Origin of the sequence: Paenibacillus sp. FSL R5-192 (assembly GCF_000517845.1) — a bacterium.
Taxonomy (GTDB): domain Bacteria; phylum Bacillota; class Bacilli; order Paenibacillales; family Paenibacillaceae; genus Paenibacillus; species Paenibacillus amylolyticus.
Genome location: NZ_ASPR01000047.1, coordinates 115,343 through 173,013, shown reverse-complemented (window position 1 = coordinate 173,013; position 57,671 = coordinate 115,343). Strand labels below are relative to the sequence as shown.

58 protein-coding genes and 1 riboswitch (2 of these 59 running past the window's edge) are annotated in these 57,671 nt (G+C 47.3%); of the genes, 18 read left to right on the top strand and 40 right to left on the bottom strand.

Going from position 1 to position 57,671, the window contains the following annotated elements:
• From C161_RS23585 to serS, 15 genes are all read right to left on the bottom strand, one after another.
• Positions 1 to 383, bottom strand: the beginning of a protein-coding gene (locus C161_RS23585; RefSeq protein WP_036673194.1) for a bifunctional 2',3'-cyclic-nucleotide 2'-phosphodiesterase/3'-nucleotidase. Its footprint begins 1,867 nt before the window's first position; the window shows 383 of its 2,250 coding nt (coding positions 1-383); its start codon is at positions 381 to 383; its stop codon lies beyond the left edge, outside the window.
• Positions 384 to 860: 477 nt separating this feature from the next.
• Entirely contained in the window at positions 861 to 1,277 is a 417-nt protein-coding gene (locus C161_RS23580; protein WP_036673192.1) for a pyridoxamine 5'-phosphate oxidase family protein, read from the bottom strand.
• Between the two features lie 457 nt (positions 1,278 to 1,734).
• The gene (locus C161_RS23575; protein ID WP_036673191.1) at positions 1,735 to 2,193 is read right to left on the bottom strand and encodes an NUDIX domain-containing protein; all 459 of its coding nucleotides are present in this window, start codon (positions 2,191 to 2,193) and stop codon (positions 1,735 to 1,737) included.
• An 86-nt stretch (positions 2,194 to 2,279) separates the two neighbouring features.
• Positions 2,280 to 3,053 carry a LamB/YcsF family protein gene (locus C161_RS23570; protein ID WP_036673190.1) on the bottom strand — a complete coding sequence of 258 codons (774 nt, stop codon included), beginning with the start codon at positions 3,051 to 3,053 and terminating at the stop codon, positions 2,280 to 2,282.
• Positions 3,053 to 4,084 (bottom strand): biotin-dependent carboxyltransferase family protein, encoded by a 1,032-nt coding sequence (locus C161_RS23565; RefSeq protein WP_036673188.1) that lies wholly within the window; start codon positions 4,082 to 4,084, stop codon positions 3,053 to 3,055. Before C161_RS23565 ends, C161_RS23570 begins: the two co-directional genes overlap by 1 nt.
• The gene (gene pxpB / locus C161_RS23560; protein ID WP_051449907.1) at positions 4,081 to 4,797 is read right to left on the bottom strand and encodes a 5-oxoprolinase subunit PxpB; all 717 of its coding nucleotides are present in this window, start codon (positions 4,795 to 4,797) and stop codon (positions 4,081 to 4,083) included. Before pxpB ends, C161_RS23565 begins: the two co-directional genes overlap by 4 nt.
• 61 nt (positions 4,798 to 4,858) lie before the next feature.
• Positions 4,859 to 5,449 (bottom strand): histidine phosphatase family protein, encoded by a 591-nt coding sequence (locus C161_RS23555; RefSeq protein WP_036673187.1) that lies wholly within the window; start codon positions 5,447 to 5,449, stop codon positions 4,859 to 4,861.
• Positions 5,446 to 6,036, bottom strand: a complete 591-nt coding sequence (locus tag C161_RS23550) for a DUF1572 family protein (protein WP_036673186.1) — start codon at positions 6,034 to 6,036, stop codon at positions 5,446 to 5,448. Before C161_RS23550 ends, C161_RS23555 begins: the two co-directional genes overlap by 4 nt.
• Before the next feature lie 68 nt (positions 6,037 to 6,104).
• Entirely contained in the window at positions 6,105 to 6,434 is a 330-nt protein-coding gene (locus C161_RS23545; protein ID WP_036673184.1) for a DUF952 domain-containing protein, read from the bottom strand.
• Between the two features lie 51 nt (positions 6,435 to 6,485).
• The gene (locus C161_RS23540) at positions 6,486 to 7,043 is read right to left on the bottom strand and encodes a GNAT family N-acetyltransferase (RefSeq protein WP_036673183.1); all 558 of its coding nucleotides are present in this window, start codon (positions 7,041 to 7,043) and stop codon (positions 6,486 to 6,488) included.
• Positions 7,044 to 7,069: 26 nt separating this feature from the next.
• Positions 7,070 to 7,477, bottom strand: a complete 408-nt coding sequence (locus C161_RS23535; protein WP_036673182.1) for a ribosomal maturation YjgA family protein — start codon at positions 7,475 to 7,477, stop codon at positions 7,070 to 7,072.
• A gap of 4 nt (positions 7,478 to 7,481) precedes the next feature.
• Positions 7,482 to 8,033 (bottom strand): GrpB family protein, encoded by a 552-nt coding sequence (locus C161_RS23530; protein ID WP_036673179.1) that lies wholly within the window; start codon positions 8,031 to 8,033, stop codon positions 7,482 to 7,484.
• On the bottom strand, positions 8,030 to 8,230 hold the full coding sequence (locus C161_RS23525) for a hypothetical protein (RefSeq protein ID WP_036673178.1): 201 nt from the start codon (positions 8,228 to 8,230) through the stop codon (positions 8,030 to 8,032). Before C161_RS23525 ends, C161_RS23530 begins: the two co-directional genes overlap by 4 nt.
• A 191-nt stretch (positions 8,231 to 8,421) precedes the next feature.
• Positions 8,422 to 9,528 (bottom strand): Ig-like domain-containing protein, encoded by a 1,107-nt coding sequence (locus C161_RS23520; protein WP_036673176.1) that lies wholly within the window; start codon positions 9,526 to 9,528, stop codon positions 8,422 to 8,424.
• A gap of 273 nt (positions 9,529 to 9,801) precedes the next feature.
• Positions 9,802 to 11,100 (bottom strand): serine--tRNA ligase, encoded by a 1,299-nt coding sequence (gene serS, locus C161_RS23515; protein WP_036673175.1) that lies wholly within the window; start codon positions 11,098 to 11,100, stop codon positions 9,802 to 9,804.
• A gap of 387 nt (positions 11,101 to 11,487) precedes the next feature.
• Between serS and C161_RS23510 the strand changes: the two genes are divergently transcribed.
• Positions 11,488 to 12,723 carry an MFS transporter gene (locus C161_RS23510; RefSeq protein WP_036673173.1) on the top strand — a complete coding sequence of 412 codons (1,236 nt, stop codon included), beginning with the start codon at positions 11,488 to 11,490 and terminating at the stop codon, positions 12,721 to 12,723.
• 421 nt (positions 12,724 to 13,144) lie between these two features.
• Here the strand turns inward: C161_RS23510 and C161_RS23505 are convergent, their stop codons facing one another.
• The gene (locus C161_RS23505) at positions 13,145 to 13,654 is read right to left on the bottom strand and encodes a hypothetical protein (RefSeq protein ID WP_327196805.1); all 510 of its coding nucleotides are present in this window, start codon (positions 13,652 to 13,654) and stop codon (positions 13,145 to 13,147) included.
• A 174-nt stretch (positions 13,655 to 13,828) separates the two neighbouring features.
• Here C161_RS23505 and C161_RS23500 point away from each other — a divergent pair, with 174 nt between their 5' ends.
• The 7 genes from C161_RS23500 to C161_RS23470 all read left to right on the top strand — a co-directional run bounded on the left by C161_RS23500 (position 13,829) and on the right by C161_RS23470 (position 19,723).
• The gene (locus C161_RS23500; protein ID WP_036673171.1) at positions 13,829 to 14,215 is read left to right on the top strand and encodes a VOC family protein; all 387 of its coding nucleotides are present in this window, start codon (positions 13,829 to 13,831) and stop codon (positions 14,213 to 14,215) included.
• A gap of 17 nt (positions 14,216 to 14,232) precedes the next feature.
• Entirely contained in the window at positions 14,233 to 14,988 is a 756-nt protein-coding gene (locus C161_RS23495) for an NAD-dependent epimerase/dehydratase family protein (RefSeq protein WP_036673169.1), read from the top strand.
• A 144-nt stretch (positions 14,989 to 15,132) separates the two neighbouring features.
• A riboswitch (TPP riboswitch) is annotated at positions 15,133 to 15,245 on the top strand.
• A gap of 306 nt (positions 15,246 to 15,551) precedes the next feature.
• Positions 15,552 to 16,592, top strand: coding sequence for an ABC transporter substrate-binding protein (locus tag C161_RS23490; protein WP_036673166.1), 1,041 nt, complete (start codon positions 15,552 to 15,554; stop codon positions 16,590 to 16,592).
• 224 nt (positions 16,593 to 16,816) lie between these two features.
• Entirely contained in the window at positions 16,817 to 17,107 is a 291-nt protein-coding gene (locus C161_RS23485) for a thiamine-binding protein (RefSeq protein ID WP_017690996.1), read from the top strand.
• The gene (locus C161_RS23480; protein WP_036673164.1) at positions 17,107 to 17,865 is read left to right on the top strand and encodes an ABC transporter permease; all 759 of its coding nucleotides are present in this window, start codon (positions 17,107 to 17,109) and stop codon (positions 17,863 to 17,865) included. The genes C161_RS23485 and C161_RS23480 overlap by 1 nt, the downstream gene beginning before the upstream one ends.
• A gap of 37 nt (positions 17,866 to 17,902) precedes the next feature.
• Positions 17,903 to 18,811 (top strand): ABC transporter ATP-binding protein, encoded by a 909-nt coding sequence (locus C161_RS23475; protein WP_051449906.1) that lies wholly within the window; start codon positions 17,903 to 17,905, stop codon positions 18,809 to 18,811.
• Positions 18,812 to 18,916: 105 nt separating this feature from the next.
• Positions 18,917 to 19,723: a TatD family hydrolase gene (locus C161_RS23470; RefSeq protein WP_084650464.1), complete on the top strand. Its 807-nt coding sequence runs from the start codon at positions 18,917 to 18,919 to the stop codon at positions 19,721 to 19,723.
• Positions 19,724 to 20,045: 322 nt separating this feature from the next.
• On the opposite strand, the gene nfsA is transcribed toward C161_RS23470, so the two are convergent.
• From nfsA to C161_RS23395, 15 genes are all read right to left on the bottom strand, one after another.
• Positions 20,046 to 20,789, bottom strand: a complete 744-nt coding sequence (gene nfsA / locus C161_RS23465) for an oxygen-insensitive NADPH nitroreductase (protein WP_036673161.1) — start codon at positions 20,787 to 20,789, stop codon at positions 20,046 to 20,048.
• Positions 20,782 to 21,381, bottom strand: a complete 600-nt coding sequence (locus tag C161_RS23460) for a TetR family transcriptional regulator (RefSeq protein ID WP_036673159.1) — start codon at positions 21,379 to 21,381, stop codon at positions 20,782 to 20,784. The genes nfsA and C161_RS23460 overlap by 8 nt, the downstream gene beginning before the upstream one ends.
• A 155-nt stretch (positions 21,382 to 21,536) precedes the next feature.
• Positions 21,537 to 22,697, bottom strand: coding sequence for a YhgE/Pip domain-containing protein (locus C161_RS23455; RefSeq protein WP_036673157.1), 1,161 nt, complete (start codon positions 22,695 to 22,697; stop codon positions 21,537 to 21,539).
• 353 nt (positions 22,698 to 23,050) lie between these two features.
• Positions 23,051 to 25,537, bottom strand: a complete 2,487-nt coding sequence (locus tag C161_RS23450) for a heavy metal translocating P-type ATPase (protein WP_051449913.1) — start codon at positions 25,535 to 25,537, stop codon at positions 23,051 to 23,053.
• A gap of 216 nt (positions 25,538 to 25,753) precedes the next feature.
• Entirely contained in the window at positions 25,754 to 25,954 is a 201-nt protein-coding gene (locus C161_RS23445; protein ID WP_036673156.1) for a copper ion binding protein, read from the bottom strand.
• A 59-nt stretch (positions 25,955 to 26,013) separates the two neighbouring features.
• Positions 26,014 to 26,412 (bottom strand): metal-sensitive transcriptional regulator, encoded by a 399-nt coding sequence (locus C161_RS33440; RefSeq protein ID WP_017691005.1) that lies wholly within the window; start codon positions 26,410 to 26,412, stop codon positions 26,014 to 26,016.
• 123 nt (positions 26,413 to 26,535) lie between these two features.
• Complete coding sequence (locus C161_RS23435; RefSeq protein WP_036673153.1) at positions 26,536 to 27,024, bottom strand: GNAT family N-acetyltransferase; 489 nt, start codon at positions 27,022 to 27,024, stop codon at positions 26,536 to 26,538.
• A 122-nt stretch (positions 27,025 to 27,146) separates the two neighbouring features.
• Positions 27,147 to 27,332: a hypothetical protein gene (locus C161_RS23430; RefSeq protein ID WP_036616704.1), complete on the bottom strand. Its 186-nt coding sequence runs from the start codon at positions 27,330 to 27,332 to the stop codon at positions 27,147 to 27,149.
• 128 nt (positions 27,333 to 27,460) lie between these two features.
• Positions 27,461 to 28,072: a hypothetical protein gene (locus tag C161_RS23425; protein WP_036673151.1), complete on the bottom strand. Its 612-nt coding sequence runs from the start codon at positions 28,070 to 28,072 to the stop codon at positions 27,461 to 27,463.
• A 207-nt stretch (positions 28,073 to 28,279) separates the two neighbouring features.
• Positions 28,280 to 29,038, bottom strand: coding sequence for a nucleoside phosphorylase (locus tag C161_RS23420; protein WP_036673149.1), 759 nt, complete (start codon positions 29,036 to 29,038; stop codon positions 28,280 to 28,282).
• A gap of 1 nt (position 29,039) precedes the next feature.
• Positions 29,040 to 29,711, bottom strand: a complete 672-nt coding sequence (locus C161_RS23415) for a sulfite oxidase-like oxidoreductase (RefSeq protein WP_036673147.1) — start codon at positions 29,709 to 29,711, stop codon at positions 29,040 to 29,042.
• Positions 29,712 to 29,758: 47 nt separating this feature from the next.
• A complete protein-coding gene (locus tag C161_RS23410; RefSeq protein ID WP_017691011.1) occupies positions 29,759 to 30,682 on the bottom strand; it encodes an ABC transporter permease in 924 nt (307 codons plus the stop codon).
• Positions 30,666 to 31,733, bottom strand: a complete 1,068-nt coding sequence (locus C161_RS23405; protein ID WP_036673145.1) for an ABC transporter permease — start codon at positions 31,731 to 31,733, stop codon at positions 30,666 to 30,668. The genes C161_RS23410 and C161_RS23405 overlap by 17 nt, the downstream gene beginning before the upstream one ends.
• On the bottom strand, positions 31,730 to 33,229 hold the full coding sequence (locus C161_RS23400; RefSeq protein ID WP_036673143.1) for an ABC transporter ATP-binding protein: 1,500 nt from the start codon (positions 33,227 to 33,229) through the stop codon (positions 31,730 to 31,732). Before C161_RS23400 ends, C161_RS23405 begins: the two co-directional genes overlap by 4 nt.
• A gap of 114 nt (positions 33,230 to 33,343) precedes the next feature.
• Positions 33,344 to 34,375: a BMP family lipoprotein gene (locus C161_RS23395; RefSeq protein ID WP_017691014.1), complete on the bottom strand. Its 1,032-nt coding sequence runs from the start codon at positions 34,373 to 34,375 to the stop codon at positions 33,344 to 33,346.
• Positions 34,376 to 34,651: 276 nt separating this feature from the next.
• On the opposite strand from C161_RS23395, the gene C161_RS23390 reads away from it, so the two are divergent.
• From C161_RS23390 to C161_RS23380, 3 genes are all read left to right on the top strand, one after another.
• On the top strand, positions 34,652 to 36,073 hold the full coding sequence (locus C161_RS23390) for a hypothetical protein (protein ID WP_036673140.1): 1,422 nt from the start codon (positions 34,652 to 34,654) through the stop codon (positions 36,071 to 36,073).
• A 242-nt stretch (positions 36,074 to 36,315) separates the two neighbouring features.
• Complete coding sequence (locus C161_RS23385; protein ID WP_036616686.1) at positions 36,316 to 36,906, top strand: DUF5317 domain-containing protein; 591 nt, start codon at positions 36,316 to 36,318, stop codon at positions 36,904 to 36,906.
• A gap of 493 nt (positions 36,907 to 37,399) precedes the next feature.
• Positions 37,400 to 39,232, top strand: coding sequence for a bifunctional diguanylate cyclase/phosphohydrolase (locus tag C161_RS23380; RefSeq protein ID WP_051449905.1), 1,833 nt, complete (start codon positions 37,400 to 37,402; stop codon positions 39,230 to 39,232).
• 133 nt (positions 39,233 to 39,365) lie between these two features.
• Here the strand turns inward: C161_RS23380 and C161_RS32820 are convergent, their stop codons facing one another.
• Positions 39,366 to 39,533 carry a hypothetical protein gene (locus C161_RS32820; protein WP_017691019.1) on the bottom strand — a complete coding sequence of 56 codons (168 nt, stop codon included), beginning with the start codon at positions 39,531 to 39,533 and terminating at the stop codon, positions 39,366 to 39,368.
• 305 nt (positions 39,534 to 39,838) lie between these two features.
• On the opposite strand from C161_RS32820, the gene C161_RS23375 reads away from it, so the two are divergent.
• The 4 genes from C161_RS23375 to C161_RS23360 all read left to right on the top strand — a co-directional run bounded on the left by C161_RS23375 (position 39,839) and on the right by C161_RS23360 (position 44,450).
• Positions 39,839 to 40,669: a sensor histidine kinase gene (locus C161_RS23375; RefSeq protein ID WP_036616684.1), complete on the top strand. Its 831-nt coding sequence runs from the start codon at positions 39,839 to 39,841 to the stop codon at positions 40,667 to 40,669.
• A 1-nt stretch (position 40,670) separates the two neighbouring features.
• Positions 40,671 to 41,327: a response regulator gene (locus tag C161_RS23370; protein WP_036616682.1), complete on the top strand. Its 657-nt coding sequence runs from the start codon at positions 40,671 to 40,673 to the stop codon at positions 41,325 to 41,327.
• Positions 41,328 to 41,534: 207 nt separating this feature from the next.
• Positions 41,535 to 43,250, top strand: coding sequence for a copper resistance CopC/CopD family protein (locus C161_RS23365; RefSeq protein WP_051447442.1), 1,716 nt, complete (start codon positions 41,535 to 41,537; stop codon positions 43,248 to 43,250).
• A 423-nt stretch (positions 43,251 to 43,673) separates the two neighbouring features.
• Positions 43,674 to 44,450, top strand: coding sequence for a YcnI family copper-binding membrane protein (locus C161_RS23360; RefSeq protein ID WP_036616680.1), 777 nt, complete (start codon positions 43,674 to 43,676; stop codon positions 44,448 to 44,450).
• Between the two features lie 227 nt (positions 44,451 to 44,677).
• Here the strand turns inward: C161_RS23360 and C161_RS23355 are convergent, their stop codons facing one another.
• The 8 genes from C161_RS23355 to C161_RS23320 all read right to left on the bottom strand — a co-directional run bounded on the left by C161_RS23355 (position 44,678) and on the right by C161_RS23320 (position 55,285).
• Entirely contained in the window at positions 44,678 to 44,950 is a 273-nt protein-coding gene (locus tag C161_RS23355; RefSeq protein WP_017691024.1) for a hypothetical protein, read from the bottom strand.
• A 56-nt stretch (positions 44,951 to 45,006) separates the two neighbouring features.
• Positions 45,007 to 46,296, bottom strand: coding sequence for a lipase family protein (locus C161_RS23350; protein WP_036616678.1), 1,290 nt, complete (start codon positions 46,294 to 46,296; stop codon positions 45,007 to 45,009).
• Positions 46,297 to 46,327: 31 nt separating this feature from the next.
• Positions 46,328 to 46,609 carry a hypothetical protein gene (locus C161_RS23345; protein ID WP_036616676.1) on the bottom strand — a complete coding sequence of 94 codons (282 nt, stop codon included), beginning with the start codon at positions 46,607 to 46,609 and terminating at the stop codon, positions 46,328 to 46,330.
• 397 nt (positions 46,610 to 47,006) lie between these two features.
• Entirely contained in the window at positions 47,007 to 49,223 is a 2,217-nt protein-coding gene (locus C161_RS23340) for a peptidase domain-containing ABC transporter (protein WP_051447441.1), read from the bottom strand.
• A complete protein-coding gene (locus tag C161_RS23335) occupies positions 49,216 to 52,626 on the bottom strand; it encodes a type 2 lanthipeptide synthetase LanM family protein (RefSeq protein WP_036616674.1) in 3,411 nt (1,136 codons plus the stop codon). The genes C161_RS23340 and C161_RS23335 overlap by 8 nt, the downstream gene beginning before the upstream one ends.
• Positions 52,627 to 52,730: 104 nt before the next feature.
• Positions 52,731 to 52,913, bottom strand: coding sequence for a type A2 lanthipeptide (locus tag C161_RS23330; protein ID WP_036616672.1), 183 nt, complete (start codon positions 52,911 to 52,913; stop codon positions 52,731 to 52,733).
• A 276-nt stretch (positions 52,914 to 53,189) separates the two neighbouring features.
• Positions 53,190 to 54,572: a sensor histidine kinase gene (locus tag C161_RS23325; protein WP_036616670.1), complete on the bottom strand. Its 1,383-nt coding sequence runs from the start codon at positions 54,570 to 54,572 to the stop codon at positions 53,190 to 53,192.
• The gene (locus tag C161_RS23320) at positions 54,572 to 55,285 is read right to left on the bottom strand and encodes a response regulator transcription factor (protein ID WP_036616668.1); all 714 of its coding nucleotides are present in this window, start codon (positions 55,283 to 55,285) and stop codon (positions 54,572 to 54,574) included. The genes C161_RS23325 and C161_RS23320 overlap by 1 nt, the downstream gene beginning before the upstream one ends.
• A 153-nt stretch (positions 55,286 to 55,438) precedes the next feature.
• Between C161_RS23320 and C161_RS23315 the strand changes: the two genes are divergently transcribed.
• The 3 genes in view from C161_RS23315 to C161_RS23305 are tightly spaced (at most 12 nt apart) and all read left to right on the top strand, a layout consistent with a single transcriptional unit that may run on beyond the window.
• Positions 55,439 to 56,359, top strand: coding sequence for an ABC transporter ATP-binding protein (locus tag C161_RS23315; protein ID WP_442789437.1), 921 nt, complete (start codon positions 55,439 to 55,441; stop codon positions 56,357 to 56,359).
• Positions 56,359 to 57,108 (top strand): ABC transporter permease, encoded by a 750-nt coding sequence (locus tag C161_RS23310; RefSeq protein WP_036673138.1) that lies wholly within the window; start codon positions 56,359 to 56,361, stop codon positions 57,106 to 57,108. Before C161_RS23315 ends, C161_RS23310 begins: the two co-directional genes overlap by 1 nt.
• A 12-nt stretch (positions 57,109 to 57,120) precedes the next feature.
• Positions 57,121 to 57,671 carry the 5' portion of an ABC transporter permease gene (locus C161_RS23305; RefSeq protein ID WP_036673135.1) on the top strand. The gene runs 181 nt beyond the window's last position, so the window shows 551 of its 732 coding nt (coding positions 1-551); it begins with the start codon at positions 57,121 to 57,123; the stop codon falls past the right edge of the window.

Here is a 57,671-nt window from a genome sequence, read left to right as displayed (position 1 = left end):
TTACCTGCATCATAATCGAGCAGATTCATCGCTTTATATACAGGGTGAGTCTCACCCTTTTTCAGTGGATCAATTTTCGCAGAGTAGTCTCCCAGCGGATTCCCCTGAATCAGATCCCCGTTATCAAACAGCAGGCTGTTCTTCGCCTCGTCACGGGCTTTCTTAATCAGTGTAGCTGTTTTGGCGAGTCCATACTGGTCTGTCTCTTTGTCGGAATAGTAGTCATAGTTAACCAGGTTGGTATGAATGTCTGTGGTTTCCATGATCCGCAGTTTTACCTTGGCAGCATCCGCAGCCGATACAGGTACTGGAAACACCGCAAGCACGTTTAATGCAACCAAAGCGGCAGTCAGGCTTGATAATACTTTTTTACTCGTTTTCAAAATAACCCCTCCCGGTTATGTACATTGAATCATGCATTAATGGGCAAACGAAGAGCGCAGAAAAAAGATAGATTTCATGGGTTGTGCGTACTGACGCTCTGATGACATGCATCGGAATTTCAGGTAAGTTTATCTCACATGAACATCTATTTATGTCTGTGCTTGTCGTTTACATTCCAAATCATAACGCAATGTTCAGCCATTGAAAAGCATTATTTTTTACATTACCCGCACATACCTAGGCGAGTTTACATTATCATGCGTGATTTCGACAATTTTTTCAACATTTTAGTAGGTATATAGTGCTTATTATCTTTAAAATACGTATATTACATGCGTCTTACATGTATATCCAATTCAGCGTTATTCATCCATACCAAAAACCGTGAAACCTTAAGGGCTTTCACGGTTGGATTAAACTCTGCGCGTATTTTCGCATAAGGACGCTACTTTGCAGAGGTTATTTTCATATTCGGATTATTGTTCCCACACATGATGCTCATGATCTTTCCCTGTGTATTCAATACGAGTCGGGGTGATGTCCAGAATGACATAGTTCGGATCATTAGGTCCATCGAACCACGCTTTCAGTTCATCGTTCCACACTTGCTCACGCAAACCTTCGTTCTTTGTCACTTCACAGGTTCCTTCAATCTCAACTACTTCCTTGGAACCACCAGCCTCGTAACCAAGTAGCAGGCTAACATTCGGATTATTCTCCAGTTCCTCTACTTTGTGTGTACGGCGGTTCGTTGCCAGATGAATGTTCAGTCCATCGTTGAAAAGCGCCATATAGCGGGATTTCGGTTTACCATTCTCCACAGTTGAGAAGCTGCAAAAAGGGTTGTTTTCCAATGCTTTTACAATGTTTTGTTCCAATTCATTCTGGTTCATGGGAAGTGCTCCTTTCGGTTTTTGGGGAATATTGGGAGGACTCTTGTAGGCGGCCGTTTCGGGTACGGATCGTTCTTTGGATCGCTGTTATCCCCAGATTTTTTTGATTCCCTTTTCTCAAAGGGAAAATCCGGTGATAAAGGCGAACGCTTCGCTTCCTCAGAATCGATTCCGTCCCCTCCACTACGTCTACCGTTCTTCCAATTAAGGGTGAATAATAAAAAGTACAAGAGAAGTGTAGTTGTTACTATCTCTTTGTGTTTAATGACAGTTCATTAATCCCTTATTACTAGAGACAGCTTAATGCAAATACTTTTGTAATAAGCCTGTACTTATAGTGTACCCACCTCACCTATGGTGAATCCATGAACCGATACGCTAACGTGACAAAATTGGAAATGTTCTTTATAAAAATGTTTACATAAAGGGGTTATCGCTTAAATTCTTCATGGCTGATTTAATTCAGATCTCCAAGATAGATTGATGAAGAGCCCGATTGAAGAAGCAATTCGCCAATTGTTTTTGGATATAAACGAATCTGGGAAAGCTCTTCAAGTGCAATCCATTCCACGGCGACTTGGTGGTCGTCTGGATTGGAGCCTTCAAAAACGGTTGCCTCCGGATCTATCAGGCTGCACGCAAAATAAAATTCAACCTGATGGATATCTGCATCCCACTCGGCGAATTCATGATTTTTTCCGATATACTCCCGGATATGTAACAGCTCTCCCACGTTCACGGCCTGACCAATCTCCTCCAGACATTCACGTGCGACCGCATCCTTGAGTTCTTCACCTTTCTCCTGTCCTCCACCCGGGAACACATAAGCCGTACCATATTGGTCTTCCAGCCGGATGACCAGCAATCGTCCATCCTGCACAATGATAGCCTTCGCGGAGTTGCGTATGGGTTTCATTCTGTTGATCCACTCCTTGTCATTCTAAAATTTCAAAGTTCAATCCGAACAACCTGATACTACTATTGTTCTGCTGAACAGGCGTATCATCCTGTTGTATGCGCGGATAACTTAATACCTTCAGATTCCAGCACACGACGAATCTCTTGAGCAAATGCGAGAGAGTTTGCTCCGTCACCGTGGATACAGACCGTCTCTGCCTTAATGGAAACCAGCGTACCGTCCGTGGATACAACCACGCCGTCTTTCACCATCTGGAGCACTTGAGCAATCGCTTGTCCTGATTCTTCAATGAGGGCTCCAGCTTGGCTTCGAGGAGTTAACTTTCCGTCCGCCCCATAGGTTCGATCCGCAAACACCTCGCTCACACTGCGCATACCGATGCGATCCGCGGCGTGAATCAGCTCACTGCCCGCCAGACCATACAAATACAGATCAGGCTGTACTTGATAAATCGCCTCCACGATGGCTTCAGCTAGCTTCGTATCTTCTGCAGCCATATTGTATAAGGCACCGTGCGGTTTTACGTGATGCATTCTCCCCCCACTTGCACGGACAAAGGCATCCAGCGCACCAATCTGATACACCACCATGTCGTATGCTTCCCGTGGCGTAATGTCCATACGTCTTCTGCCAAACCCTTGCAAGTCCTGCAACCCAGGGTGGGCTCCAATTGCCACCTGATGCTCCAATGCCCTCTCCACCGTTAGCCGCATCGTAGCCGGGTCTCCTGCATGAAATCCGCAGGCAATATTGGCTGATGTAATTAAGGGTAGAATGGCTTCGTCCGACAGCGTGCGATATATACCATAACTTTCGCCCAGATCACAATTGATATCCAAAGTTTTTGAGGTATTCATTAAGCGCCCTCCATTCCTGCCATTCTTCTGCGTATCAGTTTACCCATGAGCTGCATATTGATTTCCTGTTCCATATAGAACTGTCCGGCTTGATCATGCGTAATCTGTTCAAAAGAAATTCGGGTTCCTGGCCTAGCCTGAGCCAGGATTGGCATATCCACCTGAGCTACCTGTGCAATGACAGGATAACCTCCAATCGTCTGATGGTCCGCCATCAAGATGATGGGCTGACCATCCGGTGGCACCTGCACCGTGCCATAGGTAACCGCTTCAGACAGCCGATCCAGCGGCTGATCCAGCTGCAGTCTGGAGCCCTGCAAGCGATAGCCCATCCGATCGGATTGCGGAGAGATCACGTATTTTTCGGCATAGAATTGTCCCAGACTTGCCTCACTGAACAGCGAACTATCCTTGCTCTCCAACACACGAATAACAGATCTCCCATAATAGTCAGGTCTCTCACGTTCAGATAAAAACCACGCAGGGGCCAAAAATCGTTGATCCCGCTCACTCTCCTTTACCTGCTGCTCCATACGCTGCATCCAACCTTGCGCTTCACCTGAAGGTTCACCTATGGATAACAGATCTGCCCCACGCAGGGCTCTTCCTTCCAAACCACCAAGACCTGTCTTGAGATCTGTACTTCGACTGCCCATCACTTCAGGCACAGCAATTCCGCCCGCAATCGCCAGATATCCACGCAAACCATGACGACATGGGCCAAAATTCAGTACACTTCCAGCCCGCACCAGCACGGGACGCCACAAAGGTACAGGCAGATGATCCACCGTTGCCGTCAGATCGGCTCCACATAATGAGATGAGCTGGCTCTTCTGAAATCGAAGCTCCGGCCCCGTCATCGTCATCTCCAGCACTGCCGCATGTCGGGAGTTGCCCACAAGCATATTGGCTGCTCTGGCTGCAAAGGTGTCCATGACCCCGCCAGGATGAATACCATACCGGCGATAACCGGTTCTGCCTTCATCCTGAACGGTAGATAACAGACCAGGGCGAATCACTTCAATACTCATCGTTCGCCCTCCTTCCGCTTCAACGCCAGATAGTCCTGCATCGTAATCTGTTCAAATCGAACCCGATCACCTGCTGCCAGCAAACTCGGTACGTTCTCATCCGGCCGAAACAACCGGAGTGGCGTTCGTCCAATACATTGCCATCCCCCGGGTGTATCCACCGGATAGATTCCCGTCTGTTTGCCACCAATACCTACTGTACCCGCCTCAACCCGAAGCCTTGGCGTTGCCCGTCTGGGCGTAGCAATCTGTTCAGACAACCCGCCGAGATACGGAAAACCCGGTGCAAACCCAATCATATGTACGAGATACTCCCCGGATGTATGAATCGCAATAACGTCCTCTGCGGTCAGTCCATGCTCACTGGCAACATAGTCCAGATCAGGCCCCCACTCTCCACCGTAACATACGGGAATCGTGACTGTTCTGGGCTTGTTTTGTGCGGATTCCTTCAATTGATTCAACTGCTGAAGCAGAGTTCGGCATAACTCGGGGTAAGGGGAGATGAACGGATCATAAAATACTGTAACGGACGTATATGAAGGCACCCATTCGATCATGGCTGGCAAAGTGCTTTTTTCCAGCAAAGCACACACAGACATCACTCTGCGCTGCACAGCGTCAGACAATTGATCTCCACACTGGATGATAACCGCTGCCTCACCCAGCGGAGATAAAATCTCCTCTGTCCATGCATACGTCAATTCGGTCATGCGCCATCTCCCCCTTTGTCCACAATTTTCGCTACCGCTTTAATGTCAGAGCATCCATCTATTAAGACTCCCTGGACGAATCCAAATGTACGCTGCAATTGTACAGTTCGCATTGCCACGTATCATCTTTTTTGACAATCCGAGTAATGGATGTGTTGGACAGCTTCACGCTAATATCCAGTTCAGGCACCAGACCTCGCAGTGTATTCCGCAGGACGGCACCATGACTGACAACGATCACTTTTCCATTCGGGTGCTGCTGTACAATATCTTCAAGCACCGCACTTCCTCGAACAGTCCCTGCCTCTGCAAGCTCCCGTCCCAGATCAAGGGTACTCCATTCCACTCCCCACTTGACTAACCGTTCCTCTTCCGTCGTTCCTTCGACCTGTCCTCCGCCCATCTCGCGAAGTCTAGGGTCCAGATGAATCTCCTGAATGCCCAAGCGATCACCAATGATGCGAGCCGTCTCACTTGCGCGCTCCAAGTCACTTGCATAGATGGCATCCCACGATTCCTCGGCGAGTCTAGCAGCAAGTAAAACTGCCTGTTCCCTACCCTCCTGATCCAGCGGATTATCCGTCTGTCCCTGCGAACGTTTTTCCTTATTCCACGCTGTACTCCCATGGCGAATCAATGCGATTTGAGTCATTGTTGTTCCTCACCTTTTTCTATATGAAGTTCATCTTCTGTAAAATGTTTGCGTGCCTTCGGCTTGGCAAATTTGCCGCCATTATATTGAGAAGACCCGTTTCTCGGAATGGAGAGACTGTCCCAAGCTGTTTCTTTGAGCATTTTCGCGGCAAATACAATCTGCCCGACATGATACGGATAATGTGCTAATTGCCGAATAATGGCCTCCATAATGGTATGACCTTCATTCCGAATATATATGATATGAGACAATTGTTCCGGGGTAAACGAACGAATGGCTTCGAGTAGACAATTCCAGCCTTCCTCCCATTTAGCGAGCAACTCTTCCCTGGAAGCAATATCATTCACGAATTCGGCATCTCGTTCACGCCACGGTTTCTCACCATCTGTTGTCAGTACATCCGTCCAACGGGACAGCATATTGCCCCATAGATGTTTTACGATAACCGCAATGCTGTTCGCGTCTTCATTCCAGGATTGAAACAATTGCTCGGAATCCAGTTGTGCCATAGCTTTTTCCCCGAGCTGCTTGTAATACAGGAATTGCTTCTCCGCTGTCTCCAGAAAAACCTGATTCATATCCATCCGTTAACCACCCTTCGGAAAAGTATGTTGTCCACTGATCACGTCCAAACAGAAGCGTCACATGTTATTTATTCAGGAAATGAGAATGTACCGTCTGCATTCGGTTCAAATGGAATGACTTTGCGAACCGCATCCAGATTGAGCTCTCCATAGATATGTGGATATAGTTCATTCAATTCGTAGAGATCCTCATACACCAGTTCTGGCTTTAACGCCTTCTCATCAATACTAAGCAATAACAGATCCGTGCGGCCTGCATAATATTGTCCGGCTACCCATGGGATCTGTTCCTTAGTGGAACAATGAATGAATCCGTCTGTCTCCAGGCTATCTGGTGCATACTCAGTCCCTTTTGACACTTGCTCCCACAACGAACGGGAAATAATACTATAGATCATGGTTCCGCCTCCTTCAATTTCTGCGATGTACCCTATGTGTCATTGGAAGTATTATAGATCATCCCGGATACGGGAGTACACTTTTTGATCCGTAAATACACCTTTGATCTTCAACTGTTTGCGTAACAAACCTTCGTACGACATGCCCAGCTTCTCCATTACGCGTGCAGAGCCTATGTTGCCTGCATTACATTTCCCCTCCAACCGATTGCAGTCCAGTTCCCGAAAGCAATAATCCACGATAGGTTGCATCGCTTCTGCTGCAAGCCCCTTACCCCATTGACTGCTGGCTATCGCGTACCCCAGTTCAGCACTCTGCATGGGTTCGTTGAGATGAAAAATGCCACCCCTCCCGATCAAGGTCTCTGTTTCCTTTAAAACAAAAGCCCAGATATGTACCGTTTTTCGTTCATAATTATCCAGTACTCGCTGAATATATTGAATTGAATCCTCCACTGACTCATGGCAGTTCCACAAGCTTTGCTGACTCACTAGCGGATCAGAGGCAAATGCATAATAATCTTCAAGATCATCCATCGCAAGGCGTCTAAGCTTTAACCTCTGTGTTTCGAATTCGGGCGATTCGGCAAAAAGTTTTTCTACATTCATCAGCGCACCTCCATGATTCACTTGATTCAGGATCCAGCCATCTTATTTCTCAGGAAATAACGATCTATCATAACCATGCACAGAATACCGACCGAATATCGAATCAGATCGATTACCAGAAAACCATGTCCCAAAATAAGAGCACCCCATACGGTTGAGCGTATCTCAATCAGCCAAGGCGTCTGAATCAACTGTGAGAACTCAATCATCCAGCTGAATACGCAGCTCAAACACATCGCCCATACCAAGCTGCGATGAGGCCACACCATGCGTACTTCTAAATAAATCATGCCCGCCCATAATGCATCCCCGAAATGTTCATGCACCCAACCCGGCATTCGTTCACCAAATTGTCTGGATGCGAGTCCTGCCGCCATGGTTATCATGACTGCGAAGAAATAGATCAGCCTGTCTCTGATAAATACGCTTTTCAATCAATCACACGCCTTCATCAAGCACTTGTAAAATAAATTGCGTTTTGGCAGCGGTATACGATTCCCTATCTTCCTTGTTCTCATCAGCAAGCTTCGTCTTCAGGACGGCGTAAGCTTCCACCAGATCTGAGCGTTTTCTCAGTACATCCCGAAACCGAATTTGACGATCCCAGCGTTCTTCTCCCGGGCGCATTAGATGAAGGTGTACAGCTCTCTTGCCATCCTTAACCCTGACCCAGAATCGCCTGTATTCCCGTCCATCCAGTTCAGGCGGAACGTAATTCCAGCCCACCGGATTCAGCTGATCCGCAATCAAATCCATGTCGTCCCATGACTGTACCTCTGCCATTAGATCAATAATGGGTTTGGCGGGTAACCCTGGAATGGCCGTGCTTCCAATATGTTCGAATTGATGGATATTAAACTGCTGTAGAAGACGTTTGAGTTGCCGGATTTCATCCTGAGCCTGCGCATCCCAATTGGGGTTGGCCGGAGCAATCTCTACCGACTCTGTCGCCCAGGCAGGCCAATTTTCCGGTTGCATTGGATCTTTCATTCAGGCACCTCCTCTTCACCATGACATTTTAAATGGTAACCTTCTCTGTATTTTTCATAGGTGCGTTGCTTCATGCGCTCAATCGTAGTACTCCGTTGAAATGTAAGTGTGGAACTTAGGGATAAAAGAAGATATTTCAGGTAAGCCAGATCACTAGAGTTAGCGTCTGAGCTTATAATCGATGCTTTCATTTTCATCCCATCCAATCCCCTTATATAGTTGTTAAAGCAGAAGGCATTTCAGATACATATTTCTATATATCCAAAAAGGAGCGTATGTCTACGCCCCTAGTTGTCTGTTACATTGATGATATTGATGATTTTAACGATGTCATGTACTGAAACTAACTAATTTTTGATTCATGCAAGATGCTTCATTATATGAAGATTTATTTTACCGTAACAGGGATCGTCACTTTTTTGTTGCCCCACTTGGCCGTGATAGACGTTTTACCTTTGCCTACAGCCACGATCTTGCCATTTGTTACTGTCGCTACGCCCGGCTTTGTGCTGCTCCACACCGCACTGTTCGTCACAACAGTGGTTTTGCCAGTATCATACTGTGCCATCACACTCAGCGTTGTACTTCCCTGTGGGGATAAAACCAGTTTTTTCTGCCCTGTAATCAACTTTTTGAGCAAAGGTACAACGGTAACCTCTGCCTTTATTGTCTGATTTTGATAAGTTCCTGTCAAGGTCGCTTGTCCTTCAGTCAGCGTTTTGACTGCTCCATTTTTCACGATAGCTACATTTGTATTGGAAGAGGTCCATATCACTTGTTTCGAAAGGTTAATGGTTTTGCCATTCGCGTAGGTGCCGATCACCTTCAACGCTTTGGACTTCTTGATGTTCAGCTGCATTGTGGCAGGAGTAACCTCGACTTTGGTAATCTCGTCCGTCACAGCAACGGGGACTTTCACAATCGTTGTTCCGTATTTGCCTTGAAGCAATACTCTGCCAGGCGTAACACCTTTGATTTTACCGTTTTCCAGCACAGCCGAGCTACTTGATACCGACCACACAATCTCAGACGTCACATCCTCTTCCTTACCGTTCGCACGTGTAATGCTTACTTTAGGAAGGGTACTTTCACTGCCTTTAACAAAATTATAGGAGTTTGGTGATGCTTTGATGCTTTTGATCTTCTCCTGCACTTGGACAACCAACTGAGCTTTTGCCCCGTCTACCTCTGCAAAAATCGTTGCTTCGCCCGCGGCCACAGCCTTGACTTTACCTTTCACCATCGTCGCGACTGCTGCATTACTGGTGGACCAAGTCACGCCTTCGGTAACATCCTGCTTGTTATCAAAACCTTCTACCGTTGCCATCACCTGAAGCGCAGCTGTTTCGGAAACACTCATCTTCTGCGGGCTGCTATTGGTTATTTCAATCGATTTCACGTCACCAGTAGCCGCCAAGGCCAACGAAGGGACCAGTATTGTTAATGCCATAATTAGAGCAAGCGTGCCTCGAAGCGCCAGTTTGATTCTATTCATTTTTAATTTCCAACTCCCATAATCCAATATTTTACTTCTATTATATTATATCGGATATGAATTGCATAAAGTTGAATGTCGTAAGTGAGAGTCTTGGAACAATTCATGAGATCAGCGTGTAATCGTTATAAAAACCTTTGAATCTAGCCCAACATAGTAGGAAATTGGTTTATGTAAATACTATTTCAGTTGAAAAAGGGATGTCCATCGTCACATGCAACATGACGTGTGGAACATCCCCTTTTTGAATTACTAAAGCGTTACCTAACCTCTCTACTTCACTTCGTCCTGCTCTGGCAAAATCAAGCTCTCGGCCCCGCCCATATAGGGCCGCAGGGCTGCCGGAATGTGAATGCTTCCATCCTCCTGCTGATGATTCTCAAGCAAAGGAATCAGGATACGCGGCGATGCCACCGCCGTATTATTCAAGGTGTGACAGTAGACCAACTTGCCTTCGGCATCGAGGCAACGAATATTCGAACGGCGCGCCTGAAAATCATGCAGATTCGACGACGAATGCGTTTCTCCATATGCACCGCGGCTTGGCATCCAGGTCTCGATGTCATACTGTTTGTACGTTTTCTGCGACATATCTCCGGTACATACAGCGACAACACGATACGGCAGTTCCAGTAATTGCAGCAATTCTTCGGCGTGTCCTGTAATCTCTTGCAACATGCGCTCCGATTCTTCCGCATCAGGAGCACAGAGAATGACCTGCTCAACTTTGGCAAATTGGTGCACACGGTATAATCCGCGTACATCCCGTCCGCCGGAGCCAACTTCACTGCGGAAACACGTCGATACCGCAGCCAGCTTCACAGGCTCTTGAACATCAACAATCTCATCCGCATAATACGAGACCAGCGGCACTTCAGAAGTTCCCACCAGCCACTTGTTCTCCCCTTCGAGTTCATAGACCTGATCTCGACCGGTTGGGAAGAATCCGGTGTTCACCAGTGCATCCTCCCTGACCATCAGCGGAACCTCCATCGGTGTGAAGCCGTGCTTCAGAAGCAAATCAAGCGCAAGTTGCTGTACTGCTCGATGTAATAACAGGCCAGCGCCTTTTAATACATAGCTTCGCGTACCGCCAATCTTAACTCCACGGGGAATATCGATGAGATCATGCAACTCCCCAAGTTCCACGTGATCTTTGATGTTATACTCGAACGTTGGCACCTCTCCCACACGTCGCAGCTCTACATTGTCTGCGTCCGACGAGCCATTGGGGGTATCCGGGGATACGATATTGGGTACCAGCCATTGCAGCTTGGTTACTTCCTCCTGCACAGGGGCGAGCCTCGCTTCCACCTGTTCCAACTGTTCATTGATCTGTTTCACCTGAGCCCGCAAACCCTCGGCCTGTTCCCGATTCCCGGCTTGCATGAGTCTGCCAATATCAGCAGATAACGTATTGCGCAACCTGCGACCTTCTTCCGATTCCTGCAAAAGTGCCCTGCGTTCCTCATCCCGCTCTAACAATGTGCGAATGTTGATCTTGATTTTTTTCCCGTCTGCTGCGGCCTGAACCTCTTCTGCATGTGCACGAATCCACTTCATTTCTAACATGGTCACCGTCTCCTTTGGCTGTAAAAATACAAAGAGCGCCCTCATCCCTTGGGACGAGGAGCGCTCTGCTCGCGGTGCCACCCAACTTGCTGAATCAGGATATCCTGCTTCCAGCCTCTTGGTCCGCGATAACGGGCGGTTCCGGTTAACTTGGGGAAATATCGCTCCCCTGGCGAAAACGCCTCCGAGTTGGATGCTCTTCAACGGCATGGTCCGATCTGTAATTGTTGGTCTCAGTATATACGAACGCCGGACCAGATTGCAACCTTCTGTATCGATCAGGAATTCATGGCACAACTTAACATGTCCTGTTATGATAGACTTTGTCTTCAAGATTGCGCTTTATTGTGATCCTCAATTTATGTATATAAGTAGAAGGAGTTCTTTATGAAAAAATTACTTTGGATCGGATGTCTGTCCTATTTCCTGATTGGACTTGCCCACGTTGTGCTCGGTTCCATTCTACCGGTTGCACTTGAACATTACGGCAAAGATTATAGCCAAGGCGGAACGCTGATCTTTGCTCAATTTGCCGGATTCCTCGGTGGTGTATTGTTATCCCCTTGGCTGAACAGACGCTTTGGTAAACGGGGAGGCCTGTTAATCGCCACAGCACTACTCTGTATTGCAGAATTATCCTACATGCTGCTGCCACCATGGGGCTGGATGTTCGTCATTGCACCCGCTGCCGGCTTTGGATTCGGAATGGTTGAAGCTGTTATTGGCACCATTATCATCGCTGCAATCAAAGACAATACAGCCGTTGCCATGAGTCGACTGGAAGTGTTATTCGGGATCGGAGCGATGGTCATGCCGCTCATTGCCAGCGGTCTGATTGCTGCTGGATACTGGCGCCTGTCATTTCTCGTTGTTGCCATCTGCGCAGCGCTGACCTTTATATTCTGGGCGAAGGGATCATTCGGTGAACTCGATAAGTTTCTAGAGCGACAGAGTTCAAATAAAGGTTCAGTACATGCCCACAGTGCTGGGACATCGGATGAGATGCATCCCGCATCTGCAAGTACATCCAGTCCAACCTATCGTGGCCGTAACAGGACTCTTCTGGTATTATTCGTCCTGTTCTTCTTCCTCTATGTTGGCACAGAGATGAGTCTTGCGAACTTCATGCCGGCGATCCTGATTGAGAAAATGAACATGAAGGAAGCCGGAGCAGCCCTTAGTGTCACCTGTTTCTGGATTGCCATGTCCGTGGGACGGCTCTTCGCCGGTTATATCGCAGAGAAATTCCAATACCGCGTATATGTCCTGTACAGTTGTCTTGCATCTGTTCTCTTGTTAATGATATTTCCATTTACAAACCAAATCTGGTCTGCATTTCTCATCATCTTACTGCTTGGACTTGCGATGTCAGGGATATTCTCCATTGCCCTTGTCTTCGCCAGTAAACTGTTGCCCGGAACAGAAGAATCCACACCTAGCATTTTGATTGCCTCAGGTGGGGTTGGCGGTGCCATTCTGCCTTTGACTACGGGATGGAGTCTTGATCATCTGGCGGTTAATCAGTCTGCATGGATGCTTGCGATCTTTGCAGTTGGCCTGCTTGTCATTAGCGTAATCACGTTTCAATGGCAGAACAAACATATAGCCAATTCTGCGACTTAACAGTTCTGTGTTGATCCAGTCCTGAGGATTAGAAATACCTATTAAAGAAATTGAAATGTCCACCGCCATGGCCTGACGGTGGACATTTTTTTGTAGCGTTACTCTGTTCTAACGAACCTAGCACACGCTATCCCCCTCCATTTCCGCATGTTTGAAATCTAACGAATCCTAGAGACGTTATTATAGATAATTAGCTTCAATTAAATGTCTCGTTGGAGGTTTTTTGCATAATAACACCGCTGAGATTCGTTAGGTTTTCATTCCCTTAGGAACTTGCCTAATAAGGTGTCCTCGATTCGTTAGCGCTGTAATATGGCGGCAGTGCCCTATCTTTGCCTCTCTCATCACCTTTCATTAAAGGTGAGAATAATATCTATTCATTTGCACAAGATTGCCCAGGAAATACTTATGGTCAACCAAATCACACACTTTTATTAACGACAGGCATTACGGGCCCGTTATCCTTGATGAACTTACCGAATACATATCGGACGAGTGGTCCCAGAACGATCAACTGATATGGAAGCGCAAGGCTGAAGTTACGAGCAATGGTATGGAGATACGTACGGAGTACGGATGACCCACTTAATTGATCAGCGAGATATGCCGAGATCATTCCATACATGGACATGATCAGAACCATGCCAATCACCATGAAAAATGAAATGACGAGCACACCCAGAATCTTGTAGGACTTGTCAAAGGGCAAAGAGAATGCAATCTTTCTCGCCACAGGGCCAACAATGAAAGACTCCACCAGAAACGCGATGACAAAACATAATATGAATTGAAGCAGTATTTCAAGCGGGGACATCTTGCCGAGTAACCCACTGTGCCATAGATTGAAGAACATCATGACCAAGACCATTCCTATACACATCATTAATCCGAAAATAATTTGTTCCTTCTTGCTGGTTGGCAATTCTCTCATCCTCTCTGTTTACCTTCGTAATTATAGAGATGAGGAAACCCTTCACATAAGTGAACATTCTGTGAAAAGTTATGATTTTTCCAATTTAAAATTGGATTTGACAACCATGTAGTACAGCTCTATGATATCCCTTAAAATGGTAGAAACATTCACTACATAAGGAGGTTTTTGATTGTGAGTTTTCAAAAGCGCATTGACCACGTCGGCATTGCCGTTCGTGATCTGGAGACCACGCTGCGTTTCTACACGGAGATCGTTGGTCTTGAATTGAAAGACCGGGTGACCCATACCAACGGCGTCATTCAGCTTGCCTTCCTTGGCTTCAATGGAAGTAATGAGACTGAGATTGAGTTAATTCAAGGATACAGCGACAAGCTACCTTCTGAAGGTACGGTGCACCATTTTGCGATCCACGTGGATGATCTTGATTCTGAGTACAAACGCATTCAATCCACCGAAGCCGAATTTATCGACGGAGAGATTATCACATTGCCTAACGGTTACCGCTATTTCTTCATCCATGGACCTGAAAAGGAATGGATTGAGTTCTTCCAGCGCTAAGAATTGGAGCTGATTTCATGAACATTTTAATTACTGGCGCAGCCGGAAAAATTGGACGTGACTTGTCCCAACACTTGTCAGAAGCATTTCGCCTGCGACTAACGGATTTAAATATCGACAGACTGCATACGTATCAAGGGACCAGCCATGAGATCATGACACTGGATGTGACAGACCCCGAAGCCTGTCAGCGTGCTTGCGAAGGCATGGATGTGGTTGTACATCTGGCTGGAGATCCTTCCCCGAATGCCGGATTTTATGAATCGTTGTTGGACATCAATATCAAAGGTACATTTAATGTATTCCGTGCAGCTAAAGACCAAGGTGTACGAAGAGTCATTCTTGCAAGCAGTGCACAGACGATTGAGGGGTATCCCATTGATGCTCAAGTCTATCCGGACATGCCAACACGTCCACGGAATTTGTACGGGGTTAGCAAATGTTTTGGAGAATCGCTCGCTTCCTATTTTGCGTATACCGAAGGTTTACAAAGTGTAGCAATACGTATAGGTGCATATGATGATTTTCAACCGGACGGACCCGTGCTGGAGGCAAGGGATATGAGCGCGTATATTAGTCCGGCTGACTTGTGTGATTTGATGTTCAAAGCAATTACAACTACCGATCTGGAACCCTTCACCATACTGCATGGGATCTCGAATAATCGGTTTAAACGATTAAATCTGGAAAACACTCAGAAACAGGTAGGTTATGACCCCAAATCCGATGCTTTTGCACTCAGTCAGATTGCCTTATATGATTCCCCACGATAATTATTGAAAATAACACATCCAAACAGGCTGTTATACATATGTATAACGGCCTGTTTGATAACTTATACGTGTCCCTATCCAGTTCATGACTGGACACGTTCCACCCGCTGGCCTATAATTACACCTAGTAATGCCCGTAACTTCATAGTTTCCCAGGGGAGTCGGAATTGGCCGGCTGAGAGTGTATCCCACCAAGATACTAACCCTTAGACCTGATCTGGATCATGCCAGCGTAGGAATCGGAGTATATCGAAATGGCACAGCCCTATGGCTGAACGCCACCTCTCTAACGCCTGCACGCGTCCCGGAATACGGGGCGCTTTTTTTGTTACTATCAGAAAGTATAAGTTTGGAAGCATCACCTTCCTGATATTGCAAGAAAAACTGCCGCTAAGCGCAGTCTGGCTTCCTTGAATGACATCGATGGACGTTTTACTTGTTCAAAAATAACGTCATCCGGATCTCAACTGGTATAAATCTGTCGATTTATGCAAGATGATTGGATATGAAGCCAAGGAGTACCCCGTGCCAATCGGCCGGACATACCGAAGGAGAGACCACAGATGAAATGGCGTAAAACGATGGGATTGTTGCTCTTGTGCGTGCTTATGGTGACTGTAGCCGCATGTGGTGGCAAAGAAGCTGCCCCAGCTGGGCAGAACGGCAACACAAATACGGAAAGCAGCAACGAAGGTGACACTGCCGCCCTGAAAGATATTAAAGTGGTGCTCGACTGGACACCAAATACGAATCATACAGGCCTGTATGCAGCTGTAGATCAAGGTTTTTATAAAGCCGAAGGCTTGAACGTGGAGATTGTACAACCAGGTGCCGGTGGCGCAGATACAATGGTTGCCTCCAATGAAGTGCCTTTTGGCGTAAGTTATCAGGAGAGTGTAACTCAAGCCCGCACACAGGGTGTTCCATTGGTCTCCATCGCAGCAGTTATTCAGCATAATACATCTGGTTTCGCTGCTCCGGCGGATCGGAATATCAAGTCACCGAAAGATTTTGAAGGTAAAACCTATGGCGGTTGGGGTTCCCCAGTCGAAGAAGCCGTGATGCAATCCATTATGGAAGGCGACGGAGCCGATGTATCCAAAGTGAAAAACATTAACATGGGTGACGCCGACTTTTTCACCGCAGTGAAACGAGACATTGATTTTGCATGGATTTTCTACGCTTGGACGGGTATTGAAGCCGAACTGCGCGGGGAACCGATCGACATGTTATATGTGAAGGATTATTCAGATGCATTGGATTACTACACGCCTGTACTAGTAACAAACGAGCAGACGATCCAAAACGACCCTGAGTTGGTGAAAGCATTCCTGAAAGCCACTTCAGAAGGATATCAATACGCAATTGATCATCCCGAAGACGCAGCCAACATTCTGATCAAGGCCGTACCGGATCTGGATAAAGACTTGGTACTGGCAAGCCAGAAATGGCTTAGTCCAAAGTACACAGATGACGCCCCACGCTGGGGTGAGCAAAAGCAGGAAGTGTGGCAGAACTACACCGACTGGATGTTTAGCAAAAAACTGCTGGATGAACAGATCGATGTGAGCAAGGCATATACGAACGAGTTCTTACCCCAATAAAATTTCTCATATAAAACGAACTTAAATTTTACACGAGGACGGAGAGGACAGAAATAACGTGAAAAAGCGAAGCGGTCGCCTTTATCACCGGATTTTCCCTTTAGAGAAAGGGAATCAAAAAAATCTGGGGATAACAGCGATTGGAAGGTTATTCTGTCATCGAAGTGGCAAGTGTAACAGTCATTAGTTCATTTTATATATCACGAAAGGAGCCGTGATCTCTCATGGCAAGCACACTACTTAGTATTCAGGTTATCCCGAAAACGCCAAATGGCGAGAACTCTTATCCTTACGTTGATCGAGCCATTGAAGTTATTCAGCAATCTGGCTTGAAGTATCAGGTGAATGCGCTCGACACAACGATGGAAGGTGAACTGGAGGAACTGCTGGAAGTTGTACGTAAAATGCACGAGGTACTTGTGGAGGCTGGCAGCCCAAGCATCATCTCCCAGATCAAAATCGCCCATAGCCCTACTGGCTTCAGCATGGATACCCTGACGGAGAAGTATCGCTAATGCATGCCTATTTCAAGAGTGTATGGCCGCCCATTGTGGCGGTTATTCTCTTTATAGCGATATGGCAGGGAGCCGTCTCCCTCTTCCATATTGAGAAATGGATGCTGCCTGCACCGTCCGACATCGCCCGCGAAGCCGCAACCCAGGCCGAGCGGCTTGGCATGCACGCTTCCGCAACCATTCAGTTAACGCTGATTGGATTCGCGGCTGGCACAGCGGTCGGATTACTGATAGCGATGGTGCTGCATTTGGTCCCTTTTCTCAAGTCAGCCCTGTACCCTTTACTTATTCTTAGTCAAAATATCCCAACCATCGCGCTCGCGCCGCTCCTGTTAATCTGGTTTGGATTCGGGCTGTTGCCCAAGCTGATTACGATCATCCTCGTCTGCTTCTTCCCTGTTGCAGTGGCGGCGATGGATGGCTTGACCCGTACTGACGCGGCGATGATGAACTATATGCGCATGGCTGGTGCGAAACGTCATCAGATTTTCTGGAAGCTGGAGCTTCCTCATGCTCTGCCATCCGTGTTCTCCGGTGTCAAAATCGCCGCTACCTATAGCGTGATGGGTGCCATCATTGCCGAATGGATTGGTGCAGACAAGGGTATTGGTTATTATATGATGTTGCAAAAGTCAGCCTATCGCACGGATCGCCTATTCGTGGCAATCATGATTATTGTCGCGCTCAGCTTGTTGCTCTTCTTGCTCATTGCCCTACTGGAGAAGCTGCTTGTGGGCTGGCGGCCACAGAAGCGATAGTAAAGATGTAATCTGTATATTAGGAAGTGATGATCATATGAATCGGCAACTGGACCAACAAGTCCAGCCTGAACGAGGAACAAGTGTATTGGAGCCAAAGCATGGTGAAAAACATCACCCGGCTACGCCTGATCAACCTGCCATTACGACTCCTGCTCCGGTTCCACCTGCACTGGACGTTGTTAATGTTCATGCATCATTCCGCGAACGACGGAGTAGGCTTTCGGTTCTGAACGGACTGTCCCTGACTGTGGAGCAAGGCGAGTTTGTCGCTATCGTCGGGCCTTCTGGCTGCGGTAAAAGTACCCTGTTCCATATCATCGGCGGTCTGCTAAAGCCACAGGAAGGCCAAGTGCTTATGAACGGTCAAAATGTAACGGGACAGCGTGGCAAGATTAGTTATATGCCGCAACAGCCCGCCCTTTTCCCTTGGCGTACCATTGAAGACAATGTACTGCTTGCTGGAGAAGTGGCTTCAAGCGCTCCCCCTCGGACCGAAGCACTTGCAGAAGCTCGTAAGTGGTTAAGCAGCGTGGGTCTTGCCGGGTTCGAGCAGGCATACCCTCATATGCTGTCGGGCGGAATGCAGCAGCGTGCTGCATTTCTGCGCGCCCTGCTCAGTCCGCAGGAACTCATGCTGCTGGACGAACCTTTCAGCGCGCTGGATGCACTGACACGTAGCGACATGCAGCGCTGGTTGCTCGATATCTGGGAACAGAACCGCCGCTCGGTGCTGTTCATCACCCATAATATCGAAGAAGCATTGCTGCTTGCGGATCGGGTCTATGTATTATCCAACCGACCTGCAACAGTGTTGCACGAGGTACATGTTCCTTTTGATCGCCCAAGACGAGAAGAAATTACGGAGGAATCCGCTTTTCTGGAGCGTAAACGGCAGATTGCTCAGTGGATGCGAGAAGAACAGCAGAAAGCCCGCCTATCATAATAGCGCGGGTTTTTAAGTTATTATTTTCCTTTAATAGGTGATCCGCCTTAAGAAATTCTGCGTAACATAGTTAGAATATAACTGAACACAAGGAGGAATTCCCTCATGCATTCTCAAGCTTTTGCACCATTAATTGATGCTCATATTCACTTCGATCAGTATACCCCTGACAAACAACGCGAAATGCTGCTATCTTTCCCGTCTCAGCAAGTCGAGGCAGTCATCGCCGTGTCTATGAATCTCGCTTCTGCCCAGGCCAATCTGGAGCTTGCAAAACAACATCCACGTAACATCTATCCGGCCTTCGGTTTCCATCCGGAACAGGAACTGCCGTCCGTTGCAGAAATGGACCTATTCTTCCAATGGATCGAGAAGCATATGGGACAAGCCACAGCCATCGGAGAAGTTGGCCTTCCCTATTACAATCGTCAGGAAGCGGAGCAGGCAGGGCAACGCTTCGATCAGAGCGGGTACATTGAACTGCTTGAACGTTTCATCCAACTTGCCAAAAAGCATAACAAACCACTTGTCCTTCATGCGGTATACGATGATGCGGATATCGTCTGTGATTTGCTGGAGCAATATCAGTTCCGACGTGCTCATTTCCACTGGTTCAAAGGTTCTCGCCAAACCGTAAGGCGCATGGCGGACAACGGTTATTTCATTTCCTTCACGCCGGATATTCGGTATGAAGAAGAGATTCGTGAACTCGCCCGGCAATATCCATCAGAACAAGTGATGGCCGAGACCGACGGACCTTGGCCCTTCGAAGGACCATTTCAGGGACGAATGACACACCCGGCCATGACCAGACAGGTCATCCAGGCGTGGAGTGAGATCACTGGCATGGGAACCGAGCGGGCCGCCCGTCTTTTTTATCAGAACACAAAGCGTTTCTATGGCTTAACTTGATTACAATCTGGTAGTAGCAAGCACTCTCGCTTGCCCTGCCAATACAGCACAAAGAAGCCAGTCGGCTTCGCCACCGACTGACTTCTAGTCTACTATTATATATCAGTTGAACTAAATTTTTACACAGGAACGTAGAGGACAGAAATAACCTGAGGAAGCAGAGCGGTCGCCTAAAAGCTTTCTGAAAGAAAGCTACTTCGGAAGCATACGCTATCACTAGATTTTCACCTTCAGAAAAATTGGATCAAAAAATCTGGGGATAACAGCGATCGGAAGGTTGTTCTGTCATCGGAGTGGCAAGTGTAACTACCTTCAGTTCAACTTAGCGCTTCAAGAATCCTTTGCCTTCCAGGAACGGTCTCACTTGCAACCTTGTCGGCTCAGTCAGGCGCTTCGCCATCAGTTCGGACCATGGAGTCGTTCGTTCACCGTTAGTTCGTGCTTTCATGTACGCCGTCGTTGTCTCATCATACTGCTCAACACCTTTGATGCTCTGCTCGGCATTATAACGATTACGATGCAGAACTGCATTAAGTGGCAGACGCGGGCGAATTCCCGTTTCCTGATCTGCAACACCAATACACATGCCATACACCGGATATACCCCTTCCGGCAATTCCAACAGCTCAGCAACTTCCTCAATCCGGGTACGAAGCCCGCCAATATATACGATTCCGAACCCTAGTGACTCCGCTGCAAGAGCGGCGTTCTGGGAAGCCAGTGCAGCATCAATTGTGGCTACCATGAAATTCTCGGTTGAATCGGCATACGATTCCTTCTCAGGAAGATGACGTTTCGCAGCATCACTCAGCCGATACAGATCAGCACACCATACAAGAAACACCGGACATTCATTGACATAGGCCTGGTTGCCTGCCAATTCAGCCAGCTTGGCCTTTTGCGCTAAGTCAGTCACAGCAATTACGGTATAGGCTTGCACACTACTTGAAGAGGAAGCCATCTGCCCTGCAGATACAATGGCTGCAAGCTGCTCATCACTTACCGGGTCTGGCTTGAATTTGCGTACAGAGCGGTGTTTCATCATCAACTCAATGGTTTCATTCATGGTGGTTCACTCCCAATCCTCGAAGTACGAACTCAATTGTCTGCTCAGCAAGCTCGTCTGTATTCATATCCTGATAATCAAAGCCAAATCGTGAATTCTTGGCCCGTTTGTGCGCCAAAGCCACACCCATAACCTGAAGCATCGCATAAGATACGGACTCGACCTGGAACAATCCCTGGTCTTTTCCTTCTTGCAGCAGTTCCCTCACTCGGGTCCATACAGGGTCTAGAAAACGAAATACGGTAGCTGTACGATGTGTCCGCAGTGTAATTTCAAGCTGCACAATATCGCTCATCTCCCGATCCGTCATCGTGAACTTCACAACTTCACCAATAATTCGTCGGATACCTTCCACAGGCGAGGACATGGACTCTTCAGCCAGCGCGTTCATCATATGCCCAGGGAAAAAATGCTCAAATAACGCTTCGAACACCTTTTCTTTGCCGCCAAAATGATAAGACACCAGCGACACATTGGCACCTGCCTCATCACATATTTGACGAACACTCGTCCCGTCATACCCCTGCTGTGCAAAAAGCTTCTTGGCTGCAAGCAATATCCTCGTTTTGATATCCAACTCCGGTTCAGTCATTCCGTCCCGCTCCCTCTTGTCCGTTCATCTCATTCGCTCCAGCTCAAGGACTGCAGCCAGCGAATCATCTGTCTATTATATTACACCAAGCACCCCGATGAAAATCATCGGGGTGCTTGTCCTATCCTATAAAGCAATGGTATACATCTGCTGTATTAGTTGTTTGCTTGAGCAGGGCTTGGAGCCATAGCTGGCATGCGTTGTTTTTTCAACAACGTCACGACCAGTGACAACGCAACGGCAACCAACAGTACAATCACGATAGAGCCCGCAGCAGACTGAACTCCTGGGCCTCCCAACTGCACGCTCAGAATACCCTGAACGGCGTATGTTGCAGGCAGGTACTGCCCAATGCCGCTATAGAAGCTGTTCAGTAATTCACGCGGTACCATTGCGCCGGAGGATACCAGTTGCAAGGACAGTGAGATGATGTTGAACAGACTTCCTGCTGGTCCGAAGCAGATCAAGAAGAACTGGGAGAAGAACATGAACGTGCACAGGAAGAGCGCCTGGAACAACCAGAATGCAACGAATCCTTGTGCAATCTGTCCTCCCAGTGCCACGATCAATGATGATCCCAGCAAGGAAACAACCAATGCAGAACCCACGTTAATGACTACTCTCGCGCCAAACAAAGTCAAGCGGGAATAGGTAGATGACAGCATACCCATGGCTGTCTGGAGGTTCATCCCCATGATCATGGCACCTACATAGGAAGCCAGTACCATCATCATCGGCACCATCTGATTATTCATCCCGTTAACCGGGTTGATGGACGTTGTCGTTCCTTCCACTCGGGTAGTCAGGTTTGTAGCGGCTTCAGCAGCCTGATCGGCAGGCGCACCTGAAGCGGTCAACACCGTCTGTACCCCTTGTGCTGTAGCTTGTTTGTTAATCGTGTTTGTCACACTTTGTGATACACCTTGCATCATGCTTTTGATCGTAACCGGGTTCGCTTCATTAATGGTGTATTTAATCTCGGCGGTTGAGCCAGCCGTCTGAAGCAATTCGTTAAACCCAGCCGGGATATCCAGCACCATGTGTACTTGGTGATGATTCAGCTGATCCAAAGCTTCAGCCGCACTTAGATTGGATACGGTATGGAAAGGCAGTGTTCCTGCGAGCGAATCTGCGATTCCTTTGGACATTTCTCCGTCCTCGTTCACAATCGCAACCGTCAATTCTTTCGCACGGTCATTTACTCCAGAATATGCGGTCATCCAGATCACGCTAAAGATCACTTGGAACATAAGTGCTGTTACGATCCCTACAATCACTGGCGGTTTTTTAAACAATGTACGTAAAGCCTGTAACATAAAAGGTGTCCTCCATTACTCAAATAGTTCTAATTTGATTTAAACAGTTGTTTGAATCAAACGATCGTTTAAATTTTATGTGAATATGTCCATATTGTCAACTCATTTTTTGAAAAATTCAGAAAACGTAAGCTTTATTTATGAATACAATTGATCCATTTTCACAAAAGTGCATTATGCTTTCCTTTCTCCGTAGAAAAGAACATCTAATACCAACGATTCAGGCTTATTTTCTGGCGACTCAACTGTATTTTTCTCAACAAAAAACACGGTCCGCCGCAGCGAACCGCGTATTTATTCATCCTCACTTCATTGACAATGAGGCGTTGAATATATCTCCAAACAAAGGTCGGTCAGTCATTTCTCTTCAGCTTCATGCGTTGCAGACGCAGCGAATTCAGTACAACCGACACGGAGCTGAACGCCATCGCCGCCCCTGCCAGCCATGGAGCCAAGAAGCCAACTGCCGCAATGGGAATACCAATCACGTTGTATCCGAGTGCCCAGAACAGGTTTTGTTTGATGTTCCCCATCGTGCGCCGGCTCATCTCAATCGCATCTGCAATGCTGTTCAGATCACCACGCATCAACGTAATATCCGCCGCTTCCATCGCTACATCCGTTCCTGTTCCGATCGCCATCCCAATATCCGCTGTAGCGAGTGCCGGAGCATCATTAATGCCGTCACCTACCATCGCGACTTTCAGGCCACTCTCCTGAAGTTTCTTCACTTCCGCAGCTTTACCCTCCGGCAGAACCTCAGCCAGTACTTTACCGATCCCTGCCTGTTCAGCTACAGCGCGAGCTGTTCGCTCATTGTCTCCCGTAATCATGATGACATCGATCCCCATCGCCTGAAGACGACCGATGGCTTCACGAGAGGTATCCTTGATGGTGTCAGCCACAGCCACGATCCCTGCCCACTGACCATCCACCGCTACCAGCATCGCTGTACGCCCTTGTTCCTCCAGACGGTTCATCTGCTGAACGGTTTCCTCAGAGACATTCACCTGTGCATCTGCAAGCAAACGACGCGTGCCGACCAGGATCTCCTGCCCTTTTACTGAAGCTCGCACGCCGTATCCCGGTATGTTCTCGAACTTCTCTGTTGGGGTTAGCTCCAGACCCTTCGCACGAATACCTGCAACAATCGCCTCTGCCAGCGGATGCTCGGAACTCTGTTCGGCCGCTCCCACGCGCTCAAGCAGATCAGATTCCGTCCAATTCGGAGCCGTGACAACATCGGTAAGGACCGGTTTACCTTGGGTTACTGTACCTGTTTTGTCGAGCACCACGGTCTGAATCTGTTGTGCCGACTCCAGATGTTCGCCGCCCTTGAACAGAATGCCATATTCAGCCGCACGTCCTGATCCAGCCATGACAGAAGTCGGCGTTGCCAGCCCTAGTGCACATGGACAAGCAATGACAAGCACGGCAATCGCTTTTTCAAGGGAACCGGCGAAGTCACCCGGACTTGCAAACAGATACCAGATCAGGAATGTCAGCGCAGCTATGCCGACAACAATCGGAACAAAAATGCCTGAAATGACATCTGCGATCCGCTGGATCGGTGCTTTGGAGCCCTGAGCTTGCTCGACTACTTTAATAATCTGGGACAAAGCCGTATCCGATCCCACTCGGGTCGCACGCAGTCGTAATACCCCGTTTTTGTTCAGCGTAGCACCTGTAACGGGATCTCCTGGCTTTTTATCCACGGGAAGGCTCTCTCCACTAAGCATGGATTCATCTACTGAGGATTGCCCTTCTTCAACAATACCATCCACCGGGATGCTATCACCCGGCTTCACCAGAACCAAGTCACCCACCGCGACATATGCGGCAGGAACCATCACTTCCTGTCCATCACGGATGACACGGGCTTCACGTGGAGCCAGTTCAATCAGGCTTTTGATCGCCTGTGAAGAGCGACCTTTCGCCACAGCTTCGAACCATTTTCCCAGTAGAATTAACGTTATCAGAATTGCACTTGTCTCATAATAGAGTTCTACCGAGGGCATGGCGGCTGTGCTCGTTCCCATTGCCCCATGATCCATGGTTGTAGAAGGTAAGTACCCACTGGATAACGTCAGATAGAGACTGTAGAAAAACGCTGCACTGGTACCCAATGCGACGAGAACGTCCATATTGGCACTGCGGTTACGTAAGGCTTTGTACGCCCCCACATAGAATTGCCATCCAATCACGAACTGTACCGGCGTTGCCAGCAGTAGCTGGAACCAAGGGTTCATGAACAGATCTGGGACATAGATTCCGGATGTGAACGAGAAATGCCCGACCATTGCCCACAGCAAAGGAATCGATAACAAAGCAGATATCATCCATTTCCACTTTTTGCGTTGCAGCTCACGTTCACGAACCGATGTGGTCTCTTCTTGTGTCAATTGCAGTTCAGCACCGTATCCCATCTGCTTGATCTTGGCGGTAATATCCGAAGGTTTCAATGCACCAGCGGCATATTCGATATGCCCTGTTTCCAGCGCCAGATTCACATTCGCCTGAGATACCCCCGGTAGTCGGGAAAGACCTTTTTCAATCCGGGCAGAACAAGCAGCACACGTCATACCTGTGATGTTCAGATCAACCGATTCGGACAACGTACCGTAGCCCAATGCTTCCACCTTATCTCGCAACGCATTCACGTTGGTTGTCTTTGGATCATAAGAAACGGTTGCCTGTTCGATGGCCAGATTCACATTGGCCTGCTGAACCCCTTCCATGCGGGACAATCCCTTCTCCACTCGTGTCGAACATGCAGCACAGGTCATCCCCGTGATGTGCAGTGTTGCCTTCAGCCCTGGTGCGTCTGCCATAGGTGGCATTGGGGTTGGTTCGGATGATCTATCCATTGGTTTATTCGTTGAGTTATCCATCATGTCAGCTCCTTTCATGTCGATTCAATTTTTGTATGTTGTACCCTTTATACCCCCAAGGGGTATATATCAGACAGAAAATTAGGCTTAAACCTGACTCTTGGAAAAAGGCACTCTGACCTCTTTTTCGCCCATGAGCATGTTCGGTTTAAGCCTGTGATCCCGTTAGACTACATCGTATCCCTGATCTTCAATCGCAGCTTTGATCTGATCCACGTTCACTTTCTGCTCATCATATTCCACAGCTACTGTTCCCGCTGCCAGATCAACCTTACCACTCGCTCCGGTATTCTTCACAGCTTCTTCAACTGATTTCACGCAGTGATTGCAAGACATTCCCGTAACGTTCAACGTAACATTAGACATTGTAAATTCCTCCTTGGGGTATATTAAAATGATAAATTAAATAGGTGAATAGATATAACTTACTTCATTAACTTCCGCATCGTAACCAGCAGTTCGTCCACAACCTCATGTTCACCAGCCTGAATACGCTCAACGATACAGCTCTTCATATGGCCTTCAAGCAAAAGTTTGCCTACTGAATTAAGAGCAGACTGAGCCGCCGCAATCTGCGTCAGCACATCATCACAGTACGTATCCTTCTCGATCAATCCCTTGATCCCGCGAATCTGACCTTCCACACGGTTCAAACGAGAAACCAGGTTACTCTTCATCTCCTGCGAATGGTGACTCTTGCGCACATGCTTCCCATCACTGCCCTCGGCATGACAAGATACTGCTTCTTGGACTGTAGCCAAAGCTTCCGTTGAATCTGACTTGGAGGATTGCAAAGGTTCCTCGGGATGGCTCTGATGATCCATCATGAACACCCCTTTTCTTTCGTTCTTTTCTAAGAGTAACATACCCCATGGGGGTATTCAAGGGTATTCTGATATTTTGTTAAAAATGGATGAATCCTTCCTAATTAAATAGGGCGATGCATCTTACAAGGTATACTCCATCCTGCTGCTGCGGACGACCAGACCCATCTGTTCATAGAAAGTCTGTGCCCCAGAGTTAAACGTCGACACGGACAATTCCATACTTTCTGCCTGAAGCTCTCTCCCTAGCTCGATGAATGCTTGTAGTAACTGTTTACCTGTTCCTTGGCCCCGATGTTTGTTATCCACTACAAGTTCATGGATGTACAACATCTTGCGATCCACCATCAATGAGTTATCTTGAATTACACTTAACTGCGCGCTCCCGTAACCCAAAATCAAGCCCGTTTCGGAAGACTCGGCAACATATAGGTAACGCTTGTCCGTTTCCAGCAGTTCGATGAACTCCTTTTTCTCCATTCTAGTCTCCAACGCTCTGTATAGATCCGGCCGCGCCTCGACATGCATCTGGTGCAGCTCATCCATCAACAATGACACGCCAGAGTAGTCCCTCATTTCTGCCTTTCGGATGTTAATCGTACCTGTACTCATCCCAATCACTCTTTCGTCTACTGAATTTTACATTATTATACAACCAAAAAGCAGATACCATAAGGGTACCTGCTTCGTTAATTTATCTTCATTCCATCAAGCCAATATGATGCTCATGTTGTTTATTTTTTCGAAGAAGTATTTCCTTCATTAAAAGCAACAGGTGATGGCTTCGCTGCCCATTCGTCCGCCTGCGGCTCAATGTCTACTCCGCTCAAAATCTTCTTTTTCTCCATCAAGGAATCCCCGTCTTCATCCAGCTTGTTGCGAATTTCCGCCTCGTCCTGAGGTTGATTGTTCTGTGTCATCATAGAGTCCTCCCTTTTTTCGTATTCATGTTGATGTTCCTTTATATAACGTGCCCACTTTCTGCATTATCATTCTCTTCGAGGGACACCCCCCCAAGTTAAGCTAAATCCATCTCTAAACCCTTTCGTTAATCGAAATCAACCTGTTTATCCAAAATGATTTCCTCTACTTTGTATTCCATCTCTGGTATTGAGGGAATCAAGGAGAATCGAACGTTTTCCAGAGAAGAAGGAAGGGCAGGAACCACTCGGAAACTAATTTGCGTCTCCCCACCTCCTCCACGACTGCCATGTCTCATGGTGATATGTCTCTGTTCGCTGAATATTTCCAGAGCCAAATGTGGAACCATTTGTATACGCTCAGCTTCATTCCCCTTATATTGAATCTCCACATAAACGAGGCTTTCGCCTTCATATTGCATCGAATGCGTAATCATATACTCACACGAATCTTTAATCATTTTCTTCATAATCGGCACCACACTCGTCAATTGAAGAGGTTCACTTGGAAAGTAGTGTCTTTGCGGCATCGGTTGCACGCTACGGAGAACGTATCGGATATCTTCCTCCTTCATATCCAGTAAGCTCACCCATTCATCGATGGTATTTTGAGGGGGTTGGTATTGGACAGCTCCGGTTAAGTCCTTTCTGGCTGCAACCAGTTTCAAAAGTTGCTCATCAATTCGCTGTACCTCATCGCTGTATTCATTAGGAATTTCACGTAATTCACTCCAGCCCATATTTAATCACTCTCCTAATTTAATGAAATGCCATGCAAATACAATTCGCTACTGTACCTGCATCTCCCTCTTAAAAAGGAAAGGACGCCCCTTAGGTCATATTCATGACCTTACGGGACGCCCTTTTTATATTGTCCACCTCAAATGGACATCATCTACTGGTTTGCTTGTAACAATGAGCAAAAATGTATACTTGCCTTAACCAACCTATACCTGATCCTGGCGAGCAAGCGCGGCTAGTGCGCGTAGCGCTGCATTAATCTCGCGCTCCACCGCTTGTCCAACCGCATCTGTATGCGGATCATACTCGGCTGCCAGGTCACTGTCCGCGAATCCATCGATCGCGACAATGGCTCCGGCGCGAGCGCCACGCAAGGTGCTGACGATGTAGAGTGCCGCAATTTCCATCTCAGCCGCAAGTGCTCCAGCCTGCTTATACTTGCGGTGTGGAATCTCTTCCACGCCTGCAAAGAACGCATCCAGCGTTACGGTAATACCAACGCCCACTTTGCCTGCAAATGTTGCAGCGTCAGCGCTTTCTTGCTCACGAGCAGCTTCGATCAACGCTTGTGTCACCCCAATGTCCGCTACCGCTGGAAAACCATCCGGCACCAGTTGGCGAGTCAACCCGTCCGTACGAACAGCGGCTGTACTCACAAGCACACTGCCTGCCGGATAATCCGCTGTATACGATCCCGCTGTACCTACACGAATCAGAGTTGTTACACCCGCGCGAATCAATTCCTCGAAGCAGACAGCTGCTCCAGGTGAACCTACACCATGGCTGACCACAGCGATCTGTACCCCTTCATACAATCCAACAAATGTACGATACTCCCGACTGAACGCCAGTTCTCTCGCCTGCTCCAGTTTACGGGAAATCTTCTCCGCACGTGCCGGATCACCACAGACGATGGCATATGCCGGCATGTCTTCCGAATGAATCTGCAAAATAGGCATCAACATATTAATCAAACTCCTTCTTCGTCCACTCGTCTTCCGGAATCGGCAGATCTTCACCCGAGAAGCGTTGTTCCTTGAACGGATCGGCAAAATGGTGGAAGCCATTCACTTCCCAGAATCCGTTCCGGTCTTCTGTCATAAACTCCAGACCACGTATCCACTTGGCACTCTTCCAGAAGTAAAGTTGTGGCACAACCATACGCAGTGGAAAACCATGCTTGGGTGTTAGTGGCTCACCGTTATATTTGAATGCAAGCAATACATCATCATGCATCAACTCTTCGAGCGGTACATTTGTCTCATAATCATGATCTGCATGGATCATGACGTATTTTGCCTCTGGCTTAACCCCCAGAAGTTTCACAAAATCGGAGAAGCGAATACCTTCCCACGGCGTATCGAATTTCGACCAACGGGTAACACAGTGAATATCACTCACCGTGTTCACCTGTGGCATCGCCTGCAACTCAGCTAAGGAGAACACCTTCTCTTCCTCCACTTCGCCGAATACCTTCAAGTCCCAGGTAGATAGGTCATATTCCGGCACTTCCCCTTCATGCAGAATCGGGAATTTCTCCGTCAGCATCTGTCCTGGCGGCAGCCGATCTCCGTGATCGTTACCCGTTTTGGATGCCGGGGTTTTACTTTTTTTCAAACGTTCAGCCTTGTTATGCAAGTGGAATTCCTCCTTCTTTTACTGTCTCTAACATAGACATTCAGGAATTAACGCGAGCTTCCGCCCGCTTTCAGTGCATCCTGTGCATAGGTACGGTCTTTGAAAAAGAACATCGCGACCAGCGTCACAATATACGGCAGCATCAACGTGAAATGCGTTGGCAGGGAGAATCCTTGCAGACGAATACTCAATGCTTCCATGAAGCCAAACAGCACACTGGAGCCCATGACGCCAAGCGGATTCGCTTGTCCTAACATTGTTGCCACCAGCGCGATAAAACCACGACCAGCAGTCATGCCTTCGGTAAACATCGTTACCTGACCGAGTGACAACTGTGCGCCAGCCAGAGCACACAACACGCCGCACATCAGAACGGCACCATACTGGATGCCACGTACCTTGATCCCGATGCTCTGTGCTGCAATCGGGTTCTCACCTACGGAGCGCAGGCGGAAGCCGGATACACTTTTGAACAGATAAAATTGTAGTGCAATCACGAGCACAATACCGAGGTAAACCAGCGGACTATGTCCCGATATTACATCGCCCACCCACGGGATGTCCTTAATCAGCGGAATATCCCACTTGGGAAGTCCCACCATGTCTTTGTCGTAGTATGCACCTTTTACATCAAAAATCGCACGCAGTGCAAAGGTCGTCACCCCCGCAGCCAGGAAGTTAAGCGAGATCCCGACCACGATGGCGTTGGCCTTCAGATTAATGCTTATAAAGGCAAAGAGCGCCGAGAATAACATCACAATAATAATGGAAAAGAGTACAGCCAACAGCACATTGCCAAACAGATAATTACCGACAATCGCGGAGAATGCACCGATCAGCACCAGTCCTTCGAGACCGACGTTGAACAGACCGACACGAGAACATAAAGCCCCACCGAGCGCTGCAAGCAGGATTGGAGTCATAATCCGCAAGGTTGAGCCAAACATGGCTGCATCAAACAGTTGTTGCATTGGACTTTTTCTCCTTTCTCCGCTTCAGGAATGAATAACCGATCTGAGCTGATACAAATAACGTCAATACAGCTTGGATGACACTGCCAACTTCCAGCGGTACATCCGTGTTCCGTTCCATCCCCATGGCACCCGTCTGTAGCGCAGCCAGCAAAATAGCTGCTACAGCTGTACCGAGTGGATGCGAGCGGGCAAGCAACGTTGCCATAATGCCGCTCCATGCGTAACTTGCCGATGACAATGAGCCATCAAGGAAACGGTACTGTGTACCGAGCACTTCCCCCGCACCCGCGAGTCCAGCAAGTCCACCACTGATGACCATGGACAGCATCATCATGCGAATGCGGCGAACACCACCGTAGGTTGCAAAGGACGGGTTGCTGCCGAGCATGCGGATCTCGTAACCGGTCACCGTTTTATGCGTGAACCAGTAGATCAGAATGGCCGCTACAATGGCAATAATGAAGCCTGCATGCAGCCCCATGCCCTGGAACAACTTCGGCAACCAGATACTCTGGTCAATCATGGGTGTCTGAGCCATTGCTGCAGATCCTGTGCGGTCCTTAAATGGATAGGAGACCATGTAGCCCCCGAAATAAATGGCAATATAGTTAAGTAGTAAGGTTGTGATCAATAAGTTCATCCCGAAGCGTGCATCCAGCCAGCCTGCAAACAGGGACCAGATTCCCCCGGCAATAATACCTGCCACAATCGCAGCAATACACACAAACCAGCCTGGTCCTGGCAGATAGAGCGCCGTGAGCGCGGCACTAAGCCCGCCAAGAATCATCTGGCCTTCGGCTCCCATATTGAAAAATCCGGCACGGAATGCCAATGCTACGCCAAGCCCCGCCAAGATGATTGGTGTGGAACGAGCCAACGTATTGGTGAAGAAGTAGAAGTTGCCGAAGGCTCCTTTCCACATCTCCGCATACGTATCTACCACATCACCGCCAACGATCAGAATCGCTACAGCCCCTGCAATCAGACCGATGAATACGGCAAGCAGCGGCTGTACGAGTCCGCGAAGTGTTTCTTTTACCCCATTCATATCCGCTCTTTCCCTCCTGCCATTAACAAGCTGATCTGTTCCTCAGTCGCTTCTTCTGCTCTCAGTTCTCCGGCAATTTCGCCTTCATACATGACAATAATCCGATCAGATAATTGCAAAATCTCCGACAACTCCGATGAAATGAGCAGAATGCCAACGCCCTCACTGCGTTTGCGCAGCAATTCGGCATGGATCGTCTCCATCGCTCCGATATCCACACCACGAGTCGGTTCGGCTGCAATCAGAAACGGTGTATCTTGTGCAAATTCACGGGCAGCAATCAACTTCTGCAAGTTTCCTCCAGACAGAAACTGTGCCTTGGTCTCCGCAGAACCCGTCTTGATGCTAAACTGTTGGATCCAGCTCTCTACCATCGTTTTTGCTGCTTTGGCTTTGATGATGCCCCGTGACTGCAAGCGATGATGGTGTCCCATTAGCCCGTTCTCGCGAACGCTCGCATCCTTGGCCGCTCCCCACATGTAGCGATCTTCCGGAATATGAGCAAGTCCATGCTCCCTTATTCGCCGTACAGGCCAGTTGGTTGTATCCTGCCCGGAGAGCACAACGCGACCACTATCCGCCTTACGTAGTCCGGCAATGACCTGAATCAGTTCCGACTGGCCGTTACCCGAGATACCCGCTATACCAACGACCTCACCTTTTCGAACTTCCATATGGATCTCCTTGAGCGCCGAACGATCCTTCGCTCCGGACAGATTAACCCCTTCCACTTGAAGCACGGCTTCGGCTGGAACCGATGGCTGCTTGTCCATACGCACAAGTTCACGACCAACCATCAGACGGGACAATTCCTCCACATGTGTATCCTTCGCTTCCAACATACCTGTCACCTGACCATCCCTAAGCACCGTGATCCGGTCGGCTACATCCATGACTTCTTGCAACTTGTGCGTGATCAGTACAAAGGTTTTGCCCAGCTTGGCGAGCGATTTCATGTTCGCCAGCAGTTCCTTCACTTCAAGCGGTGTCAGTACCGCCGAAGGTTCATCCAATATAATGATGTCTGCGCCCTGATGCAGCACCTTAAGAATTTCAACACGCTGCTGCATGCCAAGCGGGCACTCGGACACTTTTTTCCACGGGTCAACCGGCATGCCATATTGTCTGCCCAACTCATTTACCTGGGCTGCTGCCTTTTTGCGATCAAATGCGCCTGCCTTAGCCGGTTCGCGTCCAATCACGATGTTCTCCGCCACCGTAAAGGAAGGGAACAGCATGAAATGCTGGTGCACCATGCCGATGCCACTTGCCATCGCCTGGGACGGCGTAGCAAAGCTTACCTCACGTCCACGGACTTTGATTGTGCCTGACGTGGGCTGTTCCATACCGTACAGCATACGCATCAAGGTTGTTTTACCGGCCCCGTTCTCACCAACAAGGGCATGAATCTCTCCCTCACGCAAATTAAAACGGATGTCCCGGTTAGCGGTGAAGCCACCGTACTTCTTCGTAATCTGCTCCATCTCCAACAGCATATCTCGCGTTCGCTCCTCTCGGTCTCGGTCATTTAATAGCAGCAAAACCGGCTGCCTGATCGGGCAGCCGGCTGATCATTTCCATCACTCATTCATTGAAAAGAACATTCAAAACTATTGTTGCAATGGATCTTTGACTACGATTTTGCCGGATACGATATCATCCTTGATTGCTTTAACCTTGTCGATCACTTCTTGTCCAACAAAAGCATTCAATGGAGATTCGCTGTCACGTGTAACGTAAGTCAGGCCTACACCGTCTTCTTTCAAACCGTAGTTAACAGCGCCTGCTTTGAAGTTGCCTTCTACAAAATCTTTCACAGTCTCATAAGCAACCGTATCGGTTGATTTCAATTGAGACAATACGATATGTTCCGGGTCTTCAACGGTACGGTCCGTATCTTGACCTGAAGTGTAGAAGCCTTTTTCTTTGGCTGCTTCGAACACGCCGAGATCACCTACAGCGGATGCGCCAGCGATGAAGTCAGCGCCTTTGCCGAATTGTACCAGTGCCAATTCTTTTGCTTTGGCCGGGTCATTAAATCCACCTACATAGTTCACGAGAAATTCTGCGTCTGGATTCACGGATTCCAATCCTGCTTTGAAACCTTCCGTATATTTCTTGATCAATGGTACATCCATTGCTGCGATCATGCCGACTTTGTCTGTTTTGGTGGACAATCCAGCAGCTGCACCCAGCAGGTACGCCCCTTCATATTCACGGAAACCAACGCTACGAACGTTAGGAAGATCAACGGTTGTATCTACAATCGCAAAGGACTTGTCTGGATTCTCTGCAGCAACTTTCTTCAATGCATCTTCTGCCTGGAAAGTTGCTGTAATAATCAGATCATAATTCTCGGCAACCGCAGCACGCAGATTTTGTTCAAATGCTGCCGGGTCTGTCGATTCAATCGTCTTGGTATCTACTTTGAATTCTTCTCCTGCTTTTTTGAAACCTTCATCCATCTGTACAAAGAAAGGGTTAACCCCTATTTTTTCGGGAAGTACGAGGGCCATCCGAAGAGATTTCTCCGAATCACTGCCTTGGGCGGATTGTTCGTCTTTGGAAGCCGAATTCCCACAAGCTGCCAACAAAATAGCCAACATGATGATCGATAAGACGAACGATAAACCTCTTTTCATTTTGAAAATACCCCTTTTCAACATTCTTTTTTCTTATCCTAGCGGATACTGTCGATCCTTGTCAATAAATCTTTGAGCGTATACACTCAAATAGAATATAATTGACAATTCGCTTTCTACCAAGCTTTGGAAACCGTTCTGTATCAAGCTTTTTTTCGTTGACATCCAGCGCGTCTCCGTGCTAAAGTCAATCCAATTATTCTATTCTTATAGGAATTGTCAGAATTATAACCCAAAGCTAATTATTTTCCAACCCATTTTAAGGAGGCTATTCATTTGAAAAAAATCACCCAGATCACGTTGGCGGCCCTACTCGCCGCTCCGGTAACACTCGGCAGCCTTAGCTTGCCCGCTTCCGCTTTTGCAGCATCTGCAACTCCGGCTAAACCCGCCACCTCACAAAGTGTCAAAGGACCGGTAGCTCAGGCGCCAGTTGCCTATACGGAAAGCGCAGCGGATTTTGCTCAATTCTTGCAAGCGAAATACAACATTCAATTGCCGCAACAGATTACCAAAGGTGATTTCATTCAAGCCATTGCAGCCATCACGGAAGCAACTCAAGCAAGTGACAGTGAAGCCAAAGCTCCTATCTTTACCGATCTGTCTTCTGGTGATTCTTCATATGATGCTGCCGTATCCTTATACAATAATGGTGTTCTTACGGGTACAGAAGTACGTGCTAAGGATCAACTGAGCACTTATGCAGCGGTCTTCATCGCGGTGAAAGCAGCCGGATTCAAGGAACTGGCTTATACATATCCTGCAGAGAAAACAGCCAAAGCGCTTGCCAAAGTTGGCATTAGCCCGAACCGTGTTCAGGGACAAGCCGCACAGGAACTGGCTGCGGCGATCGATACAGGCCTGATTCCTGAAAGCCTATACCCCGCTCTCCTTAAGGGTGGCGTAGCAAGTAAAGATTTCGCTGATACTTTGCTTGGACGCGTATTGGTCAGTCAAGGGAAATACAAACATGAGATTGGGCGTTCCGGCGATGCGGACATCTATTCCAAACTGTATGCTGCATATCGCACAGCGGATCTGATCGAATCACCTGAGCTGAGAAAAATTGTGGATCAGGCCCTGCGAGATGATCTCGTAACAGGTTACAATCTGAAGGATAGCCGCTTTGATTCCAACTTTATCGATGAACTGACACTTACCTACGGCCACGATAGTATTCAACATGCTGTACAGTTGGTTGGTTTGTTGCGTAGCGAAGGTATTGATGCTGATGTGCAATTCCAGCCGAAGACATCTGCCTTCATTTATTTGAAGGAATGGGGCGAGCCGAAGGAAACACCTGATTATAAAGTGACACAGATCGAGAACGGTAACTATATTGCTTCTGCGAAGGAATATGATATCCAGTTCGAGTTCAACAATGTGGCAGACAAAGTTCGCTTCAACGACATTGTGCTGAAATATGCCAAAAAGAACAGTGACAGTACATCTCCACTGATTCTCAGCTCCTGGTGGCAACCGCTGTATTATTCACCAACCGCATTGGCGAACTACCCTGTCATTTCCAATAATAAGATCGCGCTTGGCAATTACTACGCTCAGTCCTTCTCTCTGAAAGAGAATGCCAAATCCATTCGGGAAGGTTTCCTGAAGCTGGCACCTGATGCGGACATTACGACGTATGACTTCTGGGTGGACCAGCCTTTCTTCAACTATCTGAACGGTGGATCTGAATAAAATAAATTCCGTCTTCAACCGAATTAAAGCTCGTATTTTGGCACCATAAGCAGCCGTCCTTACCGAATTTCACAGGGGTTTCGACCCCTAGATTCGTAAAGGCGGTTTTTTGTTCAGCATTTTGCAAATTTCTTCTACAAAATCATTTTTCTCATGCAGGAATTACCAATATAAGGTCGAATCCTTTATGTACACAAACACGCAATCATATTGCATATCTCCGCACGAACAGGAGTTACTCCATGGTATATGACGGTATTCTACTAGGCTTGATCGTTGGATTTTTTCGGGGCGGGTTGCGGCATGGGCTCAACCAGTTTGCAGCACTCAAGCTGCGAAGTGGCTGGATTTTCCCTGTATTGCTGCTAATCCAGTTCTTTATTTTCTATCTCCAGGAACGATTCGAATGGGTGGCATCCATTAATGGATATCTCTTTGCTGCCGTCTACATTACAGGGCTCGCTTTCCTGTGGCTCAACAGACACCATACCGGTTTCATGCTCATCTGGATTGGGGTATTTCTCAATTTTGCCGTTATGGCTGTAAACGGTGGGCGCATGCCTGTTTCTGTGGAAGCCTCCGCTGTACTGGGACCCTACTATGTAGACATGCTCCGGGAAGGCGGCGCCGTATCAAAGCATTTTATGATGGATGCATCTACAAATCTGCCTTTTCTCGGTGATATCATCCCACTCTCCAGCCCTTACCCACGGACTCAGGTCATCAGCATCGGTGATGTGGTCATGAATATTGGCATATTCCTTTTTATTCAATACATGATGGTGAATCGGGACAAAAAGGCTGTGCAACCTGCTAAAACTCATCAGGCTTGAAGAAAACAGGTAGACTCCAAGGAAGGGAGGTCTTCTCCATGAAAAAATTTGAAGGTGTGAAATATTCCCGCATTGTCATCAACGCAATCATCGTGGCTTCTGTCGTTGTAGCGTTAACTTCGGGATACAAGCTGGGCGGCTAGTATCCATACCACCCAACAAGACAAACAGGCTGCCAGCGGCCTGTTTTTTCTTTCTGGATTTTTGCCAGTCAACTTGTTATGTTATACATCTATATAGTATATACCGATGCAAGAACACCAATTATATATTGAACTGAACATTTACACGATAACGGAGAGGACAGAAATAACCTGAAGAAGCGAAGTGTTCGCCTTTATCCCGGGATTTTCCCTTTTGGAAAAGAGATCAAAAAATCTGGGGATAACAGCGATCGGAAGGTTGTTCTGTCATCGAAGTGTAAGTGTTAATACCCATCAGCTCAATTTATATACACATCAAGATTAGACTAAACTCAAGCAGGAGATTTTTTATGAACTTTATTCGTAACCTTATCCATAAGGCAGATCGAAGCAGTATGTATGTTATTTTGCTTAGTTGTACCGGGATCGGTGTTTTTCTATACATGAACAAGTGGTCTTACCTTCATCTAACCACGGCGGATTGGGTTATGGTCTACACCATGCTGGGTGCGGCGTTAATTCTGGATTATTTCACGTTCCAGATTCCACCCAAAGGTAATCAGCAATCCATGGATTCATCGGTTTACCTTGCCTGTATATTCATGTTTGGCGGAGCTTTCAGTTTATCTGTACTGCTTCCTGTCTCCATCATCCTGTTAATCAAAGAGCGCAAGCTCACCTGGTGGAAACACATTGTTAATTTCAGCATCTATAGTCTCATGATTACAGGAGCAGCTGCCGTGTTTGAGTGGACTGGCGGGCAATCGGGAACTCTGGACGGCTATAACCTGATTCCTTATTTTGCAGCACTCGCAGCCTACTTCATCATCAACACGATCACACTTGGCTTATTCTTTCATTTCTCAACAAAGGATGCATTACAGCAGATGAAGCGGGCATTCGTTACCGAATCCCTGCTGGTTTATTTATGTACGCTAATTCTGGCGCTTGTCCTGACGATTCTGGTTGTGCACAATGGCGTGCTTGGTCTGTTGTTGTATCTGAGTCTCAGTATTCTGCTCTCCCATGCATTTAGGCAATTGTTCGTGATGTATCAGACGATTGAGGAAAAGGCCAACACGGATCAACGTACGGGTCTGTTCAACCATAGTTATTTCGAAAGCATGTTAGAAAGCGAACTGACTAACGCTCGAACGCAGGGAACACCGCTCTGTCTGGGGCTTATTGATATTGATGATTTCAAAAAGTATAACGATCGGTTTGGCCACCTTCAAGGTGACAGTCTGCTGGCCCTGCTGGGGGATTTTCTAATGCGAAAGACGGAAGGCACACCTGTTACCGCCTTTCGTTATGGAGGAGAAGAGTTCACTTTGCTCATGCCAGGCATGGAGTTGGACGAATCCTACAGGTTCATGAACAAGTTGCGTAAACAACTGAACGACACGCCGTTTGAAGGCGTTGAAGTGTTTCCACACGGTTGTCTCTCCTTCTCTGCTGGCGTCGCGCCCTATCAGGTGGATATGTATAACAAATCCCAGCTTGTGGATCAGGCGGATAAAGCACTATATTATGCGAAGAAACAGGGCAAGAACAACGTGCACCGCCACGGCAGCAATGATGGTATGGAACACGAGATTGATCTGGTACAGGACGTTCGTGACATCGAGCAGCAGCTCAATCTGTTCAGATACAAAGATATGGATACGTTTAAACATTCCAAACGGGTCTACAAATATGCACTGGATATCAGTGAATTGCTCGCACTGGACAATGCGGAAAAACGTCGTTTCGTACTGGGAGCACTGATTCATGACATCGGAAAACTGGAGATTCCTTGGTCCATTCTGAACAAAAAGGACAAGCTCACCGCAGAAGAATGGGAAACGATCAAAGGACATGTCACCTGGGGCAAAAAAATGGTGATCACGAACGATCGCTTCGCCGATCTGATTCCGTATATTGAACTTCACCACGAGCGCTATGATGGCAAAGGCTATCCTTACGGCCTGAAGGGTAACGAGATTCCCCGGCTCTGCCGGATGCTGACCGTGATTGACTCCTTTGATGCCATGACGACAGAGCGGCCGTATCAGGAAACCAAGAACGTGGAAGAAGCCATTCGGGAGCTACGCTCATGTTCGGGTTCACAGTTCGATCCGGAGCTTGCCGAGTTGTTCATTCAATATATTGAGAAAAGAACCGCTCAGCAACAGTTGCAGTAAAATAAACAGAACTTCTTCTATAAGCCCAGAAAAAGTAAAAGCGCTATCCCCGGTCTGATCGGAGATAGCGCCATTTTCATTTTCATGGAATGAATCGTACACCAGACAACTTCATTCTCGTGCAGATTCTACATTAAGATTTGGTATTCAGCTCATGTGAGGTCTGATGCAGCTCTTTAATCATCTGCTGCAAAAACATGTTGTCTTGGCGACTGATACCGTGCTGATTGTCTTGAACAAGCATCTGATGAATGTTCTTTTTGAGCAATTCACTGCGACGTTCCAATACTTCTTGACTCATGTTGTTGCGTCACTCCTTAACATGTTTTGTAATGAATTCACGTTCTATATTAAGTATAGAGGACCTTCTCCGATAGGGAAAACGGACTCAGCCTTCCTCAGCTGGACACACCAACCCTCACCTAGCGTGACAACATTTCACCCCTTGTCGTTCTTAGATATCCTTCTAAATACTCCCTGATCCTCCCCAGCTTTCTCCAAAGACACAGACTAGGGTCTTGGACAAGCTTGCGTTATAATGATCCCATCCCTGTATAAATAAAGTACCTAAATAAGCTAATCCTAGATCAAAGGAGTTCTGCATTCATGTCCTATAAACAAATTAAATGGATGATTCTGCTGATCCCCACATTCACGGTTGGCATCTGGGAATACATTCGCCATCAGTTTCTGATGCCATACCTTTCGATGGATGCTGGAAACTGGTTAACACCCGTCATTGTTTACCTCGTCAGCGTGACTCTGCTCAGCCGATTGTTCCACATGCTCGAAGGTGCCAGGGCTGCTCTGGAGCAGGAACGTGCAGCGAAAGCAGCGCTGGAAGCTCGTGACCAATTGGCACGGGAACTTCACGACGGCATATCTCAGTCCCTTTTTCTGCTCTCAGTGAAGACCGATAAAGCAGGACGTAGTCTAGCAGGGAGCGGACATGAGCATGAGATCCAGGAGATTCAAAAAACCGTGCATGAAGTCAATACATATGTAAGGCAAGCTATTGCCCAGTTGCGTTTTGTTCCTTCCTTTACGGTAACATCAGAAATTATTTCACTGCATGCGCAGGTCGAAGTGCTCGTCAAGGAAACGGTACCTGGTGCACAGATTCATTGGGACCTCAAGGGTGTAACGTTCTCTGCCAAGGAACAAGTGGAACTGCTCGCTTGTATCCGGGAGGGACTACTGAATGTACGTAAACATGCGCAGGCTACCCGCGTTCAGGTTCACGCGGAAGGTAACCCAATTGCCTGGTTCATTTATATTCAGGATAATGGGAATGGACTAAGTGGAGATCCTCTTCATCTGAAGGATCGGTACGGACTGCGAATTACGAAGGAGCGTGCTGCCGAGATGGGTTGGTCTTTCACCCTCGATTCAAGACCGGGGCATACCCGAATGACGATAGGAAAGGAGCATGCTTAATATGGAACATGTACGTGTATTGGTTGTTGATGATCATGCGCATGCGCGTGAAGCGATCTGTAGCATTTTATCCGAGGATAGCCTGTTTGAAGTGATTGGTACAGCTTCGAATGGACAGGAAGCGCTGGAGCTCACCGGACAATGGATGCCCGACCTGATCCTGATGGACGTGCAGATGCCGGGCATGGATGGGCTGGAAGCCACCCGTCAGATCAAGCTGCGATTCCCTTATGTTATTGTTGTTATGGTCACGGTATCGGATGATGTGACGTTTCTGTTCGAAGCACTGAAACAAGGCGCTCAAGGCTATTTGCTCAAAAATCTAACGCCTTCCACCTGGCTTGAATACCTGCGCGCAATCGTCAGTGACGACGCACCGCTCAGTAAGGAACTGGCCTACCGGATTTTGCAGGAGTTCCCCGCACCACGCAGTGAAGATGTGCAAGATAACCCGCTAACGGCGCGGGAACTTGAGATTCTGCAATGGGTATCCGCGGGATATACCAATCGGGAGATTGCCGATCAACTCGGTATTTCAGACCAGACGGTGAAGAATCATCTCAAAAACATTTTGCAGAAGCTCCAGCTTGAAAACCGGGTACAACTCACCCGCTACGCACTAGAGAGCGGGCTTGCAGGACGTAAACTTCGCAAATAAACATTGTTAATTCGGAGTCAATGATGCTTCCGACATAGGTGAGAAATGACATAGCATTCATGCTTTTGTCACAATTATGTAGACCAAATCGTTTTTTTATAGCCCAATGTAGTCATACGCAGTCATTTTGGACAAAGTTATAATGGGTTAGATTGTGTTTAAGGACCATGAATGACTACAAATCTATAACCTGAGGGTGATGATTTTTTGATTTTTACACGCTTTACCCTGAAATGGGGCAAACGGCACTGGGCATTGGTCACCTGTCTGTTGCTCGTATGTTGCCTTGTTATGCCACAGTGGGCATCTGCCCATGCTTATATTGTTAAGGCTTCGCCAGGAGAAAATGAGATCCTCGTAGCTGCTCCGGAGCGGCTGACGCTGGAGTTCAACGAATCCTTGCAGACGGCCTTTTATGATATCAAAATAACCGGCCCTGACGGCAATCAGGCAGACGATGGAAATGTAAAGATCGATGTGGATCGCCCTCATATTCTGGAGACTGGCCTGCAAGCTGGACTCGGGAACGGGACTTATGCCGTTAACTGGAAAGCTGTATCTGCCGATGGACACCCAATTCAAGGGGCGTATGTTTTCCATATCGGTGAACCATCCGGTTCTCCTGCCGGACTGAGTGATCTTACATCCGGTTCTGGTTCAACAGGTGGGCCGCTGAAATGGATTGTATCCCTGACAGACTGGATTCAGTATCTCGGATTGTCTGTCATACTGGGGACACTTGCATTCTTGCTACTCCGAATCGCACCGACATCCATGACAAGAGAACCTATGGACGTTCCGGGCAGCTACAGATTGTTATGGATCAGTTATGCTGCTGCTTCCTTTGCCGCTCTGGTCAGCCTGCCACTGAATACGTTATATGAATCTGGTGTGGCTCTGAACGAACTAAGCTGGGCACTGATCGGAAGTGCGCTCAAGCTGACATCCTTTGGTCAGATCTGGATGTTACAAATACTCATTGTAATGCTGCTGGCCGTCACGATTCTCTCCGGATATGATCGTGATCGATCCATCCGTGCTCGCATCTGGTCTTCCTATGGCTCACTTGTGCTCGTGCTTGGATGGCTGTTCACGCATGCCATGACGGGACATCCGGCTGCGGCGGATCAACGTGCTCTCGCGATTGCCATGGACTTCGTGCATCTGATCGGTTCCGCTTTCTGGATTGGCGCACTAACCGCCATGGCGATATGTCTGCCTCCACTGGCGGATAAGCTGCCATCGAAGGTGCGAGGAGAAGTCTACTGGGTTGCTATTCGCAGGTTTACCGCCTGGGGAATTGGCGCCGTAGCCGCTCTGGTTGCTACAGGAATATACAGCAGTCTGATTATTCTGCCAGCACCTGTGCTGACTTCCTTGTTCACTACAGCCTATGGCCGTGTCCTAGTCGGCAAGATCGTCCTGCTTATTGTTATGCTTGTCTTCGCCTGGCGTCATGCGCGATTGGCAAGAGCAGCAACGGGTAGCAGATTATCCGGCAGCCTGAAGGCCGAACTTGCCACCGGTGCTGTGATTCTCGCTCTGGCTGCCGTACTGACACACCTGTCTCCAGGACAACCCGCTGCGGTCGGACCGTATCAGGAGACAAAGACTACAGAAGACGGCTCGGCGATCACACTTCAGGTGAGTCCCAATGTAACAGGAGAGAACCAATTCGAAGTCGATGTGAAACGTGCAGACGGTAGCATCGTTAACGATCTGGAACAGATCACACTGTCACTCACACATCTGGACATGGATATGGGGATCTACGAGATCACCATTCCGAAAAACGACACCGGTGTGTACAAGGCTGAAGATTACATCTCCATGCCTGGACGTTGGAATATCAAGGTACATCTCCTGACCAAGACGTTGGATGCACTGGATGCCGAATTTGAGATTGATACCGCCAAGCCATAGTTACACAACGTTTATATTGAAAAGTGACCCAATCTAAAATTAGTGTTTCTACAAACTGCAAATGTAGTGAAGGGAACGAATTGATTTTGGAGAAGCGAAGCTAAAAGCTTTCTGATCTACACGAGAACGGAGAGGACAGAAATAGCGTGAAGAAGCGAAGCGTTCGCCTAAAAGCTTTCTGAAAGAAAGCTGCTTCGGAAGCATATGCTATCCCCGGATTTTACCCTTTAAGAAAAGGGAATCAAAAAATCTGGGGATAACAGCGATTGGAAGGTTATTCTGTCATCGAAGTAGCAAGTGTAATCTGCTTTTAATCACTCGAAAGAACAATTCGTAACCGAAACGGCCTTTGCAGAACGTAGACACTCATTTAAGAAAATGGACCGCATCATATATGATAAGAACTGAGAGGGGTTATTTATTTTGAAGAAAACATCATGGATTTCCAAACTAACATCCACTATCGCAACAGGTACCGCAGCATTCATGTTATTCGCCGGATTCGCTAGCGCTCATGTTACCGTTAGCCCATCCGTTGCACAGACAAGTGCATGGCAGACGTACACGATTAAGATTCCATCCGAGAAAGAACTGCCTACAACCAAAATCACCATGAAAGTTCCGGAAGGTGTTGCATTCAAGCAATATCAACCACTGGCAGGCTGGAAAATCACCACAGAGAAGAACGATTCCAATGAAGTAACATCGATTACGTGGGAAATTGACGGCGATAACGAAGGCATTCTGGCAGGACAATTCCAGCAGTTCAACTTCGTTGCACAGAACCCTAAGGCGGAAGCTGAAATAGCTTGGGATGCCTTCCAATACTACAGTGATGGCAGCATCGTAGAATGGACAGGCCAACCAAGTGATGCCAACCCGCACAGTATCACAACGATTAGCGAAGATCCGGCTGCTGCTGGTAATGCTGCGGCAGGTGGAGGTCATGCCAACGATGGACATGATAGTGCAGGTACAGAAGGCGCCACTGGAGATAATGCAGCTACCGACGATAGCAAAGCAAACGATGACACCACGCTGGGCGATGCACTCAATGACACCGTTACAGGTGAACCAAACAACACGGATACAGACCCGGGTACGCTGAAGCTTCAACAAGCAACATTGATCGTATCCATTCTGGCCCTGATCCTGTCCTTCTTGGGGATTGCGTTGGCTACACGTCGCAAAAAACGTTAAGAACTAACTTACAGTTTTACGAAAACCTGAGAAAAATTCAGATAACAAAAAGCCTATGGCATACGGGATCAAACCCGATGTGCCGTAGGCTTTTTAGCTATCATCATTTTGATTGGCTACCCATGTTTTTTACAATCCGTGGTTAAGGCACTAATCATGCCGCTCCACGGTCACACTCTTATCCACGCTGATTACCATCCGCAATTTGGCATCAGCCTTACCACCCTTTAGCGTTCCTGATCCGTCTGGATCATGATCTCAATGTATTGCAGCAAGCTTTTCTTCTGCTGTTCAATGGATTGAATACGTCTGGACAAGCCCGCAAAAAACTCTTCAATCTGCTGTCTTGTATGATCTGCGGACTGGCCTTTCCAATCGTTCAGCCGACTGTATAGCGCCCGCGCTTCTTGCTCATCGGCTTGCAGACGGGCCAGCAGCTGTGTAAGTTCTTTTTCCGCAATCCGAAGATCATTCAATTCCACCAGCAATTGTCCACCCACTCGTGTTCCCCTCCCCTATGTACGTGATATCAACGCTAGCCACCCAGAAATCCTAATTAAAAATGAACCGGACTCTCGTCCGCCTGCCGGAAAGCATCCGCCTTCTCATCAATAAAGTTCAGGAACTGGCTGGTGTGTTTCATATGCCATGTGCCAAGCTCATGAATGGATGCGTCCAATTGGGTGACAATTGGCTCCAGTCTGCGACTGCGGCTCGTATGCAGATATTGGGCCATGCGGGTTCGCACCTGATTCAGCTCCGCATTGCACTGTTGTGCATTTTGCTTCCACCGTGAAGCGACACTTTTCAGTTCTTCCGGCGTTACCTGAATCAGACCTGAAGCTCCCCCCACTGAGCCAACACCTGCAACCATCTTGTTAGTCTGCACACCAAAGCTACGCATAACATCCGCAAGCTCCGTCATGATATTGGAAGGTTCACGGGGAGTTTTATTGATTTTCTCACCAGTGGTAGGGTCGTATAGATCATTGGAAATATAACCATTCTCGAACTGATACTGCTTCAGGTCGTGGTATTCCTTCCCACCAAAGGTGTTACCCATCTTATCTCCCATGCTCATGTTGTCATTCATGTCCTTGTAATTAGAGTTGATGTAATACATGGAACCCACATGACGATCATAGCCACCAAAGAATCCACTGGCGACAAAGTCACCCGGGTGACCAAAGTTTACGATCTGATTATCGAATCCACCCTCTTCTGCCTTACGTTTCAGTGATGGAGTCAAGCTGGATATTACAGATGGCGCACTAAAGGTTACTGCCGTCATTCCCGTATGCGCTGCTGCATACTGAGCATTTCCGCCGCCTAATGAATGCCCTGTCAGAGAGAAGTCCAAATTCTTATATTTGTTCTGCATATCCTTCGCGTAGTCTTCTGCTTCGTACATTTGATTTGGAAAAGGATTCAGCTTTTTATCAATCTGTCTATCCAGCTCACCCACCGCATTATCCAAATGAGTCAGTCCGGTGACGTCTTTTACCTTTTGAATTCCACCTGATAACCAATCGGGTGTGAAATCGGTAGATTGTTCAATTTTTCTGCCCAGTTCGGGGATCGCAATCTGACCATCCGCCAGAAAATCAGGCCCTTTACGATCCCATCCGGCACTTCCTTCTGTTCCTCGGTAAGAAATGACCGCCTGCCCCGTTTCCGGATTGTAAAAAGTCACTGCGTCAAAACCGGAATAACCGTTGCCATGCGTATCCTCAAGCACTTGCCAGCCTGGTAGATTCGCATATTCGGTACCTGCTTTGGCATTTTCATAAGCCAGTTCCGACATCAGACGGTATGTTTCATCATCAATTCTTGGTGTATCCCCCATGTTATGTTCACCTCCCAAAATTCAATACAATCTACTTGGCAAAAGGATCGTAGCCTTTCTCAATGATGGCTGCCTTGATGGCAGGGCTCATTCCAAAATTTTTGATTTTTTTATCACTATAGTCATAGGAAATAGTGAACTCCTGATCCTCCTGCTCTACCACATGCCCTTCCATTGCAATCGAGTCCAGTGCCATTTCGGGTAGCAACTCCTTGCTGGTAATAACAACGTTCATCTCATACTTGTCTTTGAAATATTTGACCGCTTTCGCTTCTGCTTCTTGAAAAAGTGCCTGTTTCTCACTTTCTTTCATGTTCTGACAGCCTCCCAAAATAAAGATAGATAGCACAATTAGTAAGAATACACATACCTTTTTTTGTATTGGCCTCATACCAATCACCTTCTTCTTATGATTTCAATGTATATGTGCACCCAATGAATCAGGATCATTCACCCATGCCTTCTGCTTCTGTTAACTGAATCATAGTACAAAATCAACATGACCACATCGGCTGAGAGCATCGTTTTTATGTATCTTTCTTCCTAATATGATTCATACGCGTGTTCGCGTGTATATTACCCGATTTCCTGAATTTTGCATCAGTTTAGCTTCTCGAATTTTCCATATATAACAAAAAAGCATTCTCTTCAACACATATTGTGTAGAAAAGAAAGCCTTTTGTCTTCCGTCAACATCATCCTCACTAGCCTCATCCATACTGTCTGGCCCCGGTTTCGTCCAGTTGTTCACACACGAGATCATTGTAGGATTTACACCGTCCAATCAATTCATCATGTGTTCCAGCATCCACGAGTACCCCCTGATCCAGTACATATATGGTGTCCGCGCTTCGAATGGTACTGAGTCTGTGAGCAATGATAATCTGGGTGCATTTCAACATATTCAGATTATGGGCAATCGTCGCTTCTGTAACAGTATCCAAAGCACTAGTTGCCTCATCCAACAGAAGAACTTTGGGTCTGCTTACCAATGCTCGTGCGAGAGCGACACGTTGCTTCTGCCCTCCAGACAGATTCGAACCCGCTTCAGAGATCAGTGTGTTATACTTCATTGGCATCTTCTCAATATCGTCATGAATATCCGCCAGCTTCGCTGCGAACATTACATCCTCCAGCGTTGAACCCTCTGCATGTAGCCTGATGTTGTCATACACGGTGTTGTTAAACACAAAGTTATCCTGAAGCACGATACTGATCTGGCTGCGAATATCCTGCTGCTCCAGTTCTTCTACAACCACGCCGTCAAAATAGATATTACCCTGTGTGGGCGTATACAGCCCTACCAGCAATTTCGCCAAGGTACTCTTTCCTGAGCCTGATTTGCCAACCAGAGCGACCCTTTGCCCTGCTTTAATCGTAATATTAATATTTTTCAGCACATCTTCCCCGTAGTCCGTATACCTGAAACTGACCTGATCAATTGTAATATCCCCATTCAGCTTTACATCTCGGAGGGTCGGTGTTTTCTTCTTGAATTTATTACTTTCCTCGGCTTGAATGACATCATAGATTCGATCCAGCAGCGCATCCGCCATCACGAACTCGTTCAGCATCAAAGCAAGCGAGTTCAGCGGCCCCAGAAACAGCGCGGCCAGGGACTGGAATGAAACGAGCATACCAAGTGTCATATTCCCCTGCATAATCTGATATAGTCCCACCAGCAGAATGAGCATCGGAGTCATAAAACTCAGCGTATTCGTCACGGTATTTACTCTTGTCTGAAAAATAGCTTTTTCCTTGACCGTTGCGAGCTGACGCATGAATAGTGCTCTCCATTTTTCCCCGGTACGCTCTTCAATCCCAAGTGATTTGATGGTCGAGATGCCTTCCAACACTTCCGTCATGAATGATCCAGCCAAACTTTGGGCAACAATTTGGGTCTGTGTCAGTTTCTTGAATCTGCTACGTGTGTATACAAAAACAAGAATTTGAACCAGTCCAACACCAAGCAGTGTAAAAGCGATCAAACGGGACTGGATTACAATATACGTGAAGGTCACAACAATTAAAAATAGATTGATTAGCGTAGAGATCATCTTCTGGGATAATATCTCTCGAATGGTCGTATTGCTATTAATCCGCAGCATCAAATCCCCGCGCGAACGAATTTCAAAATATTGATAAGGCAGTTTGAGCATATGAGAGACAAAGTTTGTCGTCAGTTGGGAATCCAGCAATTCCTGAAGCCGTACGATGCACATATCCTTCATATAACTGAAACCGATCTGAAATAGGGTTAACAGCACAATGCTGGTGATCAGGACAGGAAATAACGAGTAGCCCTCACCGCTAGTGGCCGCATCAATCGAAACCTGCATCAAGAACGGAAAGGCCACCGAAACCAATTGCAGCCCCAGAGCAAGTAGAACGGTCCAACCAAAATATTTTTTGTTACTGCGAATCAAATCCTTGAAGTACGCCACTTTACTAATCTTTTTCTCGGACAAGGGTACAAAGCCCTCATCCGGATATACGAGCAAAAAAATACCTGAATATTTCTCCGCAAACTCCTGCGTACTGATAACCAGCCTTCCCAAAGCCGGATCAACAATAATGAAGTGCCCACTCGTCTTGATCCGCTCAAGCACGACAAAATGATTGTCCTCCCAGAAACAAATGACTGGCAGAAAATCATTGTTAAGTGATTCAACAGGCGCTTTTTTGGCTATCCCTTTCAAGTGATAGGTCTGAGCAACCTCTTTCATTTTGAGCATGGAGCTACCATCCCTGCCGTTTCCCAGCATTGCAAAACGTTCCCTCAGATCGGTGAAATCAGCTTCATAGCCATGATATGCGAGTAACATGTGCAAGCAACTGGGACCACAATCATATTGATTCATTTGCAGTTTGACAGGGATTTTGCGTTGTCTCTTCCGGCGCAGACGGAATACAGGCCGTTCAGGCATGATGCTGCCCCATATGGGATGACTGCTCCATAGTAGTCATCTGCTGCTGAGCGGACGCCGTTTCCATAGCGTATGTCTGAGCCATATCCCTTATCCCCTTGCCCTTTGGTCCTTCCATCATCAGTACTGAAGGCAGGTCACGATTGTACAGTCGGAGCAATTGATATCCAATTCCTGCAAGCCCTAGCATCAGTCCTGGGATTTGCTGACGACCCGGAATGCCGCATCTCCAATGATGGTTATCACGTCTCACCTGTGTCACAATGTAATTTGCCATCTGAACCGAGAACTCCTTCAACTCTTCATCCTGCAAGTAATCGGCTGCGAGAAGGAACAGCTCGAGATTGCCCATATCCCCATGGCAGAGCGAATAGCTAACTTCTGTAAACCCTTCTTCCATCGTCTTGGCTAACGCCCTGCGGATATCTGTCTCTATCGTATCCATAGCTCCCAATGACCTCAATTGCTGCGCTATCCCTACGCGGGCGATCCCTAGACCGGGTGCGCCATTACACCAGTACATAACATAGTGTTCTTCCGGCATGTTGCCATCGGTGAACCGCAGATCTTTCCAATTGTTTACTTCAGGGCTGTAGAGGGCTTCCTCATACTTCAGTCCTTCCATACAAGTTTCAAGATAGGCTTTGTTGCCTGTAGTACTGTATAGACGAGCCAGACTCAGACAGATACCTGCGTTGCCATGTGCAATACCGCTAAGTGGCGTTTTATTGATCGCTGACGTCACCCAAGCCATACCTTGATCCATCGGCTGGGCAAGATCCAGCAATCGGTCTGCGCATCGCACGGCCACATCCAGCGCTTTTTGCGATTGGAAGCTCGTATACATGTCCACACATGCCATCAATGTGCCCGCACAACCTGAGATCACATCCAATTGCTGATCACTATCAATCATATCGTCCAAGATATCGAGTAATTCCAGCGTATCCGGGTTGATCCCCGGCTCGGAACATACGTTAGCTTTATGCACCAGCAGATAGAGAAGCGACCCGTAGCCAGTGAACAATGAGATGTTTTTGTCGATGTTTTTGCGAATCATTTCCCAGGCAGTCTGAATGCACAGATTAACCATCTGCATATATTTGTGGTCACCTGTCTCCTGACTCAGATACAGATAGAAATAGGCAATACCGGTTACCCCGTTATATAACCCCAACTCGGAAGATTTGTAGATCAGCTTCTCGTCTGCATCCATACCCATACTGATCCATGACACCGAAAGACCTTCATCTCCCATAATAGCAATATCTTTTATGTACTCCCCAATCCTCACGGCTTCTTGCAAATATTCTTCTTTGGTCATGTGTATTTGAGTTTCATTCAATATTTCCGGTCGGACGCTTTCCGTGCTTTTCTCCATGGCGAATGAGCGTTCCAGGACATATTTAGTCTGGATTGTACGCTCGGTAAACTCCCATTGCATATCCATGTCTTTGGGATTCATCGCCCGCACTTTATCCGCGGTCTGCGTTAAAATATCGGAGGAAAACACGCCGTCAATCGCTTGGTTGTCGTAGTGGTGGAACAACATTTGCTCACCGATAAACGTCTGGAACATGGGTACATCGCCATGCAATAGATCATGGCACTCATATCTCACCAGTTTTTCACGATCACGATCCTGCCGCACAATCATCCACATCATGTCGAACAACAGATTCTTATCCAACCCGTCTCTGAGATATTTCGGATGGGAACTGGCTTCAATCAGCGTAAAATAGGTAACGGTCGGACGAACAATGGTACGTACAGCACAACCATGGAAGTCATTGCGGACTGTTGAGATAAATGACTCCTTTTGCTCCATAATAGCACTGTATATGCGATAGAAACCCTCCTTCAAACTTTGGATATATCGCTCAGGTTTAATGGGTGTATGTTCATATGAAGGCAAATGACTAAATCGACTCACACTCACCTTGCTTCGTTGGATTCTCATGGTATCGGTGTTTTTATCATGAATCTCATACGTATTGAGTACCTGATCCACATCCCCTGCAAGTCCGCTCAGATCACTGTGATACAAAGCGTTGGAATCCAACGTTGGTAACATGCTCGTTTTTAACACGGAATCATTCAATATCGAAAGGGTCTTCTCCAGCGCTGTATAGTGTGCCTTCTCCTCCTCATATTTGAAAGGTTGATTATGCAACAGTGATTCCAGATCGACGAAGAAGGGATGCTCGCCCTGAGCAACAATGTTCTCCATATGCATGTCTGTTGCATTAACGGCATACAAAATAGCGAGATACTGCCCCTGCCGTTCAAAAAAGCGTTCCGCTCCCTCCAGACTGGTGACTTCCTCATAGGGAATGAATTGCTGCCAGCCATATTCGGCGCGATCCAGCGATTTGGCAATACGGAAGGGTAATCCTATTCGCTGATCGTTAAACCATTGCAACAGACTGGCAAAAGCGGTGTCGATGGCCATGTTCCTAGGTTTGTACATGACATTGACCCCTTCGGCAAATGCCAACCGCAATACACTAGCTCCACCGTTATGGGAATCCCCGAGAAATACGATATCCTCCAGCTTATCCAGCTTGAAATCAAAAAAAGATTCCAGTTCACGACGATCTCTTGTCAGCCGCTCCAGAACACGCATCATATTCAGACTGATCCGAAGAGTGTGCTCGACAAGTCCTCGTGCAAGAACAGGATATTCCAGTAGTAAGGAGAGAATCTGATCCCTGGACTGCATGTTCTGGTTCACAAAGTGCAGATACCGCTGCCGGGAATCCTCACCTCTCAATTCATCTTGCAATCTCGCTTTATTTAATTCATAGATTAGTGTCTTGGCAGACATGTGGAACACTTTATCCGAGACGGTCTTCAGAACAAGCCCAGTAACACGTCGTTTGTCCAGCCATTCATATCCATCATTCAAGCCGTCCGTCATGATCTGAATGGATCGTTGCAGGAAGGGTCTAGAAAACTCAAAGAACGGGATTTCTTCCGTATTCCCCTCAATAAAATATTCGATCTCCAAATGCTCATTCTCCAGAAATGTGCTGCAGAGTTCCTGATGCCAGGGCATCTGCACAAAGTCGTACATGAAGCCTGTATCGTTAAACATAGCCTGCACCGTCTCCATATTCATGGATTCAGCCTGGAAGCGATTGGACAATAGCTCCTGGTCCTGAAAAAACTTTTCAAGCCATTTCTGCATCCTTCCCGACTCGGAAGTGTGCTCCACAGGCATGTCCCCATGCTGAACGTCAGCAGTTATATTTTTTTCATTTATATCAACAGCAATTTCCTCGCTAAATAAGAGATCATTGGGAACTTGGGCAGCATATCGCTGCACAAACTGCTTGTATTTCTCCGTTAAGTAGAGTGCATAACTCCACCGGGAGTCATGTAACCGCTCCTGTATGTTCATCGTTTTATCTCCCCTTCTATTGGATGGTTCGTGCCCAAAACCTCATATAACAAAATCAAGCACATAACTGAAATCAGCTATGTGCCCGAAGATAAGAGTAAAAATTAACAACAAGTCAGCCAAGAAGAAGGTGAAACCGAATTATAATGACATTCATGACTTACCGTACAGAATACACCGCCGCTTGCTTCAACATCAATTACAGATACCGCACCTGTAATGACCATCAGCTCATCATCACTGATGTCCTCAATTGCTCCCAATGCTTCGAGATTGAATTGTTTCATTGAAAAAACCTCCATTCAATTTTTTTTATATGTATAGCTTAAAAAAAGCTAAACACCAAGGTTGAATTCAAGTCTTTACAATCCCAAAATATTTAATTTATGTAATTATTTCCTATATTCATCCTAGCACAATTTGCTATTTTTTGTAAATCCATTCTTTGGATTTTCGCGTCATTTTGACAAGAAACATTACTTTTACTATGACGATGACAAAATTGCGATAGTTCGTTGTTACATGTATAAAGTTTTAAACACCTGTCCAAGGCAGGTGTTTTTCTAAGTAGCAGGCAACTGCAATACAGCTCTAAACCCTTCCCCACTGTCACTCGTGAGAATAAGCCTTCCCCGATGAGCCTTTGCAATCCTTGATACCATTGGAAGCCCCAAGCCATGTCCCTGGCGGGAGGGCCGTACACGTCCTGCGGCATAAGGGAGTACCACCACATCGTCCAGATACTCTTTTGGAATTCCTATCCCATCATCAGATACCACAAATTCACAACATAAATCCTCCGCTGAACGGCTCGTTTCCAGCACAATTGCACATCCATCCGGGTTATGCCTGATACTGTTATGTATCAGGTTCGTTACTGCACGATACAGTAATCGCTCATCCCCCATAACCTGAAGACTTTCGTCCTGAACATGAAGCGAGATCGGATAACGTTCATCCAGGCCATTGTTCAAAAAATCTGACACGACCTGTCTTGCCAGAACAGAGAGTCGAATCGACTTCAACTGCAAGGGCTGCATCTCATACTCCAGCATGGACACCAAATTCAGATCACTGACCAGTGACCGCAGACGTTCACCCTGGCGACGAATAATGGATGCCTGCTGTTTTTGCTCAGCTGGCAAATCCACTTGCTCTTCCAACTCGCTCGCGTAACCCAGAATCATGGACAATGGCGTCCGTATATCGTGAGAAATGCCTGCGATCCAGTTGGATCGAGCTTCATCTCTCGCTTTAAGAGCATCATCCTTATCCTGAAGCATGCGAGATGTTGAATTGATGCTTTGAGACAGATCATTAAATATACCCTTGGTCTCGACATGAACAGGCTCTTCCTTTGCCAGCGCATGAATGCCATTGATCAACGGTCGAATACTACGGATTACCCGTGTTCCAATTAATACGGAGACCAGAAGAGCAAGAGCCACATTACACACCAATAATAGGATGATCCGAACAGGTAATGACTTAAGCCACTCTGCCAAAAAGTCGAACTGGTATTTTCCGTACGTATTCTTGGGGTAGCCTACGACCAATAATCCGTCTTTACGCTCCCACACATACACTGGGTATTCCATAAGATAATATCGGGAGAACTTCGCAACATCCGTCACGTTATAAGAGCGCGGGATTTCAGCCGGAAGCTGTTCGCTCCACTGTACCTTGCCCTGGGGATCAAGCAGCATAGCCCAAGCCTGATATGTATCCAGCAATTGCATTCCATCGCTGTCCAGCGCATATTCCCCCTGCTCTCCCTTGCTCAGGCCACTAGCCATCTGCTTCACAACCGCACCAGGGGAAGGCCCTTCATGAATTTCCTTGAAGATCAGCGAACCTAGCAGAATCAGATTGAATAGTAATAGCACCACAGATACCAGAATGGTTGATCCGACGAACCTTCTTAGAATTCGAACAACGCCATCCATTACCTAGACTCCTGAACCATCAATTTATAACCAAGTCCCCGTACCGTCAGCAGAAATATCGGTTTGGATGGATCTTCCTCAATCTTCTCCCGGATTCGCCGAACATGCACCATCAGGGTATTCTCATACCCATAACTCTCGTCTCCCCAGACGGCTTGACACAGGGCATCACTGGTTACAATTCGGCCCTGATTCTCATACAACTTGATCAGTATGGCATGCTCCTTAGCTGTCAATGGAAGCTCCCTGTCTGTCCTCTGTACAACAGCGCTCTCCAGATCAATGGTTTGTCCACCCAAACGAAATACAGGCAATCTCTCCACCGTATTGGAGGCATATACCCGCTTCAGAATAGCCATCAGCCTGAGAATCAACTCTCTTGGCAGAAAGGGCTTGACCATATAATCATCTGCTCCAAGCCCCAGACCGAGCAGTCGATCCTCATCTTCACCACGTGCAGACAAGAACAGAACAGGCATGTCCGAGAATGACCGGATCGAAGAGAGCAGAGAGAACCCATCTCCATCCGGAAGCATCACATCCAGAATAGCTGCATCCGGCTTTTCAAGTCTGCATACCGCCAAGGCATTCACGAAGTTACCAGCCGTATAGATCCGGAAAAAACCTTCTTTCCGTAAAAAACGTTCAATCATTTCCCGTATTTCGGGCTCATCATCTACGATCAATATTTTCTTATTCTTCAATAATTCCATTGATATCACCCTTTTTATTATACATCATAAAGGCAATCATCCGATATTTTCCATTTCCATTTAAGGTAATTGTAAGGTTATCTTCAGCTACGAGCAAGAAGCCTGATCTATATTTAGAGCAACAGAGACATTAGTGAAATGGAGTTGAGATCAATGATAAACAGTTCCCCCATCGTGGAAACGCATAACCTGTCTAAATCTTATGGCGGTACTAACCGCGTACATCAGGTCAATCTGGCAGTTGAGACGGGACAGATTTTTGGCTTCCTGGGTCCGAACGGAGCAGGCAAAACAACCACATTAAAAATGCTTTTGGGTTTGATCAAACCTACCGAAGGCACTGTAAAGGTGTTTGGCAAAGATCTGAATAAACATCGCCCTTCCATTCTGAATCAGACAGGTTCACTGATCGAATCTCCATCTTATTACGGCCACTTGACTGGACTTGAGAATATGAAAGTCATGCAGCGACTACGGAACGTACCGAACAAAAATATTGATGAAGCTCTCAAAATTGTTCGACTTGAAAATCAAAAACATAAACAGGCCGATCAGTATTCGCTGGGGATGAAGCAAAGACTCGGTATTGCCATGGCCCTGCTTGCCTTCCCAAGCCTGCTTATTCTGGATGAACCTACGAACGGACTTGATCCGTCGGGGATCGGTGAGATTAGGGAATTGATCAAGTCCCTTCCAGGTCAATACGGCATAACAGTCCTGCTATCCAGCCACCTGTTATCAGAGATCGAACAGATTGCTACCTCAGTCGGCATTATCAGTGATGGCAAACTTCTGTTTCAGGGAAGCATGCAGAGTCTTCAGGCCAATAACAAGGCTACCATACGTTTTCAGACGACGGATACGGCAAGGGCAGAGAAAATCCTTTTGACTCAAGGCTACATGCCTACAGTCCAGGGCAAACAACTGGTGTTCGACTACCTTCGTGACGAAGAAGTCTCGCACATGAATAAAGTGCTGGTACAACACGATATTCCTGTGATTCGTATCGAGGAATACAAGAAAAGTCTGGAAGGTATATTCCTGGATCTGACCGGAAAGGAGCGGAGCCTGTAATGAAAGCTCTATCCCTAGAGTATTTTAAAATCCGCCGCAAAAAGATCTGGGTCATGCTATCTCTTTTTCTAGCCGCTGAGATGATCTGGGCCTCCATGTCCATGAGTATCTCCATCTCCCGAAGTGCAACCAATGCGAGCTGGGAAGCCTTGATCTTCAGCATCGCTTCCATGAACGGTCTGTTTCTGCCCATTATATCGGCTATCGTTGTATCCCGCATCTGTGATATGGAGCATAAGGGGAACACCTGGAAGATGCTAATGACGACCAACACCGGACGTAATCATGTCTACACAGCCAAATACATATGTGCGAACAGCCTGATCCTTTATGGTATCCTTGCGCAAGCTGTGTTCATTGTCGGTTTCGGTTTATCCAAAAATATTTCCGGTCCGCTGCCACTTTCCCTGCTTGTGCAGTTCGCTATAGGCACAATGCTAACTACACTCGCCATCACCGCTCTTCAGCAATGGTTGTCTCTTACAGTACGCAATCAGGCTTTTGCGTTATGTCTGGGTATGCTGGGCGGATTCATCGGAACAACATCGGGGTTGTTTCCAGCAGGTGTACGTCACCTTTTCATCTGGTCTTACTACATGGATCTGAATCCAGTCACTTATATTTACAGCGCATCTTCGGGTACCTATGTATCGGGTATGCTGCCTGTCGGTCTTTTCTTAGCCGCCTTGTTGATGGCTGCCATCTTCTATTTTGCAGGGAATATTCATGCTTCAAGACAAGAGATTTGAGGAGGGGAACACATGCTGAGGAGCATTTCCGCAGAATGGCTTAAACTTCGGCATTCCCGGATCAGCCTGGTACTGGCCATTCTGCCTATTATCAGTCTGCTTATCGGATGCTTTAACTTTTATTTCAATCAAGCGGCTTTACAAAACGGGTGGTACAGCCTGTGGACACAGGTCAGTTTGTTTTACGGAGAATTCTTCCTGCCCATCCTGATCGCTATCTGTTGTGCCTTTGTATGCCGCCTGGAACACAGCAATCGCAACTGGAATATGATTCTGGCTTCTCCAGTGTCAGTCACCAGCCTATTTGTTGCCAAGTTGGTCATTGTTGGCATATTGATCTTCTCGGCTCAAGCCTTCTTCATGCTCATGTACTGGGCAGCAGGCAAACTGTTCGTCATTCCGGGTCCGTTCCCGATGGAGACCGTCGTATGGAGCCTGCGAGGATGGTTTGCCTCTATCTCTATTGCTGCACTGCAACTAGGGTTGTCGATCCGGATAAGAAGCTTTGCGACGCCAATTGGCATCAGCCTTTGTGCAGTCTTTCTGGGACTAGGCATGTATGT

Bases quoted from the DNA above. Each gene is read 5' to 3' on its own strand.
- C161_RS23545 (WP_036673184.1), bottom strand. From the start codon at position 6,434: ATGATCTATAGTATTATTTCCCGTTCGTTGTGGGAGCAAGTGTCAAAA.
- C161_RS23450 (WP_051449913.1), bottom strand. From the start codon at position 25,537: ATGCCACCTATGGCAGACGCACCAGGGCTGAAGGCAACACTGCACATC.
- C161_RS23330 (WP_036616672.1), bottom strand. From the start codon at position 52,913: ATGAAACAATTCAATCTCGAAGCATTGGGAGCAATTGAGGACATCAGT.
- C161_RS23485 (WP_017690996.1), top strand. From the start codon at position 16,817: ATGGCAAGCACACTACTTAGTATTCAGGTTATCCCGAAAACGCCAAAT.
- C161_RS23455 (WP_036673157.1), bottom strand. From the start codon at position 22,697: ATGTTACAGGCTTTACGTACATTGTTTAAAAAACCGCCAGTGATTGTA.
- C161_RS23345 (WP_036616676.1), bottom strand. From the start codon at position 46,609: ATGAAAGAAAGTGAGAAACAGGCACTTTTTCAAGAAGCAGAAGCGAAA.
- C161_RS23505 (WP_327196805.1), bottom strand. From the start codon at position 13,654: ATGAGAGAATTGCCAACCAGCAAGAAGGAACAAATTATTTTCGGATTA.
- C161_RS23340 (WP_051447441.1), bottom strand. From the start codon at position 49,223: ATGCCTGAACGGCCTGTATTCCGTCTGCGCCGGAAGAGACAACGCAAA.
- C161_RS23320 (WP_036616668.1), bottom strand. From the start codon at position 55,285: ATGGAATTATTGAAGAATAAGAAAATATTGATCGTAGATGATGAGCCC.
- C161_RS23375 (WP_036616684.1), top strand. From the start codon at position 39,839: ATGTCCTATAAACAAATTAAATGGATGATTCTGCTGATCCCCACATTC.
- C161_RS23575 (WP_036673191.1), bottom strand. From the start codon at position 2,193: ATGAAACCCATACGCAACTCCGCGAAGGCTATCATTGTGCAGGATGGA.
- C161_RS23495 (WP_036673169.1), top strand. From the start codon at position 14,233: ATGAACATTTTAATTACTGGCGCAGCCGGAAAAATTGGACGTGACTTG.
- C161_RS23430 (WP_036616704.1), bottom strand. From the start codon at position 27,332: ATGACACAGAACAATCAACCTCAGGACGAGGCGGAAATTCGCAACAAG.
- C161_RS23470 (WP_084650464.1), top strand. From the start codon at position 18,917: ATGCATTCTCAAGCTTTTGCACCATTAATTGATGCTCATATTCACTTC.
- C161_RS23410 (WP_017691011.1), bottom strand. From the start codon at position 30,682: ATGCAACAACTGTTTGATGCAGCCATGTTTGGCTCAACCTTGCGGATT.
- C161_RS23525 (WP_036673178.1), bottom strand. From the start codon at position 8,230: ATGAAAATGAAAGCATCGATTATAAGCTCAGACGCTAACTCTAGTGAT.
- C161_RS23315 (WP_442789437.1), top strand. From the start codon at position 55,439: ATGATAAACAGTTCCCCCATCGTGGAAACGCATAACCTGTCTAAATCT.
- C161_RS33440 (WP_017691005.1), bottom strand. From the start codon at position 26,412: ATGGATCATCAGAGCCATCCCGAGGAACCTTTGCAATCCTCCAAGTCA.
- C161_RS23325 (WP_036616670.1), bottom strand. From the start codon at position 54,572: ATGGATGGCGTTGTTCGAATTCTAAGAAGGTTCGTCGGATCAACCATT.
- C161_RS23460 (WP_036673159.1), bottom strand. From the start codon at position 21,381: ATGACTGAACCGGAGTTGGATATCAAAACGAGGATATTGCTTGCAGCC.
- C161_RS23400 (WP_036673143.1), bottom strand. From the start codon at position 33,229: ATGCTGTTGGAGATGGAGCAGATTACGAAGAAGTACGGTGGCTTCACC.
- nfsA (WP_036673161.1), bottom strand. From the start codon at position 20,789: ATGAATGAAACCATTGAGTTGATGATGAAACACCGCTCTGTACGCAAA.
- C161_RS23310 (WP_036673138.1), top strand. From the start codon at position 56,359: ATGAAAGCTCTATCCCTAGAGTATTTTAAAATCCGCCGCAAAAAGATC.
- C161_RS23570 (WP_036673190.1), bottom strand. From the start codon at position 3,053: ATGAATACCTCAAAAACTTTGGATATCAATTGTGATCTGGGCGAAAGT.
- C161_RS23405 (WP_036673145.1), bottom strand. From the start codon at position 31,733: ATGAATGGGGTAAAAGAAACACTTCGCGGACTCGTACAGCCGCTGCTT.
- serS (WP_036673175.1), bottom strand. From the start codon at position 11,100: ATGTTAGAAATGAAGTGGATTCGTGCACATGCAGAAGAGGTTCAGGCC.
- pxpB (WP_051449907.1), bottom strand. From the start codon at position 4,797: ATGACCGAATTGACGTATGCATGGACAGAGGAGATTTTATCTCCGCTG.
- C161_RS23550 (WP_036673186.1), bottom strand. From the start codon at position 6,036: ATGGATATGAATCAGGTTTTTCTGGAGACAGCGGAGAAGCAATTCCTG.
- C161_RS23540 (WP_036673183.1), bottom strand. From the start codon at position 7,043: ATGAATGTAGAAAAACTTTTTGCCGAATCGCCCGAATTCGAAACACAG.
- C161_RS23565 (WP_036673188.1), bottom strand. From the start codon at position 4,084: ATGAGTATTGAAGTGATTCGCCCTGGTCTGTTATCTACCGTTCAGGAT.
- C161_RS23555 (WP_036673187.1), bottom strand. From the start codon at position 5,449: ATGACTCAAATCGCATTGATTCGCCATGGGAGTACAGCGTGGAATAAG.
- C161_RS23335 (WP_036616674.1), bottom strand. From the start codon at position 52,626: ATGAACATACAGGAGCGGTTACATGACTCCCGGTGGAGTTATGCACTC.
- C161_RS23425 (WP_036673151.1), bottom strand. From the start codon at position 28,072: ATGGGCTGGAGTGAATTACGTGAAATTCCTAATGAATACAGCGATGAG.
- C161_RS23370 (WP_036616682.1), top strand. From the start codon at position 40,671: ATGGAACATGTACGTGTATTGGTTGTTGATGATCATGCGCATGCGCGT.
- C161_RS23475 (WP_051449906.1), top strand. From the start codon at position 17,903: ATGAATCGGCAACTGGACCAACAAGTCCAGCCTGAACGAGGAACAAGT.
- C161_RS23380 (WP_051449905.1), top strand. From the start codon at position 37,400: ATGAACTTTATTCGTAACCTTATCCATAAGGCAGATCGAAGCAGTATG.
- C161_RS23490 (WP_036673166.1), top strand. From the start codon at position 15,552: ATGAAATGGCGTAAAACGATGGGATTGTTGCTCTTGTGCGTGCTTATG.
- C161_RS23520 (WP_036673176.1), bottom strand. From the start codon at position 9,528: ATGAATAGAATCAAACTGGCGCTTCGAGGCACGCTTGCTCTAATTATG.
- C161_RS23420 (WP_036673149.1), bottom strand. From the start codon at position 29,038: ATGTTGATGCCTATTTTGCAGATTCATTCGGAAGACATGCCGGCATAT.
- C161_RS23510 (WP_036673173.1), top strand. From the start codon at position 11,488: ATGAAAAAATTACTTTGGATCGGATGTCTGTCCTATTTCCTGATTGGA.
- C161_RS23395 (WP_017691014.1), bottom strand. From the start codon at position 34,375: ATGAAAAGAGGTTTATCGTTCGTCTTATCGATCATCATGTTGGCTATT.
- C161_RS23530 (WP_036673179.1), bottom strand. From the start codon at position 8,033: ATGAAAGATCCAATGCAACCGGAAAATTGGCCTGCCTGGGCGACAGAG.
- C161_RS23435 (WP_036673153.1), bottom strand. From the start codon at position 27,024: ATGAGTACAGGTACGATTAACATCCGAAAGGCAGAAATGAGGGACTAC.
- C161_RS32820 (WP_017691019.1), bottom strand. From the start codon at position 39,533: ATGAGTCAAGAAGTATTGGAACGTCGCAGTGAATTGCTCAAAAAGAAC.
- C161_RS23445 (WP_036673156.1), bottom strand. From the start codon at position 25,954: ATGTCTAATGTTACGTTGAACGTTACGGGAATGTCTTGCAATCACTGC.
- C161_RS23385 (WP_036616686.1), top strand. From the start codon at position 36,316: ATGGTATATGACGGTATTCTACTAGGCTTGATCGTTGGATTTTTTCGG.
- C161_RS23480 (WP_036673164.1), top strand. From the start codon at position 17,107: ATGCATGCCTATTTCAAGAGTGTATGGCCGCCCATTGTGGCGGTTATT.
- C161_RS23580 (WP_036673192.1), bottom strand. From the start codon at position 1,277: ATGAACCAGAATGAATTGGAACAAAACATTGTAAAAGCATTGGAAAAC.
- C161_RS23350 (WP_036616678.1), bottom strand. From the start codon at position 46,296: ATGGGGGATACACCAAGAATTGATGATGAAACATACCGTCTGATGTCG.